We start from the raw sequence: 57,671 nt of genomic DNA, 5'->3' as shown, positions 1-57,671 counted from the left end.
TGTCAGTGATGATTATCAAAACCTTGCCCAGGATGTCGAGAATTTCGCTACAGTGAAATCCGGCAGCAGAGGGATTGACTATACGATTGAACAAACCATCAAGAGAATGCTGAAGTCGCCTCAAGGATACAAAATGAGTGGCGAAGAAAATGAAAACGGTGAAATGGTCAACGATAAAAGAGATCATCATGATAACATCCATCAAAAAATGGATAACCGTTGAATACAAAAGGACCGAATTTTTTCGGTCCTTTATTTCACTCTATTTCAATAATTCTTCACCTTTGTTTTGCTTATGTTTTGCCGCAGCATTAACCTGTTCATCCGCATGGTAGGATGAACGGACAAGCGGACCTGATTCACAATGGCTGAATCCTTTTTCCAATGCACGTTCTTTCAGTTCGGCAAATTCTTCAGGCGTGTAGTATTTCAGCACTTTTAAATGCTTTTTAGTCGGCTGCAAATACTGACCGATTGTCATGATATCCACATTATTGGCCCTTAGGTCATCCATGGTCTCAAGGATTTCCTCCCGCGTTTCACCCAGACCTACCATTAAACTGGACTTTGTCGGTATTTCCGGATACAGTTCCTTGGCTCTTCTTAGAAGCTCCAATGAACGATCATACTTGGCCTGAGCCCGTACACGGTCCGATAAACTTCTGACAGTCTCTATATTATGGTTCAGGATATCCGGTTTAGCATCCATCAAAGTCTTGATATTTTCAAACACCCCGCCCATATCAGACGGCAATACTTCAATTGATGTAAATGGATTTTTGCGGCGGATGGCACGGACCGTTTCAGCGAAAACTTCAGCGCCTCCATCCTTTAAATCATCACGGGCAACAGCTGTAATGACGACATGCTTTAAATTCATCAAAACAACGGAATCGGCAACACGCTCCGGCTCAGCCCAGTCCAATTCATTCGGACGTCCGGTTGTTACTGCACAGAAACGGCAAGCCCTTGTACAGATTTCACCTAGAATCATGAAAGTAGCCGTCCTTCTCACTGCCCAGCATTCGTGAATATTCGGACATTTTGCCTCTTCACAGACAGTATGAAGATTTTTCTCGCGCATCATATTTTTTAAACCGAGGTAATTTTCGTTAGTATTAAGCTTTATTTTCAACCAATCTGGTTTTCGAAGAATTTCTTTATTTGTAGAAGACATGAAAATGCCACTCCATTCTATAGAAATTAACACACCCTACTTTAACAATAAAAAAGCATTTATACAAGTTATAGTTGGTTTCCCATTATTTATTTTTCATGTTTATTGCCAAATCAGCAAAACTATAAAAGATGGATGGACTGATGTCTTTTAATAACGGAGAATATCATGAAAGGAGCCTGCCCCGTTGAAAAAATTATTCCTTCTAACGATAACTTGTTTGTTTATCTTGGCACCAGGCCAAGTCGCCAATGCTGCCGATGCCCCTGATGTTTATGCCGGGAGAATGGCGCTATATAAAAATATGGAGGCTGCCCTCCAAATCCCGTGGTATTACCTTGCTGGAGCAGATCAATATGAGCACAGCCTAAGGGCTGCACGAAGGGATTTAGAGCCGTCAAAGGGTTTTATAGGCATCCACATCGAGCCTTCAAAATGGAGCGGGGCTCTCAATCCTGACTTAAACGATGTGAACCCGCTCACGATCACATTTTTTGATGGGTTGGGCCAGGATGGCAATGGTGATGGCAAAGCGGATATCACTAATGATACCGATCGATTGTATGCTTTTTCGAAGCATCTCCAGGCATATGGTGCAGATGAAGATAATATCCGAATCGGCTTGTGGGATTATTATAAACGCGATAAAGCCGTCAGCATCATTATCGGCAATGCCGAGATTTATAAGAAATACGGCCGGTTGGACCTGCATGAAAAAGCCTTCCCGGTTCCAGTACGGACTCATTATACGTACTTGAATACATGGGGAAGCGCTCGCGGATGGGGCGGAAGGAGAATCCATGAAGGCACTGATATTTTTGCGGATTATAGCCTTCCCGTTCGTTCCACGAGCTATGGAATCATTGAAATGAAAGGCTGGAATAAATTCGGAGGTTGGAGGATCGGGATACGGGATTTAAATAATACCTATCATTACTTTGCCCATTTAAGCGGCTTCGCCAAAGGGTTGAAAGTCGGACAAATCGTTGAGCCCGGACAAGTCATCGGGGGTGTCGGCAGTACAGGCTATGGCCCTCCAGGAACTTCCGGAAAATTCCCTCCTCACCTTCATTACGGAATGTACAAAGACAACGGAATCACAGAATGGAGCTTTGACCCTTACCCCTATTTAAAATTGTGGGAAAGGAAAGATCTGGCCAAAAAGAAATAGTGAGCGGCGTGAATTTTACGCTGCTTTTTTTTGATTCGAACATAAACCCCTGAACTTGATGCATAGTTATTAGTAAAGGGGGCTAAAGCGTGTTCCGAAAAAGATTTCGAACGAAGAAATTCCGAAAAAAGGGGCCTCTTCCCACCCGAAAAGTATTTCTCTATTCATTTATCCTGTTCATCATATCAAGCATCATGACTCTTTGGTACGTGGACAAATCGATCGAACCCGTGATCATGAGTGTAGCGGAATATGAAATCAAACGGATTGCAACCGAAACGATTCATGAATCGGTTGATGAGAATATAGCCAAGGTTGACATGAACAAAATCATCACCAACACCAAGGGTGGTGATGACTCCAGTTCTTCCTATAGCTTCAATCCAGTCATATATAGTGAATTGCGGGCTAACATCACGAAGGATATTCAAAAGAAGCTTGGCATCAAACAGGGAAACCCTTTTAAAACAGGTTCAGCCAAAATAAATGATGAACAATATAAAAGTGTGGTGTATTATATACCATTTGGTGTCGTAACCGGGAATAACCTCCTTTCCAATTACGGACCTGAAATCCCAGTGAAAATGTCAGTCATCGGGAATGTTGAATCGGATTTGAGGACAAAACTGACAAACGCAGGCATCAATAATGTTTATTATGAATTGATTGTGGACTTTGATGTCAATATTCAAATCGTCATCCCCTCTTTCACGAAGGAGACAAAGGTGAGCCAGGAAGTGACCGTCGGAAGCCTGCTGATCGAAGGTGATGTTCCAAGTTATTTCAGTAACGGAAATGGTTCGGTTGCACCTGCCATCATGAAGGAAAACAAGGAATGAAAAAACCAGCTTATCCTTGAGGTTAGGCTGGTTCTTGTATATCGAGACATTTCATGATGAGCAAATGCAGGTTTTTATTCAAGTCCACTTCGTAGGGCTCTTTTATCTGCTCGCCATCTTCTTCAAGTATCCTTATCATGGGGCGGTTTCCTATCCCTTCATTTTGAGAGGATACTACCCCTTTCCTCCCATCATTCAATTCGACGGATAAACCATTGGGATAAATGGCAACCGCCCTCCGGAAAGCCTCGATGATCGTATTGTCGAACTTTTTCCCGACTCCGGCATAAAGGACTTCCAATCCCTGATGCGGCAGCATGGCCTTACGGTAAACCCGATTGGAAGTAACGGCATCAAACACATCGGCAACAGCAATGATCTTGCCAAAATAATGGATTTCATCCCCTTTTATCCCACGGGGATATCCAGATCCATCTAACCTTTCATGATGCTGATAGGCACAATTCGCAACTAAAAGTGAAACGGTATGAACATTTTTAATTAGATGAAATCCGTAATCGGCATGTTTTTGGATTTGTTCAAACTCCTTTTCCGTCAGCTTACCGGGTTTCCGGAGGACTTCCAAAGGCACGAGCATTTTGCCGACATCATGTAAAATCGCTCCAAGCCCAAGAATTTCGAGGTTCTTATTTTTGATATTCAATTCCAACCCGATCGCCAAGGTATATAAGGTCACATTGAAGGAATGTGTGAAGATATAGTCATCGTATGTATAAACGTCGGCCAATAAAGTCATTAGCTCTTTATTCCTTTTCAGCTCGCCCATGATGTTCCGGACTATTTGAGTTAATTTGACGTTAGCCTGCTCTATCGTGAATGATCCATCCAGGTTCATTTTATTTTTCATGTCCAGGAAAGTGGTTTCAATCGTATTAATGGCTTCTCTTCTAAGTTTCCCGGAAACTGGGGGCTTCGGAATAATGTCATCCGTCCTGGAATCTTGAATGTAAACAAAGGGAATATTAAGGGAAACCAGTCGATTGATCATCTTCTGCGTTAATGTAAGACCCTCGCACAATAGGATATGGCCCCGCTCATTATAGATGTTTTTACCGAGCCTTGCACCAGGACTTAGGGACTTTGTAATAGCTAGCCTCATACTTGTACTCCGTTTCCCCATTCAATATTTGTAATTCAAACCGATTCTTTCCTTTATAAGCTTTATCGGAACATATTTTGATAAATGAATCTGTTAGAACATATTTATTGAAAAAATATCAGCATTTACTTTGATAAAAAAATAAGGCCCCCTCCGGAAGAAAGAAAGCCCGCCTTTTCAAATCATTTTGATTAATGCCTCTTTACCAATCATTCCTGGATGTATGCCCTTTTCCACAGCCTCCCAGGTAACTGATTCAAGCGGCGCTTCCAATAACTCTTCAATCGATTTAACTCCTGTGGCCCTCCCTGCAAGGATTTTACGATCTCTCAATTTATCGTTCAGCAGTCCAACATCCAACGCACCGCACATTATATACCCTTTTTCGGACGCGACAGCAAGTAAATTCGTTTTCGGCAGTCGGACAGAAATGGCTAGGAATGTATGATTATCAAGAATTATTGGGATCATGTTAATCAATTGGTTTCGCCCCTTCCTTCCCCATACTTTATGAAAAAAAGGGCAAAACCGTGATTTCGTATCAGGGATTAGTGTATATTTTTTTCAGCTTCCATAAAAGGATATCCCGTAAGAATTCCGGCAGTAAGTATTCCTTGCGATTGGAGCGATGGATACTTGGAAAGAAGTGCCCGAACGTGAACATATCAGGTATTGCCAATTTATAGGACTTATCCGCCTGCAGTTTCTCTCCTTTTATAAGGATCCCTTTTACGATTCCATTCTCCATTTCGTTAAATTCAATTTGATCATAATGCATGACTCCCATGATTTTTCCGCGGAAACCGAAACCTTTCACCGGAATATGAGGCCACTCTTCATTTCTCGATTGCATTAAGATTTCCTTTAATTCATTCCCATCGACTTCAACGACGCAAGGATTGATCGGATGTGGGCAGATTCTGTGAATATCCCCTTTTGTGACAGGTCCCTTCGGAAGCCCTTCGAGCAGAAGACCTGCATTCAAAAAGGAACAATCCGCCTGACTCCACTCCCTTAGGGCCTCCCCAAGGATTTCCGTCAAAGGACTTCGTTTGAACCAATCATTATCCAGTGCCATCGGTAAGTCCACTGCAACCTGTTTTAGCGTTTTCCCTCCTGCCTGGTATATTTCTTCAATCCATGACCGTTCATTCTCCAATTCCAAAAAGTCATTGGTATCATAAAGAATGGCTCTCTTCTGGCTAATTTTCTTTTCCTGATTGACGGTCATTTCCACCTGTCCAACAAAGAAACCATATTTCCCTGCCCCGCAAAGGAGTGTGTCATTGATCAATTTACCTTGGTGGAGGATGTGGTGGGTATGCGCGCCAAGTATAATGTCAATCTCCGGAAAGTCCCTTGCCATTCTCTCATCATCATGGATGCCCAGGTGGGAAAGGATGATGATTACATCCGCCTCTGTTTTGACCCTTTCGAGCTGTGCCTTTAACTCCATGAATGGTTCCGCTATTTCCCAGCCCATCGCAGAATAAAACTTTTGAAAAAAGGCTGTCAAACCTATCATCGCGATTTTGGTGCCTTTTACCGTTGTATGTATCCAAAATGGAAGCGCCCATTCCGGCCTTTCATTATCACCGTAATAAATATTGGCTGCCAAGACCTTGAACCTTGCATGATCATATAAGGAGTCCAACGCATCATGAGGTAAAGTGATCCCTTCATTATTGCCGATGGTCACATATTGGTAGCCCGCTTCATTAAGCAGTTCAATATTTCCTTTACCCAACGTACCTTCTGTATATGGATGCCAGCGGTCCACATGATCGCCTATATCCAATATGATCGCTTCTTCTCCCGTTTCTTGATGAAGTTGTCTTCTTTCTTTAAGAAACTTATCAATACGAGGCCAATTCTCAAAATGACTATGGAGATCATTGGTGTGATATAAATGAATGATTTCTGACATCATTTTTCCTCCTCGTTTATCCTGTAATGCCTTGGTATATAAGACGTAAACCAATGATTATCAGCACTATTTTCAACATATTTTCCAGCGACGCACTCTTTAGGCGCGTATTTATGAATGCACCCATTTTAGCACCGAACCACGCACCCGGAATCAGGGCAAAAGCATATGGCCAATTTACATTTCCAAGGGAAATATGCGTAATCGAATTAGTGATGGAAGATAGAAATACCATGAACATCGAAGTCGCTACAGCCATATGCGGAGGGAAGAAGAAAAGAAGCATCATGACGGGTACCATTAAGGCTCCGCCGCCAATTCCAAATAACCCGGAGCTGAATCCCACGACAAAAGAAATCAATACAGCTAACAGGGGGTGGTAACCATAGGAAAATAAATGTCCATTTTCGGTTTTATACGTTTTCACTATTTTCCCTTTTCCAGGCTTGAAAAGCATGGGCTTCAAACGATTTTTCACTAATAACACGATGGCCATGAAAACCATGAAAATTCCAAAGTACAATGAAAAAGCTTCGGCGTTAAGGTTTTTATTCACATAGGCCCCCATTATTCCACCAGGTGCACTGCCAATAAAAAAGATTAAGCCGGCCTTATAATCCACCACCTTATGTTTTAAATAAGATAGAGTGGAAGATAAGCCGGTAAAAATCATGATTACGGTTGAAACACCAACGGCGACCTGTGGAGTCAGCTCATCGATAATATTTGTAGATGTACCTAAATATAAAAGGGAAGGCACGATGATGATGCCCCCGCCCAGACCGACAAGAGCGCCGATTGATCCCGCTAATAATCCAATACCCACTAATACTAACCATACCATGAAAAAATCCGCCTTTACCTGTTTGTGAGGATATACCTCTACTAGCTTGTCACATCATTTCATTATTCATTATATAATTCCTCTTAAAACAAACCAAGCTGCTTAGGAGCCAGCCCTTCATATTCTATACCAAGCAACTCAATCATTTGTTTGGCATTATCAGCGGCATCCCCGCCTGAGTTATTATTGAACAGGACATATAACTCCTTGGATTCCTTTTCCAATATCCTGATTTTCTCCACCCATTCAGTCAATTCCTGATGATTATATCGATATAGGTACCTGACCTCACGCCAATTATCCCCCGAAGCAGGCCTTTGCCAACCATGCAGGTTACGGCCATGAAAGCGCACCAGGGTTTTATCTTTATCGGTGGCATGCAGAACGACAGGAATGGATCCCTCTCCAGCCTGCGGCTCATCGCATACAGTATGGATCCAGCCTTCCTTTTCGATAAAATCCAAAGTTTGCTGGACTACGTTGGGCCTGTACCAGCTTTGATTCCGGAACTCTATGGCAACTGGGATATCGCCCATTTCAGCTTTGCACCATCGCAGGTAATTCACATTTTCACGTTTACAATCAAACCATGGCGGAAACTGAAATAAGACCATCGCGAGCTTGCCGGACTTCCGATATGCTTCCAGTGAGTCGCAAAACGCCTTGAACATCTCCTTCTTACTTTCAAATGGGATTTCCCCACGTTGATGTCCTGTCATCCCTTGGTAGGCTTTAACGACAAACTGGAAGGATGCTGGCGTCTCGGATACCCACTTTTCACTGTTCCTCTTTGGCTGGACTGCATAGAATGAGGCATCCACCTCCACAATGGGAAAATGAGCCCCGTACTCTTTGAGTTTATCACGTTGGGACACACCGCCATATAAACTATCATGATCACCCCAACCGGTCACACCAACATAAATCATCTGCATCATCACTCCTTTGGGACAGGACCATTTCCTGACTTCTTCCTTTATTATTTTTTACCCTTATTGAGCCATATCTAATCTTTCGTATAAGGGTGTGAATTTCAAAACAAAAAGCCTGCCAGTCAGACCCGGCAGGCTTTTGTATGAATGGTTATTCTAAATCGCCTTACAGGCAGGCCAGTCGGTCATTATCCGATGGAGCCTTCCATTTCGAACTTGATCAGACGGTTCATTTCAACCGCATATTCCATTGGAAGTTCTTTTGTAAATGGTTCGATGAAGCCCATTACGATCATTTCCGTTGCTTCTTGCTCAGAAATTCCGCGGCTCATCAAGTAGAACAATTGTTCTTCAGATACTTTGGAAACCTTCGCTTCGTGTTCAAGGGAAATGTTATCATTCAAGATTTCATTGTAAGGGATCGTATCAGATGTAGACTGATTATCCATGATTAATGTATCACATTCAATGTTGGAACGAGCTCCATCCGCTTTACGTCCAAAATGAACGATACCACGGTATGTTACTTTACCGCCCTGTTTAGAAATTGATTTAGATACAATCGTTGAAGATGTATTTGGCGCTAGGTGAATCATTTTCGCTCCAGCGTCTTGGTGTTGGCCTTTTCCTGCAATGGCAATCGATAATGTCATACCGCGAGCGCCTTCACCTTTTAAGATGACAGCAGGATATTTCATTGTCAATTTGGAACCGATGTTACCATCAATCCATTCCATTGTTGCATTAGCGTCACAAACCGCACGTTTCGTAACCAGGTTAAACACGTTGTTTGCCCAGTTTTGGATCGTCGTGTAACGGCAGTAAGCATCTTTCTTGATTACAATTTCAACAACCGCACTATGAAGGGAGTTAGTTGTATAAACAGGAGCTGTACAACCTTCTACATAGTGAACGGATGCGCCTTCATCAACAATGATTAGCGTACGTTCGAATTGCCCCATGTTTTCAGAGTTGATCCGGAAATAAGCTTGAAGCGGAGTATCCACTTTAACGCCTTTTGGTACATAGATGAATGATCCACCTGACCAAACTGCCGAGTTCAATGCAGAGAATTTATTGTCAGTAGGCGGGATCGTTTTCCCGAAATGCTCACGGAAGATATCTTCATTTTCACGAAGTGCTGAGTCCGTATCTTTAAACACGATACCCAAGTCTTCCAATTCTTCTTTCATGCTATGGTAAACCACTTCAGATTCATATTGGGCAGATACACCGGCAAGGTATTTTTGTTCGGCTTCAGGAATTCCCAATTTATCAAAAGTCTGTTTGATTTCATCAGGAACTTCATCCCAAGATTTCTCTGATTTCTCTGATGGCTTAACATAGTATGTGATTTCATCAAAGTTCAGGCTTTGCATGTCGCCGCCCCATTGAGGCATTGGCATGTTGTAAAAATGCTCCAATGATTTCAAACGGAAATCAAGCATCCATTTCGGTTCATCCTTCATTCGAGAAATTTCTTCCACGATTTCTTTTGTCAGACCACGCTTTGAACGGAAGATGGAAACATCTTTATCCGCAAAGCCATATTTATAATCGCCGATATCAGGCATTTTCTTTGCCATAGCTCGTATTCCTCCATTTCAAATGGCTGAATTACAACAGCTCATTTTAATTTAATTATTCCTTCAATCCCTTTTCCATGGCTTTCCAAGCTAGGGTAGCACACTTGATTCGGGCAGGAAATTTAGAAACACCCTGAAGGGCTTCAATATCCCCAAGGTCCATCTCATCGTCGTATTCTTTTCCCTGAATCATTAAGGAAAAAGTCTCGGACATCGCTAGAGCAGTTTCAACGTCTTTGCCCTTAATGGCTTGAGTCATCATGGAAGCTGAACTCATGGATATCGAACAACCATCACCATCGAATTTAACATCGCTGACCTTGCCATCTTCAATCTTCATCGTTAAACGAATCCGATCGCCGCAAGTTGGATTATTCATATCGATTGTCATGCTTCCATCTTCTAGCATGCCCTTATTACGAGGTTTCTTATAGTGATCCATAATGACTTGACGGTAAAGTGTATCAAGATTATCAAAAGACATTACTGAAATACTCCTTCGTTTTAACAAGCCCGGACACAAGCTTATCAATATCTTCTTCCGTGTTATATAGATAGAAACTTGCTCTTGCTGTCGCTGATACGTCAAGCCATTTCATTAATGGCTGTGCGCAGTGGTGACCGGCACGGACAGCAATTCCATCTGCATCAAGAACGGTAGCGACATCATGTGGATGTACGTCATCAATATTAAAGGTAATTACACCAGCACGCTTTTCTGCATCTTTAGGACCATAAATGGTCAGCCCTTCAACTGCTGACATTTTCTCCATTGCATAAGCGGCGAGCTTATGTTCATGCCGTTCAATATTATCCAAACCGATTTCCTCCAAGAAATCAATGGCAGCCCCCATGCCGATGGCGCCGGCGATGATTGGGGTACCGCCTTCGAATTTCCACGGGAGTTCTTTCCATGTAGACTCATACAAACCTACAAAATCAATCATCTCTCCGCCGAATTCGATCGGTTCCATTTTTTCTAGAAGATCTTTCTTGCCATATAATGCGCCGATGCCTGTTGGACCGACCATTTTATGACCTGAGAAGGCAAAGAAATCACAATCCAAATCACGGACATCCACTTTTAGATGCGGCGTGCTTTGTGCCCCGTCGACTACCATTACAGCATTGTGATCATGGGCAATTTGGGCGATTTCCTTCACAGGATTGATAACGCCAAGCACATTCGAAACCTGCATGATGGACACGATTTTCGTTGCTTCCGTAATTGTAGCCCTCGCATCGTCAACGGAAATCGTGCCATCCTCCTGAAGCGGAATATACTTCAATACAGCGCCTTTTTCTTTGGCAAGCTGCTGCCACGGAATGATATTACTGTGATGCTCCATGTAAGAGATGACGATTTCGTCACCCTCTTTAATATTTGCGCCACCGTAACTTCTTGCTACAGTATTCAAAGCAGTCGTTGTGCCTCTGGTAAAGATGATTTCCTCTGTAGAAGAAGCATTAATGAATTTACGTACCTTTTCACGAGCACCTTCATACGCATCCGTAGCTTTTGTTCCTAGTGTATGCACCCCGCGGTGAACATTCGAGTTATAGCCGCGGTAATATTGCTCAATCGCTTCAATCACTGCAGCCGGTTTTTGAGAGGTTGCAGCACTATCTAAATAAACTAATGGCTGACCATTGACTTCTTGATCTAATATTGGAAAAAGCTTACGAATTTCGTATGGGTTCATTACTGTACTTTCCTTTCAATGACCGCTACTAATTGTTTTTTGACTCCCTCAATTGGAAGCTCGTTAACAACAGGGGCCAAGAATCCGTGAATGACAAGTCTTTCTGCTTCTTTCTTTGTAATACCACGGCTCATTAAATAATACAGTTGAAGCGGGTCGACACGGCCTACGGAAGCAGCATGACCAGCCGTTACATCATCTTCATCGATCAAGAGGATCGGATTGGCGTCCCCGCGTGCTTTTTCACTTAACATCAATACGCGTGACTCTTGTTCGGCATTGGCCTTTGTAGCACCATACTCTATTTTCCCAATTCCATTAAAAATGGAGGATGCGGATTCTTTCATGACACCGTGCTTAAGGATATAACCCTCAGAGCGTTTGCCATAATGAATGATGGCAGTCGTGAAGTTCTGCTTTTGTTCCCCGCGTCCGACTACAACGGTTTTTGTATCACCGTGAGAGCCATCGCCCATTAGATATGTTGTATTGTCTGAAATCGTATTTCCGTCGTTCATCAGGCCAAGCGCCCACTCAATACGGGCGTCACGTCCAGCCACTCCACGGCGGTTAACATATGTCGTGAAGCCTTTAGAAAGGGTATCGACCGCACCATATTGGACCTTGGCATTCGCATTTGCAAATACTTCAGTTACGATGTTGGCAACACCTTCGTTAGACTCAACGGTTGAGAAATAGTTCTCTACATATGTGACAGAGCTATTATCTTCAGCTACGATCAAGACGTGGTTGAAAAGTGTAGTATCTGGATTATCCAAAAGGAATACCGATTGAATCGGCTCTTTGATTTCTACATTTTTCGGAACATAAAGGAATGCTCCCCCATTAACTAATGCAGCATGAAGTGCTGTTAAACGATGCTCATCTATTTTAACGCCGTCTTTCATGAAATATTTTTGCACGAGCTCAGCATGATCACGAGCCGCTGATAAAATATCCGTAAAAATGACGCCTTGTTCTTTCACATTTGCTGACAGATTGATATGTGCCGGCGTATTATTGCGTTGGATGTATAAGTTTTCATTTTCTTCAATGATGGACTTAATTTCTTCCGGAAGCTCCTCTAAAGAGGCAAAAGCTTCACTCTCAACCGTATGAGTTTGGAAAGAAGTGAAATTCCATTTATCGATTTTCGTTTTGTCCGGCTTTGGCATCGGGAGCTTTTCTAATTCAGAAAACGCTTGAATCCGAAGCTCGGATAGCCAAGCTGGATCATTATTTTTAGTTGAATAGGAGCTTATATCCTCTTGTTCAAACGGTAATTTCGTTTCTGTAGTCATTGCAAATCCTCCTACTTACGCTTCTTCGCCAACAGTTTCGTCTTCAATGCCCAATTCTTGTTTAATCCAGTCATAACCTTCCGCTTCCAAGCGGGCAGCAAGTTCAGGACCGCCTGATTTTACGACACGCCCTTGCATCATTACATGTACAAAATCAGGAGTGATGTAATTTAATAGACGTTGGTAGTGAGTGATGATCAAGCATCCAAAGTCTTCTCCGCGCATTTCGTTGATACCTTTTGAAACGACTTTAAGTGCATCGATATCTAGACCTGAATCAATTTCATCCAAGATTGCAATTTTAGGTTGGATCATCATTAATTGAAGAATCTCGTTGCGTTTTTTCTCTCCGCCTGAGAAACCTTCATTCAAATAGCGTTGCGCCATATCTTCATCCATTTCAAGGAATTCCATTTTTTGGTCCATTTGACGGATGAATTTCATCAATGAAATTTCATCGCCTTCTTCACGGCGTGCGTTAATGGAAGAACGTAAGAAGTCTGCGTTTGTAACACCGCTGATTTCACTTGGATATTGCATAGCTAGGAATAGACCGACACGAGCGCGCTCGTCTACTTCCATCTCCAAAACATCTTCACCATCGAATGTGATGCTTCCGCTAGTTACCTCATATTTAGGGTGACCCATGATTGCTGATGATAAAGTGGATTTACCAGTTCCATTTGGTCCCATGATCGCATGGATTTCTCCACCTTTAACTTCAAGGTTTACCCCTTTTAAAATCTCTTTGCCTTCAATTGATACGTGAAGATCTTTAACCGTTAATGTAGAAGCTGACATAATAATACCTCCGTGAACTAATTCCAATTTTATTACCAGAAAGTAAAGATTACTTTCATTACTATAATTTACGTAAAAGCATTCTCACTTTATTCTCATTCCAATTTTATAACAAATCCAATTTGGAATCAACTAAATAGATAGGGGTTTCTACTTCTGCCATGTTAAAAACCTGTCCAATTCTTACAATACTAACAGATATGGCCTGTTTACTGCATATTCATACTTATTTTAGCTTTTGTTAAAATTATCTTATTATTCGGCAAATCTTCGTCCTTATTACTATATGTTCAAAGAATTCGATTGCAAGGTATGAACGTTCCGCTTTAAAAAGAAAAAAATCGGACTGTCAGGTATTATGTAAGTTTATCCAATAAGGAAACCCTTATTTTATGGACCACTTTCCATTTTACCTCTACAGACCGATCTTTTAAAGAATTCTTTTATATGCTTAGCCGTGAATTTTGCGTTGTAGGTCCTGGACCATTTTGTTGCACTTTACATGTTCCCTATCCCGTTCTTTCTCAACCTCGATACGGAGGTCTAAGTTTCTACTGTACTCACTGTAGCCAACCCCATGTGAAGACTGCATCGCCTTTTCCATTTCGCTTGTTACATTTAGATCCAGAGTATTGATAGTGAACCATCCTTTCAAATTTGTGTATCAGTTTTTCACCTTCATTATCTATATACCCTTTCCGTTCCTGATTAAACATGAAAGAAATTAAATTAAGGTGCAGACTGAAACAACCTGGATCATCATTATCCGAACTTAGAGAAGTGAGGCACTTTATTATGGAAATCCTAACCAGCATTGAACGGAATACAGAATGTAGGTGAAAGTGATTCTATCTGATTGTTTAGTCTTAGTGGATTGGAGCGGGTGTTCGAGACTCCTGCGGGAAAAGCGAGCCAAGGGAGACCCCGCAGGCGCAAAAGCGCCGAGGGCGGACCGCCCGCGGAAAGCGAGTGCCTGAAGTGGAAAGTAACGTTCAAATTTTGAAAACCTAAAAATCTAAAAAACTGTAGACAAACTAAAAATCATGAGCGACGCACTATGTGAAAGCTGAACGGACAAACCAGCTCGCTTATTTATTTATGCGTCAGCAGACCGTAACGGATTTGTGCTGGGACGATAGTAATACCCGGAAATACTCGTATTAAGAGCCTCTGATTGAACAAGTGATTAAGAAAGCTGGAAAACCTGAAGCTGTTGACGCAGATTCCGCAACCATGACTATGTGTAATATGAGAGTTATCTCCTGCCCATTGGCACTCAACAACAAATATAGAGGGTTATTATCGGTATAAATCCACTAAAAAAAGGTTGCGGAATGAGACCATTCCGCAACCTTTTTGTTGTTAAACTGCGATCTGAGTTAAATCAGGTCGCCTTTCTCGAATTATTTATCCGCCGGTACAACTGCACCTTTGTATTCTTTAAGAATGAAATCTTGAATTTCTTTAGAATGCAATACTTCTACAAGCGCTTTGATTGCTTCTTTATTTTCGTCACCTTTGTTTACGGCAATGACATTCACATAAGGTGATTCGGAATCTTCAATCGCAATCGAATCTTCAAGCGGATTCAAACCGGCGTCAATTGCATAGTTGGAGTTGATCAAGACTGCATCGCCTTCGCCGCTCTCATAAATTTTAGGAAGCAGGGCCGCTTCATAATCGGCATCGAATTTAAGGTTTTTCTTATTTTCAACGATGTCTTTCGTTGTAGCCGTCGTTTTATCGATGCCTTCTTTCAAAGTGATCAGGCCATTCTTTTCCAAAAGGGATAAAGCGCGTCCATGATCAGCAACAGAGCTGCTCATAATAATTGTTGCGCCTTCCGGAAGTTTATCAATGCTTTTATATTTTTTTGAATATAGAGCAATCGGCTCGATATGGATTCCGCCAGCATTGACGAAGTCATATCCATTTTCTTTAATTTGCCCCTCTAAATATGGAATGTGTTGAAAGTAGTTAGCATCCAATTCCTTATCATTCAACGCCTTATTCGGTAAAACATAGTCCTGGAATGTTTCGATTTCCAAATCGATTCCTTTTTCTTTAAGAAGCGGTTTAGCTTCCTCAAGGATTTCTGCATGAGGAACATTGGATGCCCCTACAACTATTTTCTTCGATTCTTTTTCCGTATCGCTGCCGCTTTTATCCTTTTCACTTCCACAAGCAGCCAAAGCGATAGATAACACTAAGATTAATGCAAATCCTAAAAACTTTTTCATCCTATTCATCTCCCTTTATCTTTTGTCCAATTTAGATGTAATCACATCTCCAATAATTTGAATTATGAAGACGATAATTAGAATAACGATCGTCGCTACAAGCGTAACGTCATTTTGATTTCTTTGATAGCCGTCCAAATAGGCTAGATTACCAAGCCCGCCTGCGCCGATGACCCCGGCCATCGCGGTATATCCAACCAATGCAATCGATGTTACCGTAATCCCGGAAATAAGGGCAGGCATCGACTCTGGAAGAAGGACCTTCCAAATGATCGTGCTCGTTTTTGCCCCCATCGATTTAGCGGCTTCAATTACACCTTTATCGATTTCACGGAGGCCGATTTCAACCATACGCGCATAAAATGGGGCCGCACCGATAATAAGTGCCGGCAGTGCAGCGTTCTCACCGATCATGGAACCGACAAGCGCTTTAGTGAAAGGAATGAGCAGCACGATCAAAATAAGAAATGGAATGGAACGGAATATATTGACGACAGCACTCATGACTCCGTTGACAGCCCGGTTTTGCCACATATTACCCTTCCCTGTCAGGAAAAGGATCAATCCTAGTATTATGCCTATAAAAAAGGTTGCCACTACAGAGACGCTTGTCATGTAAAGCGTTTCTTTCGTAGCTTCAATGATGTCTTCCCAATCAACATTCGGCAATAATTCTTCAAGCATGAGTAATCACCTCCACGCCTACCTGCTGTGCTCTAATGAATTCGATTGCGCGGAGCATTTCATCCTCTTTGCCATCTAGATGGATAAACAATGTTCCATATGAACCGCTTCTTGTTTGGGATATCTTACCTTGAACGATATTGACATCCAACTCGAAGTTACGTACAAGCTTGGTGATCAATGGGCTTTCTGCATGATCACCTACAAAGGTCAATTGAATCACTTTGCCGGCTGGATAGCGTTCGAGCAAATGGTCCATCGTTTCTTTCGTTTCTTCCGGTTCCGTTACCTGTTGGACGAAACGCTTCGTCATTTGTTCTTTAGGATTCTTGAAGACATCCAGGACAGGACCCTGTTCAACAACCTGCCCGCTTTCCATCACGGCGACGCGATGGCAGATTTTACGTATTACATGCATTTCATGCGTAATCAAGACGATCGTCAATCCCAAACGCTGATTGATGTCAACAAGCAATTCGAGTATGGAGTCGGTAGTCTGCGGATCCAATGCAGAAGTCGCTTCATCACACAGCAGAACTTTAGGGTCATTTGCCAGAGCCCTGGCTATTCCCACCCTTTGCTTTTGCCCTCCGCTTAATTGCGAAGGATAGGCCTTTTCCCTGCCTTCAAGTCCGACTAACTTGATCAATTCGTTCACACGCTTGGTGCGTTCAGGTTTAGAAACTCCTGCAATTTCCAAAGGGAAAGATATATTCTCCTGAACGGTCCTTGACCATAATAGATTGAAATGTTGGAAAATCATGCTGATTTCTTGACGGGCCTTACGGAGCTGAGCCCCTTTAATTTTTGAAATTTCCTTTTCAGCCACCACAACGGATCCCTCTGTCGGTGTTTCCAATCCATTGAGCATTCTGATCAAAGTACTTTTCCCCGCTCCACTGTAACCGATGATACCGAAAATCTCGCCTTTATTTATTTCAACATTCACATTATTTACAGCCTTGATCGTCTCACTGTTTCCTTTTCCTGTTCGGAACAGCTTACTGACTTTCGTCAATGTAATCATTAACCCTCACCTCTTTTATCCAATAAAACCTATGAACTTAGTTGATTTCTCTACATTATTAGTCTGTTTCTCCTATCATGTAAAAGTTTTCCCAATTAAAATAGAAAAAACCTTTCTGCATGAGCAGAAAGGCAGGTGAAGAAACAGGCCTTCCTCTCATCTTCCAAAGTGATTAAACTTTGTGTGAATTGGCACCTTTCCAAGGAAATCTCCTTGTCGGTTGCCGGGTTTCATCGGGCACATCCCTCCACCTCTCTTGATAAGAGCTAATATATAGAATATTTGTACATCATTAAGTTCTTTAGTATGGAGAAATTTTATCATAGATAAAAAAGGAGCGCAATGTATATTATTTCTAGTACAAGAATGAACAGGAACTTTACTTAAACCGATTTGGAAGTCAAGGAGACGATATTCGTCGCCTTTTCAATTGCCTGCTCCAAATCTTCTATTAAGTCGTCTACATTTTCAATCCCAATCGATAATCGGACTTGATCGGCACTTACGCCCGCTTTCGCAAGACCCGCCTCATTCAATTGTTGATGGGTCGTACTGGCTGGGTGGATGATCAAGCTCTTCGCATCCCCCACATTAGCCACATGGGACCATAATTCCACCGAATTGATAAGTTTTGCCCCAGCTTCGCGATTACCTTGAATCCCAAATGTCACGACAGATCCAGCTCCCTTTGGCAAATACTTATCCGCAAGGGCTTTATCGGGATGATCCTCATCACCAGGATGTGAAACCCAGGTAACGGCAGGATGGTTTTTTAAATAGTTTATGACAGACTTGGTGTTGGATAGATGCTCTTTCATCCTTACATGCAGCGTTTCAAGTCCAAGCGTAAACTGGAATGCACTTTGGGCACTTAGTGCTGGGCCCAAATCACGGAGTAACTGGACTCGGGCTTTCGTTATGAATGCAGCAGGTCCAACTGCCTCGGCGTATACCAGACCGTCGTAACTTGGGTCAGGCTCCGTGAAGCCAGGGTAGTTCGGCGAGTTCCAATCAAATTTCCCTCCATCCACGATGACACCGCCTAGCGTCGTTCCATTTCCAAGAAGCCATTTTGTAGCGGAATGGATGACAATATCCGCTCCAAAATCAATTGGTTTGCAAAGATACGGTGTCGCGAAGGTATTATCAATGATTAAAGGTATGCCGGCTTCGTGGGCAATTTCCGCTACCGCTTCAATATCGAGCACCCTCAAACTTGGATTTCCGATCGTTTCAGCAAAAATGGCTTTAGTTCTTGGCGTAATCGCCCTTTTGAAGTTTTCAGGGTCATCGGGAGAAACGAACTTCACTTTGATCCCATATTTAGGAAGAGTGTTTTCAAAAAGGTTATACGTACCGCCATATAATGTAGAGGCAGAAACAATCTCATCCCCTGCAGCGGCGATATTCAGGATTGAAAGTGAGATGGCGGCCATTCCGCTTGCCGTTGCCAATCCGCCGATACCGCCTTCCAATAAAGCCATCCTTTCCTCAAAAACACTGACCGTGGGATTATGAAGCCGTGTATATATATAGCCATTCTCCTTTAGGCCAAATAAATTCGCTGCATGGTCGGTGTCCTTGAACAAGTATGCATTGCTTTGGTAGATAGGAACGGCACGGGCACCTGTTTCATCAGCTTGGAGACCGCCATGAACACTTAATGTTTCGAAACGCAACTTTTTCTCTGACATATAATTTCACCTTTTTCTATGGATTTAGTTGGATTTATATGAAATCTGGCTTTTTATAAACAAAAAAACCACTTCAATAAGAAGAGGTTTCAAGAACACACCTCATCTACCAGAGCCAACACTCTGCTGGAATTAGCACCGTATATAAAAATTTATACCGGTTGCCGGGCTTCGTCGGGCCAGTCCCTCCGCCACTCTTGATAAGAACTATTAAATTCTGCCATTACTTAATTCAAAATATAGCATTTTAGATTAAATCAGTCAATGAATTGTTAGAATATTCTTTGTTTTTCTCTTCTCTCATTCAAATGTCAGCAACAAAGAAAACCAACCGCGGTTCTGATTGGTTTCCTAGCTGATTTCCTTAAGCAATCCGTACAAATAAGGAACGGATTGAAAGGCATATATTTTTTTGTGCAGCTGCCCTTCTTTGAAAAGCAATAAGCAAGGAACACTTTCGATTTCATATGATTCGGCAATTGCTTGGACATAGTTCATATTCATTTTGCCTGCCTTCAATTCCGGAAAAAGCTCCAAGGATATCGTCAACATCTTGGAGGCCACCTGACAGGTGCCGCATAAAGGTGTATATAAATATAAGCAAAAGGTTTCCCCATTTTCAACAGCAAGCTTACACTCTTCTTCTTTCCATTCTTGCATCAATTAGTCGTTCACCCTTTGACTTAGAAATTTCATTTTCACATTCATATTGGCAGATAGGAGCACAGTTGCGATATGATGTTCGGGTGAGCTCTCCACTTCTTTGTACATTTTATTAATATACAGGTGGTTCGCTTCCGGCATTTCCCTTCGGAACTGCTTCCGCAGCTTTTCTCCTGATTCATCTGCGTCAAAAAGGAGATAAACATCACGGTCCATCAATTCATCCACTAATTCATCCAGCTTAGTTAATGATATGGTCCCATTCGTACATATTATTTCCACATCTTCATTTAAAACGGAGGCAACTTTTCTTCTATCGGAACTGCCTTCTACAATGATCACTTTATCGAATTCGCCCCACTCCATGTCATCACTCCATCTCACGAATTATGTGCGCAACTCACCCACTGTACAAATGAAAAAGAGAGCAGGCCTTTTCAGTCCCCCCTCTCCTTTCTTTTTAACCGTTGATTAAACTCTCATACTCTTCAGCGCTCATCAAGTTTTCAATATCACTGACATTAGATGGTTCAAGCACGACCATCCATGCCTTTTCATAAGGAGACTCATTTACATATTCAGGGTTGTCACTTAAATCTTCGTTTACTTCAACAACCTTGCCACTGATAGGTGCATAAAGCTCAGAAACGGTCTTAACGGATTCAACACTTCCAAATGGTTCGTTCGCTTTCAATTCATCGCCGATTTCCGGAAGCTCAACGAATACGATGTCCCCAAGCTCGGACTGTGCGAATGCCGTAATTCCAATGCGCACTGTTCCATCTTCCGTTTTGACCCATTCATGTTCTTTAGTGTAACGAAGTTCTTTTGGTGTTGTTGTCATAATTAACCCTCCATATGTACATCTTATTTTATCTATTCCATTATAAGGTAGATTGTTTGTTTAAGTAAGGAATTAACCAAATATTTCGTGAAATTTCAGTTCCAAACCTGTTCGAATTGCTCTTCTTTGAAACCTACCGTCACTTTGGTGCCATCCGTAACGATCGGCCTTTTCAGAAGCATGCCATCTGTGGACAATATATCAAGCATCTCTGCTTCAGAAGCTTCTTTCAGCTTATCCTTTAAGCCTAGCTCCCGATATTTTTGACCGCTAGTATTGAAAAACTTCTTCAACTCCAAATTGCTGTTTTTATATAGTTGTTCTATTTCAGTTCGCGAAGGGGGATTATCCGCTATATGGATCGCTTCATATTGCAGTTCATGATTATCCAGCCACTTCTTCGCATTACGGCATGTACCGCATTTTGGGTACCAATATAATGTTAAGCCCATCATTTCACCACCTATCAATAGAATACCCGTTTTTACCACGCAATACAACGAAATGTCTTTTGAATTTCCAATGCGATTTCATCAAAGGAAATAAAGGGAATGCCTTTTCGGGCATTCCCTTTACGGATTCTGACTTATTGCTTAAAGAGCATATTTTTCCGTTTCGATTACTTTGACGGATGCTTCGCGTTTTTTCGCAATGACATTGATCGGAGTGTGTCTTGTCAGCTTACGGAGCGACGAAAGCATGATGCGAAGAGTATCGCCTGTTTCCACCGCAATTAACGTTTCCTTTGCATGCTGTTCTATTTCATTGAAAGCTTCCTGAACGAAGATTTCCGTGTAAAGCACTTTTTGTTTGTTCTTCTCCAGACCTGTAGCTGCAATTGCTTTTTCCGTACGCAATACCACGGATTCAGCTGCATAGGCAAGAGATGTGATATCAGCAATGTTGGAGAGGATTTCTTGTTCTTGATCAAGATTTTTGCCGTATTTCTGTGCCGCAAGCCCAGCTGCCAAAATACCGATTTTCTTCGCGTTCCTAACAAGCATTTTTTCTTGTGCCAGTGGCTCATCGCCAGGTTCTTCCGGCATCATCATCATTAATTCCTCTTGCAGGCCTTGAGCTTTTTGAAGTAGCGGCAATTCCCCTTTAAGTGCTTTCTTCAGGAATGTTCCCGGAACAAGCAATCTATTGATTTCATTCGTACCTTCAAAGATCCGGTTAATACGGGAATCGCGATATGCTTTTTCAATTTCATACTCCTGCATGAAACCATAACCGCCATGAAGCTGAACGCCTTCGTCCGTAACGTAATCCAATACTTCGGAAGCAAAGAATTTATTCAATGAACATTCAATTGCATATTCAGCGATTGCAGCCGCCATTGATTTCCCATCTTTCACTTGCTCATCCGTCAATTTGCTTTGTCTTTGATCATAAAGGCCAACAGTACGATATACAGAGCTTTCTGCCGCATAAATTTTCGCTGCCATTGTTGCAAGTTTTTCTTTCGTCAAGTTAAAATCGGAAATTTTCGTTTTGAACTGTTGACGTTGATTCGTATAAGCAGCTGTAATCTCAAGGGCTCGTTTAGATCCGCCGACAGCACCGACACCTAATTTATAGCGGCCGATATTCAGGATATTGAAAGCGATGACATGCCCTTTTCCGGCTACACCCAAAAGGTTTTCGACTGGTACATGAACATCTTCGAGGATTAAAGTACGTGTAGATGAGCTTTTGATCCCCATTTTCTTCTCTTCGGCCCCAGTTGATACGCCTTTATAATCACGCTCAACAATGAAAGCGGAGAATTGTTCGCCGTCGATTTTGGCGTATACACAGAATACATCTGCAAAACCTGCATTTGTAATCCATTGTTTTTCGCCATTTAAAATATAGTGTGTTCCTTCTGCATTCAATTTCGCTGTCGTTTTTGCTCCCAAGGCATCAGAACCTGAGCTTGGTTCCGTTAAGGCATACGCGGCAATCTTCTCACCCGTTGCCAGTAAAGGAAGATATTTTTTCTTTTGGTCTTCATTCCCGAATAATACGATTGGCAAAGAGCCGATACCTACATGTGCACCATGCGTAATTCCGAAACCGCCTGCAAGTGCCATTTTTTCCGTAATCAATGCCGAACTGATTTTATCGAGACCCAATCCGCTGTATTCCTCAGGAACATCAGCACCAAGTAAACCGATTTCACCTGCATGCTTCAATAATTTAACGGAACGGTCAAACTCATGGTTTTCTAAATGTTCAACCTGCGGCAGAATTTCATTCACTACGAATTCCTCGGAAGTTTTGGCAATCATTTTATGCTCATCAGAATAATCTTCCGGTGTAAACACTTGATCATACGTAATATCTTCTATTAAAAAGGCCCCGCCTTTAATGAGGTTATCTGTAGTTTGATTGGACATGTTATTTCCTCCTATGTGTTTAAGATAGTGATCCCGCCGGAAGCATGACAGCTTCCGGAAGGGGTCGGATTACGCCATTAATTCAAACACTCCGGCAGCACCCATTCCGCCGCCGATACACATTGTCACGACTCCGAACTGTTGGTTTCTGCGCTTCATTTCATGAAGCAGGCTTAATGTCAATTTTGCTCCCGAACATCCTAGTGGATGGCCTAAAGCGATGGCTCCTCCATTTACATTGACAATCTCTTCATTCAATCCAAGCTCACGAATGATTTGAATGGATTGGGAAGCAAAGGCTTCATTCAATTCAAATAAACCAATATCCGATAACTCAAGACCCGCTAGCTTCAATGCTTTAGGTATGGCTGCAATCGGTCCGATGCCCATAATTTCAGGCGGTACTCCTGCTACAGCAAAGGAACGGAACTTACCCATCGGTTTCATCCCTAAGGAAGAAGCCTTTTCCCCGTCCATGACCATGACCGCGGCTGCACCATCACTCGTCTGTGATGAATTCCCTGCTGTTACGGATCCTGTAACGGAGAATGCAGGTCTTAGTTTTTTCAGCACTTCAGCAGTCGTTCCTGGACGAACGCCCTCATCCTGTGTAAAAGTAAATGATTTTTCCTTTAACTTAAGATCTGGTCCCACTGAACGAAGGGTAACGTCAACCGGTACGATTTCATCGGAAAACTTTCCTTCTGCAATGGCCTTAGCCGCCTTCTGATGACTTCTAACAGAAAATGCATCTTGATCGTCACGGGAAATGCCGTATTTTTTTGCCACGGCTTCAGCAGTGTGACCCATACCCATATAATATTCCGGTGCCGTTTCCGCAAGTCTCGCGTTCGGACGTGTTACATGGCCCATCATTGGCAAAAGGCTCATGGATTCCGCTCCGCCTGCAATGACTGTATCACTTTGGCCGAGCATGATCCTTTCCGCTCCATATGCAATACTTTGCAGACCGCTTGAACAGTAGCGATTAATCGTTATGGCCGGTACTGTATAAGGCAATCCTGCCAATGCTCCAATGTTACGCGCCATGTTCAATCCTTGTTCCGCCTCAGGCATTGCACAACCGATAATCAGGTCATCTATCGTTCCTTCATAATTCCCTGCACGCTTTAACGTTTCCTTTACGACAAGAGCCCCTAAATCATCAGGGCGTACACTAGCAAGAGAACCTTTTTTCGCTCTTCCTACCGGAGTCCTTGCTCCAGCTACTATTACCGCTTCTTTCATGAGGATCCCCCTTACTCATTTTTAAGCTATCAATCTATCGATCTCGTTTTGGCCATCTCTTCATCTATTCATCAATTACGGAGTGGTTTACCTTTAACGAGCATGTGCTGCATCCTTGCCTGGGATTTCGGAGTCGAAATCAGTTTTAGGAATGCCTGTTTTTCCAGGTTCAAGATATACTGTTCATCAACTTCCGTGCCAAATGGGAGTTTTCCTCCTGCCAGGACGTATGCCAGCTCTTTGGCTATGACAAGGTCATGTTCTGATAAGAATCCTGAAAGGCGCATGGATTCCGCCCCTAATAGCAGTGCGGCATATCCAGTTTCACCTACGACAGGGATCTTTGTGCGGGCTGGAGCGGTATAGCCTTGTTCATGCATGGAAAGTACCGCCTGTTTCGCATCATATAGCTGATGATCCGCATTCACGCTTATTCCATCAGATGAATTAAGGAAATTATTCCCCCTCGCTTCCTCGGCTGAGGTCGAAACTTTTGCCATGGCGACCGTTTCAAATACTTGGTTGGCCACTTTCTGTAAGTCGAAGTCAACGCCCTTCGGCATATTCCTCAAAGTCTTCACATAAAGTTCTTTAGTCCCGCCGCCGCCTGGGATCAAGCCGACACCAGGTTCCACTAGTCCCATATACGTTTCAGTCGTTGCCTGGATGCGCGCTGCCGGAAGGGACACTTCAGCACCCCCGCCAAGTGTCATATTAAACGGGGCAACCACTACAGGAACTGCACTGTACTTAATTTTAAGCATCGCCTGTTGGAATTGGCTGATGACCATATCGAGTTCAAAAATATTGTCATCCTGCGCTTCCATCAGCATCATTGCAATATTAGCGCCGACACAGAAATTCTTTCCTTGGTTTCCGATGACCAGGCCTTTAAAATTCGTTTCCGCTTCTTCAACCGCGGCATTGATCATTTGTATGATATCCAGACCGATTGCATTATTCGGCGAAGTGAATTCAAGCAGAGCCACTCCATCGCCAATATCGATCAAGCTTGCACCACTGTTTTTCTTGATTACGCCTTTTTGCTTCTTGATCGCTTTAAGATTGATCACTTTAGGATTTTCGACAAGCTCTTTATATTCACCATTATCATAATAGTGAACTATGCCATTTTCTTCTTTATAGAATGACTTGATGCCTTTAGCGAGCATATCCTTCACCCATTGCGGGACGGTTATGCCTTCCGCTTCCATTCGGGCTGCCGATTTTTCTACACCTATCGCATCCCAGGTTTCAAATGGGCCTGTGGACCATCCAAATCCCCATTTCATCGCTTGATCGATCGCCACGATGTCATCCGCGATGTCCCCAAGCAGCTGGGCAGAATACACAAGCGCCGGATTCAGGACATTCCATAGTAATTGGCCGGCACGGTCTTCGCTATAAACAAGCGCTTTCATTTTATTATCCAAGCCCTTGGCCTGTTTAGCCATTTCGATGGAAGGCGTTTTTAATCTTTTTCGTGCGGCATATTCAAGGGTTTCGGGATTCAGTTCAAGGATTTCCTTGCCTTTTTTCAAGAAGAATCCTTGTCCTGACTTGCTTCCAAGCCACCCATTCTTAAGCATTTCATTCATGAAATCAGGTATCTTGAAAACTTCTTTTTCTTCTCCGTCCACCTGGTCATAAACGTTTCTGGCAACATGTGCAAAGGTATCCAATCCAACGACATCAAGTGTCCGGAAAGTGGCGCTAGTTGCCCTTCCAATCAACGGACCTGTAACCGAATCGACCTCACCGACACTGTATCCGCCTTTTTGCATTTCCCTCAAAGTGACCAATAAACCATAAGTTCCAATGCGGTTTGCGATGAAGTTTGGGGTATCCTTGGCTTCGACAACACCTTTTCCAAGAACATCTTCGCCAAATCTTTTCATATAGTCGAGCACTTCTGATGAAGTTGCCTTAGTAGGGATGATCTCCAACAATTTAAGATAACGCGGCGGATTGAAGAAGTGAGTTCCCAGGAAGTGCTTTTGAAAGTCCTCCGAACGTCCTTCTGCCATCGCTTCGATTGAAATTCCGGATGTATTCGAAGAAACGATGCTTCCTGGTTTACGATGCTGATCAACCTGGGCGAACACACTTTGCTTAACCTCAAGCTTCTCAACGACCACTTCGATGATCCAATCGACATCCTTTAAACGACTTATATCATCTTCCAGGTTTGCAGCCTCGATCAACGCGATGTTTCCCTTAGCCGAAAGCGGAGCTGGTTTCTGTTTTAAAAGTTTCGTAATCGCCGTTTGGCTGATGCGGTTACGCACTTGTTTATTATCTAATGTCAGTCCCTTTTTCTTTTCATCCTCAGTGAGTTCACGAGGTACAATATCCAATAATAAAGTCGGAATGCCGATGTTAGCAAGGTGTGCAGCAATCCCTGATCCCATAACTCCTGACCCTAGAACAGCAGCCTTTCGTATTTGTCGAACCAAGTTTATATCCCCCTTACACAATTTATTGAATGAATGTTCATTCATTTTTAATTCAAAAAAATTTTGAATATTTTTTCTTATTACTAATATAGAATATATTTGGAAATTCCGCAATGATTAAACAGGAAAAAATATTTTTTTCTCCGCGTTCTTCCGGTTATTTCTCCTCCGTTCAGTAAAAAATAACCGGGCAGGAGGTGACTTATATAATGAAGCGTAAAGATAATCCTTCTAAAGCAGCCGTGAGCGCAGCAAGTGTTAAAGGCAATGCCGGCCCTGGCGCTGAACGTCAACATGGAATCAATAAAGTGAACAGCCAAAACAATCAGTTCAAAAGATAATCCTTCTTGAGTTGAGCAGCCGTCCCTTTTCCGGGGCGGCTCTCGCTTCCTATTTCTTGAATAGGCCTTTTAAAACGAAAGCAATATTGGCTGGCCTCTCCGCAAGGCGGCGCATGAAATATCCATACCAATCCGTACCATAAGGAACATACACCCTTACCTTATATCCTTCTTTAACAAGTTCAAGCTGCTTTTCAGTGCGGATGCCATATAACATTTGAAATTCAAATGAATCCCGGGGTATTCCCTGATCTTTGACCAAGTCCCTCGTATAATCAATGATTTTATCATCATGTGTGGCAACGGCTGTGTAATTTCCATTTTGTATATGCTTCTTGATGATTTTCTTGAAATTCTCATCCACATCTTTTTTTTCGGGAAAAGCCACGTCCCTTGGTTCTTTATAAGCCCCTTTAACAAGTCTTAAATTCGGATGGTATGCATCCAGCTCTTCAATATCCCTCTCAGTCCGATACAGATAAGCTTGAATGACAGTCCCCAATTCATTATATTCAGACTTCAGGGTTTTGAATACATCCAAAGTCGGCTGACAGCGCGGAAAATCTTCCATATCAAGCGTCACGAAAACACGATGGGCTCTAGCTTCATCCAAGATTCTCCGCATGTTATTCATTACGACTTGTTCGGACACATCCAAGCCCATCGAGGTCAGCTTCAGGGATAACTGTGAATCCAGGTCATTTGTGCCAATCATCCGGATGGCTTCGATGCACTCTTCTGCCATCTTCCCTGCCTCTTGTTCATCTTCAATGAATTCACCCAAATAATCAATGGTGACAGCAAGCCCCTTCCGGTTAAGTTCAGCAATCACATCACATGCCATATACAAGGATTCTCCTGCCACGAAGCGAGATGCACCAAACCGCAGCCCGTATTTTTTCGCAGCCTGTTTCATAGCTTTATTCTTTGATAAAAAAAGGAATAGATTTTTCAAAATCCTTTCCATCTGCATTCCCCTCCAAATCATTTTGGAAAATAGATGCACAAGATTATTTTACCATTTAATCCATTTTTCAGATATTTAGAATCAAGAATAAAAAATTTCATGAAGGGAAAATTAAGCCCGATTAAAGAACACATAAGGAGGTAGAATGATGGAACAGCAAAATTCGTTTAATAGCCAACAGCAGTCGACCGGCTTCATGAAACAGCCGCCGGAGATGGTTTCGGTGAAAGATAGCTTATACTTGACCGACATGCTTGCATGGAATCTGAATGCGGTTAAAAAAGCACATTTTTTTGCCACACAATGTAAGGACCCGCAAATCATTGATGCGTTAAATCGGTGCGGACTCATGCATCAACGCCATTACGATACCATTTTGAAACATTTGAACCCGGACCAAAATCAGAGTCAACAACAATATCAATAAAGGAGGGTTCTTGATGCCCAATGAAAACAAAGTCCAAAATCCTGAATCTCCCGTGGCAAAAACACCGCAAATGAATGACAGGGATTTTATAAATGATATGCTCACAACTGAAAAATACTTTTGTAACTCCCTTTCCGTTGCCCTGCATGAAATGAGTAATCAAGCATTATTCCAAGACATTTTCTCCATTTCCAAAGAAAATCAGGAGATGCAGCGTGAACTCTATAACCTTATGTTCGAAAAAGGCTGGTATAGTTTAGAAAAGGCGCAAGCTACCAGCTTAGGCCAATCGTATCAACAATTTTCCGGATATAAAAATCAATTTCCATCTGGAACGAACATTCAATAAATAAACATTCAGGGGGGTGGATTCTGCTCCTTTTGTTTTTTTGCTACAAATAAAGCCGGCCATCGGGGGCCGGCTTTATTATTAGATATCCGTAGAAAACATATACTTCTTATAGTGATACCGAATGCTGAATATTAAGCCCATCGCCATCATGTTCCCCATGAGCGAGCTTCCTCCATAACTGACAAATGGAAGCGGAATCCCCGTAATCGGCAAAAGGCCTACAGTCATGCCGATATTTTGAAAAACGTGGAACGTCAACATGCTTATAACGCCCACACAGATATATGTATAGAAGTTATTTTTCGTGTCCATTCCCGTTTTTGTTATGTGGTAAATCAATAGGAAAAACAAGGAAATGATGATGCTTGATCCGATGAAGCCGAATTCTTCACCGATGATGCTGAAAATGAAATCCGAATGACTCTCGGGCAAATACACTTCCCTTGAACCGATTCCCTTGCCTGTGGTCTGGCCGGAGCCTATGGCCAGTAAGGATTTGGTTAAGTGATACCCTTCGGAGCTGGCATAATTATATGGATCCAGCCAAGAATAGATACGGCCGAATTGATAAGATTTTACCCCTAGGTATTTTTCCAGGATTTCAGGCTTCCAAAGTACAAAGTACAGGACCGTGGACGCGACGACAATTCCTCCCGAAACGATCGGCAGCAGGATCTTCCATGTTACCCCTGATATGAAAATCATTCCGAGCATGATTGACATGATGACAAGCGAGGTGCCCAAATCCGGCTGTTGCATGATTAACAATAAAGGGGCACCGGTCACAAGACCGATTTTAATAAGCAGCCAGATATCCGTTTGAATCGTTTTCAGCGTGTTTTTGAGATGATGGTTCGATATGACATTCGCTAAAGCCAGGATCAGGAAAACCTTCATGAATTCCGATGGCTGAATCGAACCGATTCCCGGAATGATGAACCAACTTTTCGCACCATTCCGGACAGGAACGATGCTTTCCGGCATAATGATCAGCAAAAAAAGTAAAAATAATCCGAAGCCATAAGCGTACCAAGAGATTTTTTTCAACTGGTCCGAATCCAGTGTGATGAACCCTAATACGATTCCAATCCCCACTATATACCAAAAAATTTGTTTTATTAAGAAGTTTTCAGCGTACTGTCCAGTCGTTTGGGCACTATAGATTGCCAGGCAACTTCCAACGCATAATAACAGCAATATTGTGACCAAAGAAAAATCTATTCGAGATGAAAATTTATTTTGTTCTTCCATACTAAACTCTCCCTTAAAAAGGCTCCTGCGATACATCTATAAATACACTTATTCATTATACTTTAAACAAATAAAATCACAACTATATCGAAGAATAGTTTACAGGCCTCATGGAGTTATTTCCATGAAGCCTGCAGGCATGGAGAGCTATGCATGTGATTCCTTTGATTTTCTCCGTTTCAGCAATAGGCTGACCAATCCATTGCCCGGGGAGAAGAGAAAGGCCAATCCGAATAATATGGCGGCCGAACCCACCATGCAACCTGATATCGAGGCATCCAAAATGGTGGCTGAATAGTAGCCGATGACGGAACTTAGCACCCCGACCCCGATACTGACCAATATCATGCGGCTTAAACGGTCTGACAGCAGATAGGCCGTTGCCGCAGGTATGATGAGCATCCCAACTACTAAAATGGAACCTACACTATCAAAAGAAGCAACAGTTGTCAGTGAAATGAGGCTCATCAATAAGTAATGAAAGAACAGTACAGGAATTCCCATCGCGGCAGCAAGTGATGGATCAAATGAAACGAGTTTAAACTGTTTGAAGAAAAGGAAAATCAGTAAGAGGTTCAGGATAAAACAACTGCCGACTATCCAAACAGCTTTTGGTCCAGCCTCGATTCCCGCGATTGTCATCGTGTTCCACGGAGTATAGGATATTTCCCCATAAAGGACATGTTCCAGATTTGTTGCTTATCGATTCCATCAGCAATGACTTTTACACACAGCAAAAACTGTCAGGAAGCTCCACTAGGCAGCTTCCTGACAGTCAGTCATTCCGTATGATGAAATTATATTTATATTGTGGAGTTTTACTGGTGAACATAACTAGGGGAGCTATTTCTGGACGACGTGAAATTCACGAGTAAACGCGGTTTCCACGTATAAAGCCGCGGACTTCTTGACGGGCATTGCCACTCATTTCTCCTGTTTCAAGGAAATGGCCAAGTACGCAAATCCCAATTCGATTCCGCAAAGCACAAACAGGGTGATTAAAGTTTGGAACATCATGATTTCCTCCTCCTCTAAGACTTAGACCAATATTAAAGGATGAAACCAATACCATAACAAGACCTTATTTGAAGAAATCTTCAGCAGTCCCACACTGTTCCCTTGCCCTGAAATGGGTTTCATACTGTACAATATAAAAAAAGAAAAACGGTGATACCATGACAAATATTAAAGAAATAGCTCAATGTGCTGGTGTATCTGTCTCAACAGTGTCTCGTGTATTGAATGATCATCCATATGTAAGCCCCGATAAAAGAAAGAGCGTCTTAGAAGCGATCAATCGTTTGAATTATACGAGAAACATCAACGCCATTCATCTTTCAAAAGGGAAAACCAACCTTATCGGCGTCATCATCCCCTTCAACAATCACCCATATTACGGGGCAATCGTTAACGGAATCACAAAACAGGCAAATGCAATTGGCTGTCATATCGTCATCTTTCAAACAAATTATGACAGGGAGAAAGAGATCCAGGCTTTTAATATGCTGCAAATGAAACAGCTCGATGGCATTATCGTTTGTTCAAGGATTTCGGAAATGAAAATCCTCTTGAATTACCAAAAATACGGACCGATTATTTTATGTGAAGATACCGCCCAGGCTGAATTCTCATCCATCAGCATTGATCATTATGCAGCTTTCTCCTGTGCCCTTGAGTACGTGATTGCTAAAGGATATAAGAAAATCGGATACAGCCTCGGCCGTAAAAAGAGCAGGAACAGTTCCCATCGTACAAAGGCCTTTAACGATATCATGAGTAAACATCAACTGATAAACAATGAAGCATGGCTGTTTGAAGGCAGTTATCACATCAAAGACGGTGAACAATTGTTTCAGGAATGGAATTCGATGATGGATAAACCTGAAGCCATCATCATCACGAATGATGACACGGCGGCGGGCTTCATTCTTACCGCTAGGAAATCGGGTATAAGGATACCGGAAGATTGTGCCATTCTCGGCTTCAATAATGATAGCCTTGGCGAAATGCTAGACATCACGACCATTTCCTTACCGCTGGAATGGATCGGGAAAATGGCAGTGGATCTCTTTGAGAATCCTGAAGAGGTCAAACATGTAAAACTGGACTATGCCCTAATAAAACGGAAAACCGTTTAGTTATCAGGATGTGCTATATTTTAGTATATCGTCACTTGATTCTTCCTTCCTGCCTTCATTCATTAACTAGGAAAAAATAACCACATAAAATAATCATTGCGATATCCCAGAAGTTATTTTATAATTTTGATATAGTAAAGTTTACTCAATTACTAGCAATCTATTAGCGATTGCATGAATTTCATGAGTAAAATCGTCCGACGTCACCTACAAACTGACGCCAACGATTTTAGAAAAATTGAATACTTCCTCATTTACCGATGAGTTAGAGGCTGCAGCTTATAAAAGTAAAACGGACGAGATTCTGGAAAATTAAAGACTCCGTTTGAAAGGATAAGTTGCCGAAGTTAGGGTATATTCCATGTATATTCTTGCTGGCGGTGTAACCGAATAGGAACACCACTGTCACGTTTTTTTAAAAAGCGTGGGGAGCTATCTTCGGAAGGATAAACGGGTTTATTATAAACAGCCGTCGATCTTTTTCGACTGCTGTTTTTTTATTTTTCGTTCCCTTCCAATAAAAAGGAGTGTAACATCAATTGTCAAATTCACAATCACCTTCAAGCCCTACTGAATTGAAAAGGAGCCTGAAAGCGCGTCATTTAATGATGATTTCATTAGGTGGAACGATTGGAACAGGTTTATTTTTAGCAAGTGGCGGTGCCATTCATTCAGCCGGTCCCGGCGGTGCCTTGGTGGCATATGCGGTCATCGGCATCATGGTTTATTACTTAATGACAAGTCTTGCAGAAATGGCGGCGTTCATGCCAGTGGCCGGTTCGTTCCGTGTCTATGCATCCAAATTCGTCGATCCGTCCTTCGGTTTTGCGATTGGTTGGAACTACTGGTATAACTGGGCAATCACCATTGCCGCTGAATTGGCAGCCGTTGTCTTAATTATGAAGTTCTGGTTCCCGGATAGCCCTTCATTTATCTGGAGTGCCATTGCGTTAATCACTATGTTTCTTATCAATTACATGTCAGTTAAAGGTTTCGGGGAAACAGAATTCTGGTTTGCCATGATCAAGGTCGTGACAGTCGTCATTTTCTTGATTACGGGTGTTCTGATCATTCTCGGAATCATGGGTGGGAATGACCCAATCGGTTTTTCCAATTTCACAATGGGCGAAGGTCCCTTTAACGGAGGGTTCTTCACGATTCTAGGCGTATTCATGGCTGCCGGCTTTTCATTCCAAGGAACGGAATTGCTTGGAGTGACCGCTGGTGAAAGTGAAGATCCAGAAAAAAATATCCCAAAAGCGATCAGATCCGTTTTCTGGCGCATCCTCTTGTTCTATATCCTAGCAATTTTCGTTATTGGAATGATCATTCCGTTTACGGATTCACGTTTATTGAGTCAAGATGTTGCCGTAAGTCCATTCACGCTTGTATTTGAACGGGCCGGCCTTGCATTTGCTGCATCCATCATGAACGCGATCATTTTATCATCCGTACTCTCTGCCGGTAACTCTGGCATGTACGCTTCAACCCGTATGCTATGGGACTTGGCATGTGATGGGAAAGCACCGAAATTCCTAGGCAAGTTAGATAAAAGAGGAGTGCCCGTGAATGCACTTATCGTGACTTCTTTAGTTGGCTGCGTTGCATTCTTAGCTTCATTTTTCGGGGATGGCGTCGTTTATATCTGGTTATTGAACGCTTCAGGCATGGCAGGATTCGTCACCTGGGTAGGGATTGCGATTGCCCATTATCGGTTCCGCAAAGCTTACGCCGCTCAAGGCCTTGATATGAATGCTTTACCATTCCGGGCAAAAGGCTTCCCATTCGGACCTATATTCGCACTTGTCCTTTGTATTATCATTATCATCGGACAAGGCTATCAGGCTTTCAGCAGCGATGGGATCGACTGGAATTCAATGTTCGTTTCCTACATTGGCTTGATTCTATTTTTCGTCCTATGGTTCGGCTATAAAATTAAGCATAAAACGAAAATCATTCCGCTTGAGGAATGTGACCTTAAATCAAAATAATACGCAAAGGACCTGTTCTTCCCTAACCGGAGAAGAACAGGTCCTTTTTTCATTTCAAATGATAAACACTGCATTCATATGGTTGCAGGGGTTTGCTGGAGATTCCTTCTTCCTCCTGATCATAATTGCCGATCAGCTTTGTGGCAGAATATGCATGAAGCTCTTCAGGCAAAGTATAAGAGGCCTGCTCTTCTTTAAAGTTGCACAGTACCAACAGCTTTTCTTCCTCAAACGATCTCGTGTAGGCAAATATTCGTTCATCATCCGGCAACAGCAGTTCAAAACGGCCATAAACGACGATATCATGTTCCTTGCGCAGTTGGATAAGCTTTTTATAAAAATAAAAAATGGAATTCGGATCATTGTAAGCCTTTTCTGCATTAATCTCGGGAAAATTGGGATTAACCTTAATCCAAGGGGTCCCTTTCGTGAATCCTGCGTTCCGGGAGTCATTCCACTGAATCGGTGTCCTCGCATTATCCCGGCTGCGGGCGTGGATGGCTGACATCATCCGCTCTTTTGACCAGCCATGAGAATGGACGAGTTCGTCATATGAATTCAATGTTTCGATATCCCGGTATTCATCGATGCTTTCAAATGCAACATTGGTCATTCCCAGCTCTTCCCCTTGATATATATAAGGTGTACCTTGCAGCATATGAAGACAAGCGGCAAGCATCTTTGCGCTTTCAATACGATACTTTCCATCATTACCAAACCTTGAGACAACCCGGGGCTGATCATGGTTGTTCCAGTATAAACTGTTCCAGCCATCCCCCTCCAAACCAGTCTGCCACTTAGAGAGAATTCGCTTTAAATCGGTTAGATTCCATTTTTCGTTACTCCATTTCCCTTCTGGTCCCCTCCCCAAATCCATATGTTCGAATTGAAAGACCATATGTAGCTCACCACGATCTTTACCTGTGAACAATTGCGCTTCCTCCGGTGTGACGCCTGGCATTTCCCCAACCGTAATCACGTCATGTCCAGAAAGTGCCCGTTGATTGATTTCCTGCAGAAACTCATGTATGCGCGGTCCATTCAGGAAAAAGGGGCTTCCATCACCATACTGCTTCTCATGATGAACGGCTCCATCTGAATAGCTTTGATCTTTTGAAAGGAAGTTGATGACATCCATCCGGAAGCCATCGACACCCTTATCCAGCCACCAAGTCATGATGCTGTAAACTTCCTCACGGAGCTTAGGGTTCTCCCAGTTTAAATCCGGTTGTTTCCTGCTGAATAAATGTAAATAATATTCATCGGTTCTTTCATCATATGCCCATGCTGAACCTTTAAAAATCGACTCCCAATTATTTGGCTCTTTCCCATCCCTGCCAGGTTTCCAAATATAGTAATCACGTTTCGGATTGTCTTTTGAGGAACGGGATTCCTCGAACCATGGATGTTCATCTGAAGAATGATTGACCACCAGGTCCATCATGATCTTCATTCCACGTTCATGAACGGCCTTCAACAACCTATCGAAATCGGCCATGGTCCCGAATTCAGTCATGATTGCTTTATAATCACTGATATCGTACCCATTGTCATCATTGGGAGATTGATAAACTGGGGATAGCCATATCACGTTCACACCCAGCTCTTGTAAATAATCTAGCTTCATCAAAATCCCATTTATATCACCAATACCATCGCCATCACTATCCATAAAACTCCTTGGATACACTTGATACACAACTGCCTCTTTCCACCATGCTTTGTCCATGCTTTTCCCCCTTTTTTAGCCGCATTGACACAATCCTTACACCAATACCCTATTATAAAGGGGAAAACTCCAGAATATTCTACTTTTATTCAGCTATTCCCGTTTGAATCATTTCAATATCCAGATCGACCTCGATTGGAATATCGGGATATGCCTCCTCCCAATGTTTTTGATCAAAATTTCTTGTTTTACTTTTAGCATGATCACCGAGTGCAAGCGGATCTATATGGTTCTCCTGAAACATGGTTACCATCTCATTTAATTTTTTGCCAATGACCTGCTCGGCCCTGGCCTCTATTTTATTCAGGTCGACCGCTTTGCCCAAGTCGTAGCCTTGGACCTCTAGCAGACTCGCTTTCATTTTCACTTCAATCCTGACCTTTGGGTCTTGATTGGCATTCGAAATATGATAATGGACACGTGACTCCACGTTATTGATATCGGTAAAGTCATTTTCCTTCCATTTAATTTCATAACTCCCCAGCTTAAAATTTTCACTAAGGACCTTATATAAAAAGCCGTCTTCATAAGGTATATATTTACCAATATAACGATCCGTTTTAAACAAGGCGATCCCCCTTACCCGTATTTGGTCTTCTGTTGTTTCCAATAAGGGCAAGACCGGATCGATCCCTTTACCATGACACGCATATAAATACCTGTGAAGATCTACATCAGGCAAATTAGTCCTTATATTCTGTTCGATCAGCTCCTTCACTTGAACCCCTGGAGTTTTAATCAACTTCGGCTCCATTTTAACTACATCCTCCGCTTTGCCATGAACGACCGCTAAATACAAATCCCTTCCCACCATTGGGTCACGCCTATATGTATCGACATAATCATTCAATCCCTTACTTGCCAATTCTTCACCATATAGAGTGACTGTCAGTCTCCCGCCGACAATCGGGTATGGTGTTTTTGCATTTTCCTGCTGGCGGGCCGCCTTTATATCATGGGAGTCCGCTTCATATACTTCTTTACCCAGATCTGCTTCCTCTCCAGGCTGAGGAACGCTGACAACGACCGTTCCTTTGATTTTCTTGTCTCCGGCATCATCATAACCTACGACTTCAGCAATTAATATATCTTCTAATATTTGCTTTTCCACGCCGCACGCCGTCATCAAAAAGCTTGCTAATGTTATCAAGAGAAGTTTGATTTTCATGATTTATGCCCCCTGAATTTATAGACGATCGACTGCCATATGAATAAGAGAGGAAGATACAAATAAACGATATAAAAACCAATTTGCGAACTGATCGTGTTAAACTTATCGATCCTATAGCGGTTATCCAAAAAAATGCAGGAAACCAAAATGATGATCAGAATGAGAACCAACATCTTTTTTTGTCTAAATCCGAATACTCTTTTCGCTGTCCTGCTTGCGGCCCAAACCCCTAGGCAAACATTCGGCAGCACCATGAACAGCCAAACGGAAATCCCTATGTATTCGAACCTTTCAATGAATGGAAGGTCTACAATTTTCCATAACGTCAAAGTTGCCCAAATTACATCTTTCAGCTGATCTTGATGATAGTAGGCTAATGAAACAAGTATGGATACCACATATATCACCATAGTGAACAACGCCCCTAAGTGGGCCCACTTTTGAGATTTCTCACGATTTTTAATGAGAGGATAATAAATGAGGATTAATTCAAAACCAAGGTAATTCAGAGTCATTTTCTTACAGGCCTTCATGATTTCCAAAAAGGAATGGTCAAGAAAAGGACCCAAATTTTCAAAGTGGGCGTACTTCAAAGGGAAATAATTCAAGAGGAATAATGGCGATCCGATTATAAGGCCGATTATGCAAAAACCGGTAATGACCCTGAAACCTCCCTCCACAAAGTTATACACGAGAATAAGAATGATGGTTATCAGCATCAGGACATTGACACCAGGGAACATCCAAACCTGAATGACTTCTAAATAAGTCCTGATAAGAATGATGGAAATCATGATAAAGTAGAAGATGAATAAAATATTGAAAGCATTCCCCACCCATTTACCAAACAAATCCTTGTGGATGGCAACCAAATCAAGAGTTTGAGGGCCCCTGCCCAAAAGCTTGAAACACATCCAAAGCAGAACATTTATGATCAACCCTGATATTAGGACCGATATCCATGCGTCTTGGCCAGCCTCTTTCGCTATGATCCGTTCAAACCCCAATATCCCTACTCCAATCTGCATGCCGGGCATGAGGAAAAAAACAAAAAATGGAGATATTTGTTTTGTTTCATTTGGTTTGACTTCCATTCCTTCTCACCGCTTTCTACTTCCTTATTCATCGATATCATTACGGGTGTTTCGTTTTTCCGCCTCTTTCCTTATCCTTAGTGGATTTTCCGTCCGCAGAAACTGCGGGCGTTTTTTCTGCTTTGAAAAAGGGAGGCGAATCAGACTATCTTTAAAGTCATGAATTCTTAACGGGTAAAGCGGGTCTAAATAAGGACTGCCAAGCGAAGTCAATTTCAATAAATGACTTAAAATGAATGCACTGCATAAAGCTATTCCAAACAGCCCGTATAACTGGGCAGCAATTAGAAAGGGAAAGCGGATAAGGCGAATCGTATTGCTGATTTGGTAAATCGGCACCGTAAATGAAGCCAAGGCAGCCAAAGCGACAAGCATCAACAAGACGTTACTGACAAATCCCGCTTCCACAGCGGCTGAACCGATGACTATACCGCCAACAATGCCGATGGTGGAGCCAACCTTGGCAGGCAGCCTGACCGCTGCTTCCCTCAGCAATTCGATCGTCCCTTCCAGCACGATCGCTTCCAAGATCGGCGGAAAAGGGATCACTCCCCTGGATGATATTAAGATTGGCAGCAAATCCGTTGGGATCACTTGATAATGATAGGTTAAAACGGCCACATACAGAGGTGATGACAAAACGGAAAACAGCACGGCGAAAAGCCGAATCAAACGGAATGAAGTACCGAGATTCCAAATTTGAAAATAATCTTCAAATGACGAGAAGAATGAAATGATGGTATTGGGACCAACCAATGCATGAGGAGATCCATCCAGCATGATCCCTATTTTCCCTTCCGATAATACACTGGCCAGATGATCAGGCCGCTCCGTATCAATCAATTGCGGGAACATCGAATTCCGATTATCCGTGATCATCTGGCTTACGAACGAAATATCGACGATCGTATCATATTCTATATCTTCTATTCTCTGTATGACCGTCTTGATGATCTGTTGATTTACCACCCCATCTATGTAGAGTACCGCTATCCTTGTTTGCGAGATGCTCCCGACCCTAAATTCCTTGGACTGCAATTCAGGAGTGGGCAATCGGTTACGGATCAGATTCAAATTCGAATCAAGCGATTCAACAAACGCCTCCTTGGATCCAACGACCGTATACTCCGACTCAGGTGTTGAAATTTGCCTTTTCACACTGTGAACACACGGTATGAGCAAACACATTTCATCATCTTGCTTGTATTGAATCATGATCGATCCTTCCAAAACCAATCTTTGAATGTCTTTTAAATCAGCCGTCAATTTCATATCTTCCATCGGAATATCGCCTTTTAGTTGCTTAAGGACCTTCTTTGGTTGATTCGACATGACCGCCAATACTTGTTCGTGGAGCTGTTGTACACTGACCAGTGAATTGAAGTAGGAGATGATATAGCCATCATCATTCGGGAATTGGAAGGTAAGAAAATCATTAGATGCTTTAAACTTTTTAAGGAGTTCCTGAAAATCCTTGGAAGTAACCTGAAAGGATGCTGAATCCGTTTCCCTCTTGTCCTTAAAAAACCTCACCTTCCCACCCCCAATACAAAGTTTTTCGTTCATTCGATTATTGTAACCACCCTATTTAAAGTTAGTCATGTTCCACGGATATCTTTAAAATAGGAAAAGACCTATCCGGAATCCACCGGATAGGTCTTTACTTCTTAATTTTCCAATTATCTTGGACTTGGAAAGATCCGTGTTACAAGTTCACGGAACTCTTCAGCAAATCCTTCAACGGGTTTTCCATTCTCGATATCATTCGCATACCTATCCATTCTTTGAACAAAGTCCGGATTTGCCGACACATAAACTTGGTCTACAGATGGATCCGCTGCCCTTACTGCATCAGCAACCCTTTCTTTAAGGTCATTCGAGATATCCTTTTCCCCGCCGTCTTTTAATACTGCGCCTACATAGGCATTATTTTCAGTCACGATGACATTTGCGTTACTTACTTCCTTCAAAGCTTCGACTCGATTTGAGATATCCTCGGAGACCCTCATACCGTTTACGCCATTATCATTATTATCATTATTGATATTATTATCATTATTGACATTATTAACATTTTGCCTTGTGTCGCCTACATTCATCGGATTATCCAAATTATCCTGATGAGTACGATTCAGGCCAAGATTTTCACTGGCATCTTCGTTATCATTCGTTGCACAACCTGTAATCACTAAAGCCATCATTGCACTTGATACTATCGCTTTATAGTTCATATTCTTCACTCCTCAAAAATCATTTAACATTACTATTTGCGAGGAGTGGGCAGATTATTCAGAAGAAGTGACCTTCAAGCCGATAATTCCAACCAAAATAAAACCGGCGAATACCAATCGCATCGCATCCTTAGGCTCGTTAAAAACGATGATGCCTACCAGAACAGCCCCAAGAGCCCCTATTCCAGTCCAGATTGCATACGCTGTTCCCATAGGCAGAGTTTTTATCGCCGATGACAAAAAATAAAAACTAATAACCATGCCAGCAATCGTTATGATAGAAGGTAATAATTTCGTAAAACCCTCGGTATACTTTAGACTTGTCGCCCATACCACTTCAAATAATCCTGCAATCACCAATTGAATCCATGCCATCTTTTCCGCCTCCAATTACAGAAAAAGCCCGGGAGGTCATCTTTCATAACCTCCCGGGCTTTTTTCCCTCCGTGTACGCAGATTACTGCGCGTTTCTCTTGGACCATTCCGGCCGGTAACATTCAACCGAGGAACCCTAGAAACATAGTATTTCCATACTATATCATGTACATTTCAGATCGGTCAAACACTTATGCATCGCTTCTGTTTCTAAGCTTCCACTTGTCACCTTTTATTGAAAACCAAATATTCTTAAAGGGTTCAGGTATTTCTTTAGCCGCCTCAACCGTATATTGGACAGCCTCTTTTTTATATTCAACATCTTCAGTGATTTCTTGCTGGGTCATGGCGAGTTGGTCCGTTTCCGATTTAATCTGATCCGTTTTGGCCTGGATGCGTGTAACGGTTTGATTCACATTTTCAATTGTCGGTTTGGTATCCTTAAATGTTTTAAAAGCAAAAAACGCTAAATAAATAATCGATCCGATAAAGAGGGCAAGACTAATATATACAATGATCACCTAGATTCCTCCTTTTATTTTACCTTTACTATACCCGTAATAATTGAGCAGAAAACGAATCACCATGTATTTTCTTTTATGCCTGGTCATATTATTGAAAGTAAAAGGAGGAATGAAAATGAATCAAATGCCTCTTCTTAAAGCCTGTTTTAAAGCTGGAATCCACTTCATTAGACATATGACCATACAGCAGGCCGCCACGATTGCAGGAATCATTTTTTTAATCATTCATCCAGAAGTTTTCAGCCCCCTTTGGCTTACATTGGCAACATCCGTCTTGATTCTGCTCCTGCTTTGAAGAATGTAAGTATCCCCTGCACACTGGCTGTGTTATGGATTTCTTCGCTGACACCCCCATCCAGATCAGTAAAAAATACCGAGGATATGCACCAGCATTCTACCCTTGCTTCGGAAGAATGTTCCTGTACGGATAAACTGCCATGGAGACCCGACCATTACTATTGCTAGGACTGTATCTATGCAGGATTTCAATCTTCATAGCGATGATCTATACAGTTTAATCAATCGTTTGATTAAAACGGAATTGGACTTCAACCCCCTTGTGACAGCTGAGCTTCCCTCCCCCTTCAGGTATTGATTACACTCATTTACCATACTATCAAACGGAAAACTAATAGTTTACTCAACAGTTCAGGAATTTGCCCACCACGGCGATTTCAGATGCAATGGAAGGGTTGAGGAATCACCTTAAGTTTTAAACAAACAATGAAGACTGTAGGCAAAAGGGTTCTATCTAAGAGTTATAACAATTGGAGCGGGTGTGCGAGACTCCTGCGGAAATGCGCGTCCATAAAGAACCCGCAGGCTCAGAAGCGCCGAGGAGGCTCCCGGACCGCCCGCGGATAGCGAATACTTGGAGGCAACGTTCAAATTGTACAAACCGTAAAAAAACTTTAGGCAAATTCGATTTTCATCGAGTTTATATAAAGCCTGAAGCCCCTCTAAACTGGGTCTTTTCATTAATATAATGGTTGTGTGTTCTGACAGGGCGGAAATGAATTTATATCCTGAATCATATAAAAATCGTATTGTTTTAAGGCGAATTGTGCTTGATACATATATTCAATAACAAGAAGCTTTTCACCTGAAGTACCACAAAAAACACCTGACGTCCCTTGTCCATTCGTTAATGAAATCCCAACAGGCTGACCTATTAAATAGCTAATTTTTTGTTGCCATGGCATAGTCATCACTCCTTCAAGCACTTCCTATTAAAAATGAAAAAATGGGTGCCTGTATTTCTTAAAAATTCGCAGTTCGGTTATGAACCGGCGTAACAGACAGTGAACAACACTTACCATTTTATCAAGCTGAAAACTATTAGAAAATTACGAAATTTTTGTATAATTAGGCTATATTCATTAACTCTTAAGGAGGAATCATAGTCATGGATAATCTTATTCAACAGTTCAGGAATTTGCCCACCACGGCGATTTCAGATGCAATGGAAGGGTTGAGCAATCTGGATTCAGCAATAAAACCCTTAAAGGAAGAATTTCGTATGGCCGGACGAGCTTTGACCGTACAGATTCCCGTCGGTGATAATTCTGCCGTGTTAAAAGCAATCGGTGAAGCCAAGCCTGGGGATATAATTGTCGTTGACAGCAAGGGTGATACATACCGGGCTATAGCAGGAGACTTTGTTGTCGGCATGATGCAAACCATGGAAATTGGCGGCCTCGTAGTCGATGGGGTCATTCGCGACCTTGAAGCCATTAAACAATTGAATTTCCCTGTTTTCAGCAAAGGGACGACGGTTGCCTCTAGCGGCAAGGCAGGCGTAGGCGAAACCTATGTGCCCATATCCTGTGGAGGTGTCACCGTATATCCAGGGGACATCATCATAGGGGACATAGATGGAGTAGTGGTCGTGCCCAAAGATAAGGGTGAAGAAATCCTGGTCAAAGCAAAGGATAAAATCATGAAAGACGAACAGCGTGCCGAAAAATATGCAGGGAAGCCTGATGAAATCAGAAAGTATATTGCCATGATGACCAATAAAGGATTACGCATATAAAAGAACAGGCAGGAAGCGATGGCTTCCTGCCTGTTCTTTTCATTAGCCTTATTTATCGGACTTTTCTTCCTTAGAACCTTCTTCATCATATGTGTAATCATAGTCAGCAGGATCAATCGGTTTAAAGCCGTTTGGAGTATAGAAACGGAGTAAGTCGCCGTTCACTACTTGGTCGGATAAATTGAGCATCGTTTCAGCTCTCGTTTTATAATTGAGGATGTCATCATTTTCCTCGACCAATTCTCCTGTTTTAGTATCGTAATATTTCCCTTTAATGGAAGTGACCTCCGGTGTTACAAAATCACCATTCCTGAAAGGTACCACTTCATTATGATCTTTTGACAATAAATCGGAACCGAATTGTACATAATCTTTAGATTCAATTCCCATCAGATGCAATAAAGTCGGGAGAAGGTCAATCTGTCCTCCGTATTGATTCATTTCCCCGCCTTCAACACCTGGAACATGAATCAATAATGGTACACGTTGCAATTGGGCATTCTCAAATGCGCCAACATCCTTGCCAAGCACTTTTGACATGGCTTCTTTATGGTTTTCGGAAATACCATAGTGATCACCATACATAACGATTACCGAGTTATCATATAGACCGGATTCCTTCAGATAATCGAAAAACTCTTTAAGCGCCTCATCGGCATAACGTGCAGTTTGGAAGTAACTATCAACGGAAGCATCGCCTGTCGTATGCTTTCCGATTGTTGCTTTTTCCTGGTCCATTGCATATGGGAAATGATGAGATACCGTCATGAATTTTGCATAGAAAGGCTGTTTAAGCGTTTCTAACATTGGAATCGATTCCTTAAAGAACGGCTTATCCATTAATCCATAACTTAGTACTTCCTCTTTATTTTCCATATTATAATGGTTAGCATCGAAAAATTGATTGAAGCCAAGAGACTTATACATATTATCGCGGTTCCAGAAAGATTTGTAATTACCATGGAACACAGCAGAAGTGTATCCTTGTTGTCCTAAAATCGCTGGTGCTGCTTGATACGTATTTTGAGATCGGTTTGTGAATGCTGCCCCCTGCGGTAAACCGAACAGGGAATTTTCAAGCATGAATTCGGCATCCGCTGTTTTACCTTGGCCTACTTGATGGAAGAAATTATTAAAGCGCATGAAATCTGACTTATCTGCTGCAAGTGAGTTCAAAAATGGAGTTACTTCTTCCCCATTCAACTTATAATCGATCAGGAAATTCTGCATCGATTCCAAATGCAGGTAGATGACATTCTTGCCTTTGGCTGCACCAAAGTACTTAGGGTTTGGTTCAGCGCTTGTTGCCTTCGTATAGTTGACGACTTCGGCAATATCCGTGCTGTTTGCAGTCGCACGCTGAGCGTATGTTTTAGTATTCTGAACGGCATCATAAACAGTATAGTTGAACATGCCCAAATATTTGACGATATAGTTCCGGTCGAATGTTCTTGATAATAATTGCGGGCGATCCTTTTCAGCAAGTCCCAAATTGATGGCGAAAATTGCTAGTCCCGCTAGGTAAACCATTCCAACTGTACGGCGTTTGACTTTGAAGTCTTCCACTTTAAAGTCTTTGAATCTGTACAATACGATCAAAAGAACCGTATCAAGGAAATAAAATACATCATGGCCTTTAAATAATTCTAAAATACTCGGTCCCAAATCACCGGCATTTTGCACTTGCGTCAAAGTTGGCAATGTAATGAAATCGGTAAATGACCGGTAGTATACAAAATTGAAGAATAACCATAAGGACATCAATAGGTTCAACCTGATAATCCATTTAAACGATTTTTTGCCTCTAGCCAATAGTGCCAAGCCAAAGAATAAAATGGCTGAACTAATCGGATTTATGAACAGTAAGAACTGTTGCAGGCCATTTTCAAGACCTAAGTTAAATTCAATTCGATATCCAATATAAGTTTTTATCCAAAACAAGACTACCGCAATAAAGAAAAAGCCTAGTATGTTATCTGCAAATAAATGCCGGCTTTTTTTAAGAAAATTATTCATGCTTTCACCTCTATTAATCTAGTGGTTTATTTATATAAATTTTTACAAACTTACAAAAGACGGAAAATCGGAAACCTTATAATAGCATTCTTTCACTTGGATAGTCAAGATTGTGAAAACCACCTTTTGTCACATCCATAACTCTTATATCCAGAAGACTTCTTTAGCTTATGAACAAGCCTTTGAAAAAATAACAGAGTTTCGCCCGTCTCGAATGTTCAGCGCACCTATAACAAATATATAGGAACTACATGTCTTAATCCAATAAATATTACCGTAATTTTTTGGTGTGACTGCGGATGGCAGTCACTAAATATTTTAACGTCCTTCAGGCTTTTACCATTATAAACGACTCTTTATAAAAAAACCAGCACATTACAAAATATGTAAAGATATAAACCTTCAATTATTGAAAGCTATGGTTATATCCCAGGATTTTTTTCCCGATAATTCGACAGTTTAAAATGGATTGCCGGTTACATGGATGCTTTTCTCATCCGTACTTTTGAAACCCCGTGCCTGTAAAAGTTTGACCCGTTCATTATTGCGTCCAGTCACCCTTGAATCTCAAAAAATAACAAATGGATTACACGAAGTATCGACATCATTCCCCTCAGCTTTTTTATTCAGCTTTTTTCTAATAATTTTTCCTGAAAATTAATGACACCGAATTCTCCCCGATAATTTGAAGTGGAGATCATAATATTTTTATCATCCATAAAAGATGCAATTTCCCAAATTTAACATAAATTACGATTTCAAATCCCTCCTGGAACCGGAAAGGATGCAAAAGACAGTATAATAGGAAGAAACTGAATTTTCCATTTTGGCTGAAGGGTCATATTCTTACGATTGCAGGCCATATAAGCCATAGCAGGGGCAACAGGCGGAATATAGACCTTGTCCTTTCCCATTCCCCCTTAATTGGGTTGTGGGCGCCTTATTATAAGCTTACCTGTGTTTTGCAGGAATTCTTTTCTTCCCCTTTGTTAGTATATTTGTTTCATCCAGCTTTATTATAAAAAATAAAAAATCCTGCCCCTCGATCGGGGACAGGATTATCTTTCATCATATTTATTGCTTAATGCCTTCTGAAACTTCTTTAACCATAGCGTCAACAGATTCTAAACCGCCGCCTGATAAATACCAGTAGTTAGGGTCTAGATAAATGATGTTACCTTCTTTAAATGCCTTTGTATTTTTTACAATGTCATTTTCAATCGTTTCTTTTGCTGCAGCTCCATCACCGGCAACCGCATCTCTATCTACAACGAATAGGTAGTCCGGATTTTTTTCAGCAATGTATTCGAAAGAAATACTTTGACCATGTGTCGATACTTCCAATTTATCATCCACTGCAGGTACTCCGAATACATCATGGATGATTCCAAATCTTGAATCAGGTCCGTAAGCACTTACTTTTCCGCCGCTGGCCAGAACGATTAAACCAGTTTTGTCAGTCGGAGCTTTTTCTTTCAAAGCGTTAATGTTTTCTTCAACACTTGCCAATTCTTTAGCTGCTTCGTCTTTTTTATCGAAGATTTTACCCAAAAGTGTTACGTTTTCTTCAAACGATTCCATATACTTTGTTGTATCCACACCTACAAAAACAGTAGGGGCAATTTTGCTTAATTCTTTATATGCTTCAGATTGACGGCCAGAAATAAGGATTAGGTCTGGAGCAATTTCGTTGATTTTTTCGAAGTCAGGCTCTTTTAATCCACCGGCATTTTCAGTTGTACCTTTATATTTAGAAAGGTATTCCGGAAGTCCATCATGAGGGACAGCTGCTACTTCCACACCTAATTTATCAAGAGTATCAAGAGTACCCATATCGAATACAACGACTTTTTCAGGGTTTGTTTTTACTTTCGTTTCGCCTAGTTGGTGCTTAACCGTAATTTCTTCGCTTTTAGCACTTTCTTTTTTCGTGCTTGATTCTTCTTTTTCCTTATCTGATCCACAAGCTACAGCCACTACAGCCAGCATTGCAACCAAAAGCAGTAAGGATAATTTCTTAATCATTATGGTCACCTCGAAAAATTTTTTTATTTAAAATTACATATTGAATCCTCACCATCACAGAGTTCACCTTCAACACTTTTCCTGCCAGATGAACAGGAGGCGGCTAAAGTCTTGGGCGCCCGCCAACTCTTAACTGCCTAAGAAGCGTATAGTGTGACTTCTGGACGGCTATGAATACTGAAGTAATTTAAAACCAATTTTGGAATTGTCTTATGTGAAGTACACACAGATCTTATTGTCATTGATACTTTGGATTTCAATATCCATATCATAAATTTCCTTTAATACATTGGAATTGATGACTTGTTCGGTAGGACCATTATGAACAACCTTGCCATCCTTCAATGCGACGATATAGTCGGAATAACAGGATGCAAAATTAATGTCATGAATGACGATGATGACCGTTTTCCCCAATTCATCGGCCAATCTCCTCAATACCTTCATGATTTGGACGGAATGCTTCATATCAAGATTGTTCAGGGGTTCATCAAGAAGCACATACTCCGTGTTCTGAGCAATGACCATGGCAATGAAGGCCCGCTGTTGCTGCCCGCCGCTAAGCTGGTCAAGAAACTTATCCTGCATGTCAGCAAGTTCCATATATTCAATCGCTTCATCGACGTATTTCCAATCCTCTTTCGTCAGCTTTCCTTGTGAATAAGGAAAACGGCCAAAGGCGACGAGTTCACGAATCGTTAAACGGATATTGATGTGGTTAGCCTGCTTTAAGATGGCAATCTTTTTCGCAAGTTCATTGCTATTGAATTTCCCCATATCCTTACCCTCGATCAGGACTTCTCCTGAATCCCGGGTAATGAGACGGCTGATCATCGAAAGGACGGTACTTTTCCCCGCTCCATTGGGACCGATGAAGGATGTGATTTTCCCTTTCATTATTTCAATGGAAACATCCTCGACAACCGTTTTATTATTATATTTTTTGAATAAATTTTTCACTTCTACCATGATTTATTCTCCTTTAATAGAAGATAGATGAAATAGACGCCGCCGACAAAGTTGATGATGACACTTAAGGTCGTGGAAAACGTGAAGATCCTCTCTACAATGAATTGGCCGCCGACCAAGGCAATCACACTGATCAGCATTGCACCCGGGAGGATATGTTTATGCTGATAGGACTTAATGAATTGATAAGCCACATTTGCAACAAGCAATCCAAGGAACGTGATCGGACCGATCAGGGCAGTCGAAATGGAAATTAAAACCGTAACGACGATTAAAACCCGCTTCGTGACAAAATCATAATCCACACCCAAGTTTATGGCTTGGTCCCTTCCCAGGGACATGACATCTAAATACTTCAGAAATCTCATGAAATATATCATTGCCGCAATCATGAGGATAATAGCTAACGTTAACAGGTCCGTGTTGACATTATTGAAGCTGGCGAACATTTTATTTTGAATGATTTGGAATTCATTCGGGTCAATCAATACCTGCATGAATGAAGACATGCTGCCGAATAAGGTTCCGAAGATGATACCGATCAGCAATAGGAAATAAATATTGCGGTTTTTCTTGAACATGAACTTGAACAGCAGGCTTGCAAAAATGAGCATGGCCGCAAGTGTAATCAGGAAATTGAGATTTTTATTCATGATCATGATATGCGTTGAACCGAAGATGAAAATCACTCCCGTTTGAATCAGCATATACATGGAGTCCAACCCTAAAATGCTTGGCGTCAGGATTTTATTATTCGTGACCGTCTGGAAAATTACTGTTGAAAAAGCAATTGCACAGCCAACCACGATGATGGCGATGATTTTTATGACCCTTCTCGGCAGTGCATAGTCCCAATTCGGGCCAAGGTCCCAAAAGATATAACCTGCCGTTAAAGCAGCTGCAAGAACAGCCAATATAATGATCCTACTTTTATTATTCATATGCCTTTCTCCTCAGTATCAAATAGATAAATACGGCGCTTCCTATCACACCAACCACGAGTCCGATCGGGATTTCAAATGGATATATGAGGATCCTGCCCAGAATATCGCAGATCAATAGGAAGACTGCCCCTAGCAATGCTGTATGAGAAAGACTCTTTTTCAAATTGTCACCAAGGTAAAGGGATACAATATTCGGTACGATCAATCCTATGAAAGGAATCGTTCCCACCGTTAACAAAACGACAGTGGAGGATAATGCCACGATGATCAATCCAAAATTGACTATAAGCTTATAATTGAGTCCTAGATTGATAGCAAACTCCTCACCCATCCCTGCCACAGTGAATTTATTGGCAAAGAAGTATGCGAGAATGACTAGCGGGATACTTAGATATATAAGTTCGTACCTTCCCGACATGATCATCGAGAAATCACCATTCATCCATGTGTTGAGGCTTTGAATCAAATCATATTTATAGGCAAAGAAAGTCGAGATCGATCCTACGATATTACCAAACATCAAACCAACCAATGGAATGAAGATCGTATCCTTATATTTCACTTGATCAAGAATTTTCATGAACAAGAATGTACCTGCCAAAGCGAATATGAAAGCGAATGCCATTTTCTCAATAAGTGCTGCCGATGGAAAAATGATAATGGCAAGAAGAAGTCCCAGCCTTGCAGAGTCCATGGTACCGGCAGTCGTCGGGGATACAAATTTATTGCGGCTCAATTGCTGCATGATCAGACCGCTTATACTCATCACAATACCGGCAATGACTATGGTCACCATTCTGGGGAAACGGCTTTGCAGCATGATTTGCACTTTATCATCACTTAGATTCAATAAATCCAGGGGGGTAATATCTTTTACACCAATGAATAATGACGTAAATGATAAAACAATTAACGCCATGACTAAATATCTTATCTTCATCTACATTTCCTACTCTTCCTATCTCACTTTAATACAGCGATAATATTTTTAATTAAATATATTTGAATAAAGACTATCATTAAGTCACCTATTGAAATGGGACTCATTAAGTTGCTATAGTTACAAGGATCTTCCATTCGTGATAATGAGATTCATTATCATCCATTCTTATTCTATCATTTCTTGGACATGTGTCAATATATACAAGGGAAATACTTGATATTCTCCCGATAGTCAAATTGTAATGGATTCGGATGAATCAACCATGCATTTCGTTTCAGGAAGTGATAAAATCAAAATAACAAATATTTACTCTTCCAATGAAAGAAGCGATATGATGAAAAACTTGTTATCCAAAGTGTTCTCAAAAAAGGCGAAAATCCAAATTGAATTTTGCCAAAATAATCTTGACCGCTTCCTTAATGAACAAACAATTGCCGATTATGGTAAGTTCTTAGAGAATCCAAGGATTCAATATAAGGAATATGAATGTTTGAGTGAGTGTAAACTTTGTAAGAAAACCCCCTATGCGAAAGTGAACGGCCAGATAATGAGCGGCGAAGATTCACAGGATCTTTTAAATAAGTTATATGATGAATTGAAATGATACGGGCCAAGCAAATAGCTTGATCTGTATCATTTTGACTTTCCACCTGTAATTATACAGAATACAGGTGATGAACATCTATTAAAAGGATTGCGAATTTTACCATGGAATCATTAATCTAGTCGTTACTTCCTGTTTTTCACTATTTCATATGTTTTCACTGTATAAATAGTTTAATATATGATAATTTATGGAAAAAGATAGACAGGAGGACGTCCATGAAAAAAATCATTCCTACCATTGTATCAGTCGTAACACTAGGTCTCGTCACTGGATTGCCTGGCCCCTTAGCCGAAGCCGAAGAATTCACCCCTTATTATGGAAATGGTCCAAGCTACATTCAACCAGATAACCTCTCCCACCTTTTCCCTGACCCTAATGTTTCTTTCAAGACCCCTGCCTTTAAACAAAACAAGATCGCCTTTACGAGCCAGGAAGAAATGTTTGATCATATCAAGTCCCTCGCCCATAAAAACAAGAACATCCAGGTCAAGACGATAGGTAAATCCACAGAAGGACGCGACATCCCGATGCTTCTTTTCAGCAAGGATTCAAAAAGACCGATTAAGGGTTCACATAAACCATTGATTTGGATTCAAGGTCAGATCCATGGCAATGAACCCGCATCGGGTGAATCAACATTAGTCCTTGCACAATGGCTGGCTGAAGGCAAGCTTGGTGATGTCCTCGATAAAGTCAATGTTGCCATCGTTCCACGGGTCAATCCCGATGGCTCTTATTATTTCAAACGATTTACCGCAAATGACATGGATGCGAATAGGGACTACTTAAAAGTGGAATATCCTGAAGTACAGACGATTCATCAATCAATCGATGATTATGAACCGGAAGTCATTCTGGATGTACATGAATATACAGTGAATCCCGTCCCCCTGAAAAAGGTCGGAGCAAATGGATCGATCGCTTCTTATGATTTACTCATCTCCTCAGCCAAGAATTTAAATATTCCCGAACAGCTTCGAAAAGCATCCGATCAACTGCTTTTACCCAATGTTTTTAAAACATTGGAAAAAGAAAAGCTTTCCTATCACGATTACTATACACTGGCCACTTCTGATGATGGGGTCCTTACCGCCACAGAAGGAAGCACCGAAGCCCGGATTGGCCGAAACGCCCTCGGCTTGAAAAATACAATGACCTATTTAATCGAAACAAGGGGAATCAATATCGGCCGTACCGATTTTAATCGACGTGTTTTTGCACAAGCTAAAGCACAGGCAGCCTTCATCAAAACGACAGCCGAACAGGCAAGTAAAGTTAAAAAGGCCGTTAAACAGGCAGAAACGGAAATCGTGCAAAAAGGGCGAAGAGCAAATGATAACGATAAAATCGTCATCACCAGCGAAAATAAATTGGTTAAGGATCAAAAATTGACGGTAGTCGATTTAGCGAAAGCGAAAATGGTCGATGCCTCCATCGATTGGCTGGATTCAACCGATGCCTACCCTACCCTTGTCAGAGATCGTCCGACAGCCTATATCCTTCCGCCCGAATATAAAAATATCGCTGAAAAACTTCAGCTATTGGGAGTAGAAGTGAAAAAATTAAAAAAACCCATGAAGGTAGCTGTTGAAAGCTATAGGGTCAATGATATAAAAGTTTCCGCTGAACTGGAAAGCGGACATTCCACAAGGGAAGTCACCACCAACGTCACTTCAAAAACTCGGGATTTCCCAAAAGGAAGCTATGTTTTCGACATGGCTCAGCCTGATGCCAACTTCATCTCCCTTGCCCTCGAACCTGAGGGCATAGACAGCTACGTGACATTCAATTTCATCCCGGCTGCCAAAGGAAAAGAACTGCCGATTTACCGCTATATGCGGTCATCTTCCTTACCAGTTAAATGATGCATAGGATCTAAATGACGCTTTGGCAGCTTTCATTGCCAAAGCGTTTTTAGTTCCCCCTCCTTTATTCATGTGGGACGATGCGCCTGACATGATTTCTTGAATGCAACGACAAGTTTTGAATATACATATAAACGGAAAATGTGTTTTTTGAGGAGGAAAGACATTGAACCAACATGTACAATCGGAAATCAATCGCCTTGTTCATCGCTTGAAACAAGACCAATCCGCTGATGGTTCGTGGAATTATCCCTTTGACACCGGGATAACAGCAGATGCCTATATGATCATATTATTGAAAATTCTAGATATGGAAGATACTCCTCTTATAGAGGCTTTAGTAAAAAGAATCGAAAGCAAGCAAACGGAAAACGGGTCATGGAAACTTTTCCAAGATGAGAAGGACGGCAATGTTACGGTTACGATCGAGGCTTACTATGGCCTTCTTTTTAGCGGACTCCGCAATAAGAATCATCCCCATATGAGGAAAGCCAAACAATTCATTCTTTCCAAGGGCGGCATCAAACAGGCCAAAATGTTAACGAAAATGATGCTTACTGTCACCGGACAATATCAATGGCCGCGCCTATTCCCCATTCCTCTCGAAGTGGTCTTACTGCCACCGACCTTTTTCGTCAGCATTTATGATCTTTCCGTATATGGGCGGGTCAACATGATTCCATTGCTATTGCTTGGCCATAAAAAGTTTCAGATCACGACCCCGGACACGCCAAGTTTAAAAGATTTATTTCAAACAAGGGAGGACAGTTCCGAAGAGCAAGTGTGGGAAGAATACCGTACCGAAGAATATCGTTCCTTCTTCTCCAAACTTCAAACAGGCGTCAAAACCTTGATTGGATATCCGGATTATTTGCATTCCTTGGCCCTGGATTCAACGAAAAGGTTCATGCTCGACAGGCTGGAACCAGACGGGACACTGTACAATTATTTCGGCTCCACCTTTTTCATGATCTTTGCCCTCCTTTCAATTGGATATTCGAAAAGAGATCCAGTGATTCTAAAGGCCATTGCCGGTCTGAAGGGGATGGCCTGCTCCATTGAGGGACACACACATATCCAGTTCACGACGCCCCATGTTTGGAATACCTCCTTAATAAGCTACGCCCTTCAAGAAGCGGGAATGCCTTTCAAAGACAAAGCGGTCAAGGCGGCCAATCAGTACTTGCTGTCACGCCAGCATTATATGTATGGAGATTGGCTGATCCATAATCCTGACGCAATTCCCGGCGGCTGGGGGTTCTCGGATTTGAATACCATGAATCCGGATGTCGATGATACGACCGCCTCACTGCGGGCGCTGGCTAAGCAATTGCAAGCAAAGCCGGATAATCGGGACAGCTGGCAGCGCGGTGTCGCCTTCACGATCTCCATGCAAAATGATGATGGTGGATTTCCCGCCTTCGAACGGAATAACGACCATAAATGGCTGCAGCTTATTCCCATAGAGGGTTCGAAATATCTCCTGACTGATCCTTCCACCGCTGATCTGACAGGAAGGACGCTGGAATTCCTGGGGAACTATACAAATATGAAAAAGCCGGAAGAAGTCAGTAAAAGAGCGGTGGATTGGCTACTGGAAGACCAAAAGCGTGATGGCTCCTGGTATGGGCGCTGGGGCATCTGCTATCTATATGGCACATGGTCTGCACTGACCGGCCTGAAGGCAGCAGGGCAAGCCACTGGACATCCATCCATCCAAAAAGCCTTAACTTGGTTGAAGAAAATTCAAAATGAAGATGGCGGCTGGGGTGAATCTTGTTACAGTGATATCAAGCAACGATATATCCCCCTCGGAACTAGCACACTGACACATACAGCCTGGGCTGTGGATGCGTTGATATCGGCATCAGAAAGGCCGGCAGCCGAGATTGAAAAAGGCATTGCCTATCTCATCCGTGCAGGTCAACAAGAAAGCTGGACCAATGATTATCCTGCAGGCCAGGGAATGGCAAATTTTTTGTATATCCATTATCATAGCTATCGTTATATTTATCCCCTTTTAGCCTTAAGTCATTACAATAAAAAATTCCTGGAGACTTAATCGCCAGGGTTTTTTTCATATTAAAGGTGAATATGTGGATTACCTGTGGAAAAGTAGTGAATAAAACCGGAAAGTTATCCACAATCCGAGGTTATCCACATTCATTTATCCGTAAAAGTGGCAAAAGCAAGAATTTCCCCATCAAATTTGTTGATTCATTCATTTCGGCTATGTAAAAATGACTGGTTTTATACAGGTTTGTGGATAGTTTGGGGATGAGCACGATTTTATGTGAAAACTTTATCCAGTTTATCACTATAAAATTCTATCGCCTTAGCATAAGATTGTATTTCTTGATCCCTCGAGGTTTCGGCAATGATCTTCAAAAGAGATTCCATCGCAAGATCATGTTGGCCCAAATTATAAAATGCCATGGCCCTGAATACCAATAAAGCCTTATCCCCAGGAAACTTCGCCAGTCCGGTTTCCAATGTCCGTCTTGATTTTTCATATTCCCCTATTGTGCGATATGTGCTCCCCAACCCGAGGTAGGCCCCTTTTGCATCGTCCTCCGGCAAACCTAATTCGAGTGCCGCTTCATAATAGGGCACCGCCTTTACCTCAAGTCCGAGAATATCCAAACTCCAGGCACACTGATACTGTATGACTGCATCACCGGGATTTTGCTTTGCTAGATCCATCAATATACGATTGGATTTTTCGAATTCTTTCTTTTCCCTTAAGTGCAGGGCCCTTTCCAAATTCCCCATAAACATTCCTCCATTGTATATGATTCCTTAATGCCCCTATTCGCGATTCTACTTTTCAATTCCTTCTTATATGTATAAAAAAGCCCATCTTTCAACAATGCTGAAGCCAGGAACTAATATGATCGTTAAGGATGCGGAAGCTTCACTTCCCCACTGGCTTGGCAAATAAAAAAAGGATCTGCCACCCGGCAAATCCTTTCATACATTTCAATCTCCATATATCATGGATTACTATCGACATGACATATGATTAATCATCCATTTGGTTTTTCAATACTTTTCCCGTGGTGGCATCCACCACTACATCATATTCCTTTAGTCCTTGTTTTATTTCCAGCTCATACACAAGGGTGCCATTCTCTGAATCCAGCTCGATATCCGTTACTTGACCATCCACCGCTTTCAAGGCAATCTTTTCAGCTTGATCACTGCTGACTTTTGCAGTTTCCACGGCTTGTTGTGTGCTCATATCCTCATCATCACCGTCTTCCGTCTCCAGAGAAAGAATCTCTCCTTTTTCAGCATCAACGTCAACGTCCTGATAGCCTTCTTTCGTTTTTACGGTCATCTCATAGGTCATCGGCTGGTCCCAATCCTTTTCAAATTGAGTAACTTCCCCGCCTAGTTTTTCTGAAATCATTTTGACAGCCTCATCCTCGGATAGGTTCCCCTTATTGACTGCATATACCGTCGTTCCAGCAGCACCGCCGAAAAGCAATACAGACGCTATGGACACTGTCATGATTACCTTTTTCCTTTGAATGATACCTTCTTTAATCGTACTCCACTGTTTTTTCATGAATGATTCCTCCTTTAAGTTGTTACCTTTATAATAAGCACCCTTCATGAAATGAACATGAGCGTTAGATTAGAATTTGATGAGAAAGAGTAAGAGTCACCAACGTTCCCTCTCCCACCTCGCTTTGAATCTCCAATTTACCGTCGATTGACTCTACAAGCGTCCGGGCGATGGATAGCCCGAGCCCATTGCCTCCCGTTTTCCTTGCCCTTGATGAATCAACGCGATAAAAACGGTCAAATACATGTGGGAGATGTTCTGGTGATATCCCTCCGCCGTGATCTTTCACACCGATGACAATTTCATTATCCTGCCGTTTTATCATGATCTGTATACTTGATTCACTATATTTCATTGCATTGTCCAATAGGATGACAATTACCTGTTCAAGCTTACTGGAAATGGTCATTGCATAGATTTCCTTAAACTCTGACTCTATCGTTATTTCACGATTTCCCGTCCTTCTGAATGTTTGGGCAATCCCTTCACAAAACGAAATGAGTTCTATTTTCCCTTCCACATCTTCTGAAGGTTCCGTTTGGGAAGCTGACTGCAGAAGATGTTCCGTCAGCTTTTTCATCCGGACGGCTTCATGATGGATTGCCTCCACTGCCTCTTCCTGAATAGCCTGATCCTTCATTCCCCAGCGTTTCAATAGAGAGGAGTAGCTTTCGATTACCGTAATCGGTGTTTTCAATTCATGTGAGGCATCTGAAAGGAATTGCTGCTGTTGGTTATAATTCCGCTCCAGCCTTTCCATCATCCTGTTGAATGCCGCTCCCATCACCTGCAGCTCGTCCTTTGATTGATCCGTTAGCGGTATCCGTTTGAATTCCCCGCTTTTCTCAATATCCTTCATCGTTCCGCTCATGACCGATATCGGTTTGAGGATCAGGTTGGCCAGCCACTTACCGGCAAGAATCGATAACAGAATGACAAAAAGGGATGCACCGCCCAAAACGAGGGCAAGCGTCGATAAATTATCAAGGAGGGTATCCTGCGGCTGTGTGACCTCGATCATCCCCAATTTCTTCCCCTCATCAGGATAAGGATAACGGTAGGTCAATACATATTCACCGTCAGCTTTGGCAAAATCATATCCTTTCTCGTTCATGGATTTAACCGCAAGCCCCTTGAGGTCCTCTTCATCCGTAAATGATTTTACCAGCCTTCCATCCATGTCGAATATCCGCACCATTCCATCGTCCGGGATATACGGCTCCATTAAATCGGAATCACCGGAAATCAAATCTTTCGTCAGGATATTTTCTTCGATTAATGAAGCTTGATCTTCAAGCAGATCCCGTTCCCTCTCTAACGATATCCAAAGGAAGGCGATTAAAACGATGATACTCAACAATATGAGCATGACGCTTAAAAAAAGACTGGAATACGATTGGATTTTCGTCCGAATCTTCATACGGGCTCCTTCAGGCTGTAACCTACCCCGCGGTAAGTATGGATGAG

55 protein-coding genes, 1 pseudogene and 4 riboswitches (2 of these 60 cut by a window edge) are annotated in these 57,671 nt (G+C 42.0%); of the genes and pseudogenes, 13 read left to right on the top strand and 43 right to left on the bottom strand.

From position 1 onward, the window contains the following. On the top strand, positions 1-223 hold the final stretch of the coding sequence (locus AC1DIV_RS09440; protein ID WP_340878036.1) for a YhcN/YlaJ family sporulation lipoprotein. Its footprint begins 440 nt before the window's first position; only the last 223 of its 663 coding nucleotides appear in the window; the start codon falls outside the window, past its left edge; its stop codon occupies positions 221-223. A gap of 39 nt (positions 224-262) precedes the next feature. Here AC1DIV_RS09440 and lipA read toward each other — a convergent pair whose 3' ends face one another. Further along, positions 263-1,177, bottom strand: coding sequence for a lipoyl synthase (lipA, locus tag AC1DIV_RS09435; RefSeq protein ID WP_048688246.1), 915 nt, complete (start codon positions 1,175-1,177; stop codon positions 263-265). A gap of 187 nt (positions 1,178-1,364) precedes the next feature. Here lipA and AC1DIV_RS09430 point away from each other — a divergent pair, with 187 nt between their 5' ends. After that, positions 1,365-2,348: a M23 family metallopeptidase gene (locus AC1DIV_RS09430; protein ID WP_048688244.1), complete on the top strand. Its 984-nt coding sequence runs from the start codon at positions 1,365-1,367 to the stop codon at positions 2,346-2,348. An 89-nt stretch (positions 2,349-2,437) separates the two neighbouring features. Then, positions 2,438-3,187, top strand: coding sequence for a sporulation protein YunB (yunB, locus tag AC1DIV_RS09425; protein WP_048688241.1), 750 nt, complete (start codon positions 2,438-2,440; stop codon positions 3,185-3,187). 22 nt (positions 3,188-3,209) lie between these two features. Here yunB and AC1DIV_RS09420 read toward each other — a convergent pair whose 3' ends face one another. From AC1DIV_RS09420 to AC1DIV_RS09315, 22 genes are all read right to left on the bottom strand, one after another. Further along, positions 3,210-4,307, bottom strand: coding sequence for an HD-GYP domain-containing protein (locus AC1DIV_RS09420; RefSeq protein ID WP_340878037.1), 1,098 nt, complete (start codon positions 4,305-4,307; stop codon positions 3,210-3,212). Positions 4,308-4,484: 177 nt separating this feature from the next. Beyond that, entirely contained in the window at positions 4,485-4,787 is a 303-nt protein-coding gene (locus AC1DIV_RS09415; protein ID WP_034310161.1) for a YunC family protein, read from the bottom strand. A gap of 61 nt (positions 4,788-4,848) precedes the next feature. After that, a complete protein-coding gene (locus AC1DIV_RS09410; RefSeq protein ID WP_340878038.1) occupies positions 4,849-6,234 on the bottom strand; it encodes a bifunctional metallophosphatase/5'-nucleotidase in 1,386 nt (461 codons plus the stop codon). A gap of 16 nt (positions 6,235-6,250) precedes the next feature. Continuing rightward, positions 6,251-7,078, bottom strand: coding sequence for a sulfite exporter TauE/SafE family protein (locus tag AC1DIV_RS09405; RefSeq protein WP_340878039.1), 828 nt, complete (start codon positions 7,076-7,078; stop codon positions 6,251-6,253). 83 nt (positions 7,079-7,161) lie between these two features. Then, positions 7,162-8,007, bottom strand: coding sequence for a DUF72 domain-containing protein (locus AC1DIV_RS09400; RefSeq protein ID WP_340878040.1), 846 nt, complete (start codon positions 8,005-8,007; stop codon positions 7,162-7,164). A 191-nt stretch (positions 8,008-8,198) separates the two neighbouring features. After that, the gene (gene sufB, locus AC1DIV_RS09395; protein WP_323596210.1) at positions 8,199-9,596 is read right to left on the bottom strand and encodes a Fe-S cluster assembly protein SufB; all 1,398 of its coding nucleotides are present in this window, start codon (positions 9,594-9,596) and stop codon (positions 8,199-8,201) included. Between the two features lie 55 nt (positions 9,597-9,651). Further along, positions 9,652-10,080 carry a Fe-S cluster assembly sulfur transfer protein SufU gene (sufU, locus tag AC1DIV_RS09390; RefSeq protein WP_323596211.1) on the bottom strand — a complete coding sequence of 143 codons (429 nt, stop codon included), beginning with the start codon at positions 10,078-10,080 and terminating at the stop codon, positions 9,652-9,654. Beyond that, positions 10,070-11,299: a cysteine desulfurase gene (locus AC1DIV_RS09385; RefSeq protein ID WP_048688225.1), complete on the bottom strand. Its 1,230-nt coding sequence runs from the start codon at positions 11,297-11,299 to the stop codon at positions 10,070-10,072. The genes sufU and AC1DIV_RS09385 overlap by 11 nt, the downstream gene beginning before the upstream one ends. After that, the gene (gene sufD, locus AC1DIV_RS09380) at positions 11,299-12,600 is read right to left on the bottom strand and encodes a Fe-S cluster assembly protein SufD (RefSeq protein WP_034310144.1); all 1,302 of its coding nucleotides are present in this window, start codon (positions 12,598-12,600) and stop codon (positions 11,299-11,301) included. The genes AC1DIV_RS09385 and sufD overlap by 1 nt, the downstream gene beginning before the upstream one ends. A 15-nt stretch (positions 12,601-12,615) precedes the next feature. Beyond that, positions 12,616-13,401 carry a Fe-S cluster assembly ATPase SufC gene (sufC, locus tag AC1DIV_RS09375; RefSeq protein ID WP_034310141.1) on the bottom strand — a complete coding sequence of 262 codons (786 nt, stop codon included), beginning with the start codon at positions 13,399-13,401 and terminating at the stop codon, positions 12,616-12,618. 451 nt (positions 13,402-13,852) lie between these two features. Further along, entirely contained in the window at positions 13,853-13,993 is a 141-nt protein-coding gene (locus AC1DIV_RS09370) for a YuzK family famiily protein (protein ID WP_474200037.1), read from the bottom strand. Positions 13,994-14,804: 811 nt separating this feature from the next. Next, positions 14,805-15,641: a MetQ/NlpA family ABC transporter substrate-binding protein gene (locus tag AC1DIV_RS09365; protein WP_251540413.1), complete on the bottom strand. Its 837-nt coding sequence runs from the start codon at positions 15,639-15,641 to the stop codon at positions 14,805-14,807. 15 nt (positions 15,642-15,656) lie between these two features. Then, a complete protein-coding gene (locus tag AC1DIV_RS09360; RefSeq protein WP_034310130.1) occupies positions 15,657-16,325 on the bottom strand; it encodes a methionine ABC transporter permease in 669 nt (222 codons plus the stop codon). Beyond that, positions 16,318-17,352: a methionine ABC transporter ATP-binding protein gene (locus AC1DIV_RS09355; RefSeq protein ID WP_340878043.1), complete on the bottom strand. Its 1,035-nt coding sequence runs from the start codon at positions 17,350-17,352 to the stop codon at positions 16,318-16,320. The genes AC1DIV_RS09360 and AC1DIV_RS09355 overlap by 8 nt, the downstream gene beginning before the upstream one ends. A gap of 153 nt (positions 17,353-17,505) precedes the next feature. Next, positions 17,506-17,618, bottom strand: a riboswitch (SAM riboswitch). 117 nt (positions 17,619-17,735) lie between these two features. Beyond that, complete coding sequence (locus tag AC1DIV_RS09350) at positions 17,736-19,046, bottom strand: O-acetylhomoserine aminocarboxypropyltransferase/cysteine synthase family protein (RefSeq protein ID WP_340878044.1); 1,311 nt, start codon at positions 19,044-19,046, stop codon at positions 17,736-17,738. Positions 19,047-19,145: 99 nt separating this feature from the next. Next, a riboswitch (SAM riboswitch) is annotated at positions 19,146-19,253 on the bottom strand. Positions 19,254-19,397: 144 nt separating this feature from the next. Further along, positions 19,398-19,706, bottom strand: coding sequence for a thioredoxin family protein (locus AC1DIV_RS09345; protein ID WP_063596108.1), 309 nt, complete (start codon positions 19,704-19,706; stop codon positions 19,398-19,400). 3 nt (positions 19,707-19,709) lie between these two features. Continuing rightward, positions 19,710-20,075, bottom strand: a complete 366-nt coding sequence (locus tag AC1DIV_RS09340; RefSeq protein ID WP_323596225.1) for a toprim domain-containing protein — start codon at positions 20,073-20,075, stop codon at positions 19,710-19,712. Positions 20,076-20,169: 94 nt separating this feature from the next. Next, on the bottom strand, positions 20,170-20,553 hold the full coding sequence (gcvH, locus tag AC1DIV_RS09335; protein ID WP_053536759.1) for a glycine cleavage system protein GcvH: 384 nt from the start codon (positions 20,551-20,553) through the stop codon (positions 20,170-20,172). A 95-nt stretch (positions 20,554-20,648) separates the two neighbouring features. Then, positions 20,649-21,005, bottom strand: a complete 357-nt coding sequence (locus AC1DIV_RS09330; RefSeq protein ID WP_034310119.1) for an arsenate reductase family protein — start codon at positions 21,003-21,005, stop codon at positions 20,649-20,651. A gap of 141 nt (positions 21,006-21,146) precedes the next feature. After that, a complete protein-coding gene (locus tag AC1DIV_RS09325) occupies positions 21,147-22,934 on the bottom strand; it encodes an acyl-CoA dehydrogenase family protein (protein WP_053536760.1) in 1,788 nt (595 codons plus the stop codon). Positions 22,935-23,003: 69 nt separating this feature from the next. Then, a complete protein-coding gene (locus AC1DIV_RS09320) occupies positions 23,004-24,182 on the bottom strand; it encodes an acetyl-CoA C-acetyltransferase (protein ID WP_048688201.1) in 1,179 nt (392 codons plus the stop codon). Positions 24,183-24,253: 71 nt separating this feature from the next. Then, complete coding sequence (locus AC1DIV_RS09315; RefSeq protein ID WP_477576202.1) at positions 24,254-26,683, bottom strand: 3-hydroxyacyl-CoA dehydrogenase/enoyl-CoA hydratase family protein; 2,430 nt, start codon at positions 26,681-26,683, stop codon at positions 24,254-24,256. Positions 26,684-26,844: 161 nt separating this feature from the next. Here AC1DIV_RS09315 and AC1DIV_RS09310 point away from each other — a divergent pair, with 161 nt between their 5' ends. Then, positions 26,845-26,979, top strand: coding sequence for a YuzL family protein (locus AC1DIV_RS09310; RefSeq protein WP_072273724.1), 135 nt, complete (start codon positions 26,845-26,847; stop codon positions 26,977-26,979). Between the two features lie 49 nt (positions 26,980-27,028). Here AC1DIV_RS09310 and AC1DIV_RS09305 read toward each other — a convergent pair whose 3' ends face one another. Continuing rightward, positions 27,029-27,946, bottom strand: coding sequence for a proline dehydrogenase (locus AC1DIV_RS09305; RefSeq protein ID WP_340878046.1), 918 nt, complete (start codon positions 27,944-27,946; stop codon positions 27,029-27,031). A 148-nt stretch (positions 27,947-28,094) separates the two neighbouring features. Between AC1DIV_RS09305 and AC1DIV_RS09300 the strand changes: the two genes are divergently transcribed. Next, a complete protein-coding gene (locus AC1DIV_RS09300) occupies positions 28,095-28,373 on the top strand; it encodes a hypothetical protein (protein WP_034310108.1) in 279 nt (92 codons plus the stop codon). Between the two features lie 13 nt (positions 28,374-28,386). Next, positions 28,387-28,722 (top strand): spore coat protein, encoded by a 336-nt coding sequence (locus tag AC1DIV_RS09295; RefSeq protein WP_048688189.1) that lies wholly within the window; start codon positions 28,387-28,389, stop codon positions 28,720-28,722. 81 nt (positions 28,723-28,803) lie between these two features. On the opposite strand, the gene AC1DIV_RS09290 is transcribed toward AC1DIV_RS09295, so the two are convergent. Beyond that, complete coding sequence (locus AC1DIV_RS09290; protein WP_048688186.1) at positions 28,804-29,976, bottom strand: FtsW/RodA/SpoVE family cell cycle protein; 1,173 nt, start codon at positions 29,974-29,976, stop codon at positions 28,804-28,806. A gap of 147 nt (positions 29,977-30,123) precedes the next feature. Further along, positions 30,124-30,669, bottom strand: a pseudogene (locus AC1DIV_RS09285) (metal ABC transporter permease); the annotation flags it as partial. Between the two features lie 482 nt (positions 30,670-31,151). Here AC1DIV_RS09285 and AC1DIV_RS09280 point away from each other — a divergent pair. Both AC1DIV_RS09280 and AC1DIV_RS09275 read left to right on the top strand, forming a co-directional pair. Beyond that, positions 31,152-32,114, top strand: a complete 963-nt coding sequence (locus AC1DIV_RS09280) for a LacI family DNA-binding transcriptional regulator (protein ID WP_340878047.1) — start codon at positions 31,152-31,154, stop codon at positions 32,112-32,114. 258 nt (positions 32,115-32,372) lie between these two features. Further along, a riboswitch (Lysine riboswitch) is annotated at positions 32,373-32,557 on the top strand. Between the two features lie 96 nt (positions 32,558-32,653). Beyond that, positions 32,654-34,105, top strand: a complete 1,452-nt coding sequence (locus AC1DIV_RS09275) for an amino acid permease (RefSeq protein ID WP_340878048.1) — start codon at positions 32,654-32,656, stop codon at positions 34,103-34,105. 49 nt (positions 34,106-34,154) lie between these two features. Here AC1DIV_RS09275 and AC1DIV_RS09270 read toward each other — a convergent pair whose 3' ends face one another. From AC1DIV_RS09270 to AC1DIV_RS09240, 7 genes are all read right to left on the bottom strand, one after another. Further along, on the bottom strand, positions 34,155-35,834 hold the full coding sequence (locus AC1DIV_RS09270) for a glycoside hydrolase family 13 protein (RefSeq protein ID WP_340878049.1): 1,680 nt from the start codon (positions 35,832-35,834) through the stop codon (positions 34,155-34,157). A gap of 85 nt (positions 35,835-35,919) precedes the next feature. Continuing rightward, complete coding sequence (locus AC1DIV_RS09265) at positions 35,920-37,002, bottom strand: Ger(x)C family spore germination protein (RefSeq protein ID WP_340878050.1); 1,083 nt, start codon at positions 37,000-37,002, stop codon at positions 35,920-35,922. Beyond that, a complete protein-coding gene (locus AC1DIV_RS09260; protein ID WP_340878051.1) occupies positions 36,999-38,099 on the bottom strand; it encodes a GerAB/ArcD/ProY family transporter in 1,101 nt (366 codons plus the stop codon). The genes AC1DIV_RS09265 and AC1DIV_RS09260 overlap by 4 nt, the downstream gene beginning before the upstream one ends. A gap of 24 nt (positions 38,100-38,123) precedes the next feature. Continuing rightward, positions 38,124-39,632: a spore germination protein gene (locus AC1DIV_RS09255; protein ID WP_226990538.1), complete on the bottom strand. Its 1,509-nt coding sequence runs from the start codon at positions 39,630-39,632 to the stop codon at positions 38,124-38,126. Positions 39,633-39,778: 146 nt separating this feature from the next. Next, on the bottom strand, positions 39,779-40,330 hold the full coding sequence (locus tag AC1DIV_RS09250) for a YhcN/YlaJ family sporulation lipoprotein (RefSeq protein WP_340878052.1): 552 nt from the start codon (positions 40,328-40,330) through the stop codon (positions 39,779-39,781). Between the two features lie 54 nt (positions 40,331-40,384). Beyond that, positions 40,385-40,705, bottom strand: a complete 321-nt coding sequence (gene sugE, locus AC1DIV_RS09245; protein ID WP_034310082.1) for a quaternary ammonium compound efflux SMR transporter SugE — start codon at positions 40,703-40,705, stop codon at positions 40,385-40,387. Positions 40,706-40,753: 48 nt separating this feature from the next. Continuing rightward, a riboswitch (guanidine-I (ykkC/yxkD leader) is annotated at positions 40,754-40,856 on the bottom strand. A gap of 40 nt (positions 40,857-40,896) precedes the next feature. After that, on the bottom strand, positions 40,897-41,226 hold the full coding sequence (locus AC1DIV_RS09240; RefSeq protein ID WP_072272279.1) for a DUF948 domain-containing protein: 330 nt from the start codon (positions 41,224-41,226) through the stop codon (positions 40,897-40,899). A 118-nt stretch (positions 41,227-41,344) separates the two neighbouring features. Here AC1DIV_RS09240 and AC1DIV_RS09235 point away from each other — a divergent pair, with 118 nt between their 5' ends. Further along, complete coding sequence (locus tag AC1DIV_RS09235; RefSeq protein ID WP_034310080.1) at positions 41,345-41,524, top strand: hypothetical protein; 180 nt, start codon at positions 41,345-41,347, stop codon at positions 41,522-41,524. Between the two features lie 682 nt (positions 41,525-42,206). On the opposite strand, the gene AC1DIV_RS09230 is transcribed toward AC1DIV_RS09235, so the two are convergent. After that, on the bottom strand, positions 42,207-42,431 hold the full coding sequence (locus AC1DIV_RS09230; RefSeq protein WP_340878053.1) for a hypothetical protein: 225 nt from the start codon (positions 42,429-42,431) through the stop codon (positions 42,207-42,209). A gap of 203 nt (positions 42,432-42,634) precedes the next feature. On the opposite strand from AC1DIV_RS09230, the gene AC1DIV_RS09225 reads away from it, so the two are divergent. After that, the gene (locus AC1DIV_RS09225) at positions 42,635-43,264 is read left to right on the top strand and encodes an RraA family protein (RefSeq protein ID WP_340878054.1); all 630 of its coding nucleotides are present in this window, start codon (positions 42,635-42,637) and stop codon (positions 43,262-43,264) included. Positions 43,265-43,312: 48 nt separating this feature from the next. On the opposite strand, the gene ltaS is transcribed toward AC1DIV_RS09225, so the two are convergent. The 5 genes from ltaS to AC1DIV_RS09200 form a co-directional block, all read right to left on the bottom strand. Then, positions 43,313-45,280, bottom strand: a complete 1,968-nt coding sequence (ltaS, locus tag AC1DIV_RS09220; protein ID WP_340878056.1) for a lipoteichoic acid synthase — start codon at positions 45,278-45,280, stop codon at positions 43,313-43,315. A 1,074-nt stretch (positions 45,281-46,354) separates the two neighbouring features. After that, positions 46,355-47,302, bottom strand: a complete 948-nt coding sequence (locus AC1DIV_RS09215; protein ID WP_445670174.1) for a siderophore ABC transporter substrate-binding protein — start codon at positions 47,300-47,302, stop codon at positions 46,355-46,357. A 213-nt stretch (positions 47,303-47,515) separates the two neighbouring features. Continuing rightward, positions 47,516-48,274 carry an iron ABC transporter ATP-binding protein gene (locus AC1DIV_RS09210; RefSeq protein WP_034310071.1) on the bottom strand — a complete coding sequence of 253 codons (759 nt, stop codon included), beginning with the start codon at positions 48,272-48,274 and terminating at the stop codon, positions 47,516-47,518. Beyond that, positions 48,268-49,215, bottom strand: coding sequence for an iron chelate uptake ABC transporter family permease subunit (locus tag AC1DIV_RS09205; protein ID WP_048688138.1), 948 nt, complete (start codon positions 49,213-49,215; stop codon positions 48,268-48,270). Before AC1DIV_RS09205 ends, AC1DIV_RS09210 begins: the two co-directional genes overlap by 7 nt. Further along, positions 49,208-50,158: an ABC transporter permease gene (locus tag AC1DIV_RS09200; RefSeq protein ID WP_048688135.1), complete on the bottom strand. Its 951-nt coding sequence runs from the start codon at positions 50,156-50,158 to the stop codon at positions 49,208-49,210. Before AC1DIV_RS09200 ends, AC1DIV_RS09205 begins: the two co-directional genes overlap by 8 nt. 265 nt (positions 50,159-50,423) lie before the next feature. Between AC1DIV_RS09200 and AC1DIV_RS09195 the strand changes: the two genes are divergently transcribed. The 3 genes from AC1DIV_RS09195 (at position 50,424) to shc (ending at position 54,695) form a co-directional block, all read left to right on the top strand. Next, positions 50,424-50,765 (top strand): DUF1450 domain-containing protein, encoded by a 342-nt coding sequence (locus AC1DIV_RS09195; RefSeq protein ID WP_226990537.1) that lies wholly within the window; start codon positions 50,424-50,426, stop codon positions 50,763-50,765. A 218-nt stretch (positions 50,766-50,983) separates the two neighbouring features. Further along, positions 50,984-52,633, top strand: a complete 1,650-nt coding sequence (locus tag AC1DIV_RS09190; protein ID WP_340878058.1) for a M14 family metallopeptidase — start codon at positions 50,984-50,986, stop codon at positions 52,631-52,633. A 166-nt stretch (positions 52,634-52,799) separates the two neighbouring features. Continuing rightward, positions 52,800-54,695: a squalene--hopene cyclase gene (gene shc / locus AC1DIV_RS09185; protein WP_340878059.1), complete on the top strand. Its 1,896-nt coding sequence runs from the start codon at positions 52,800-52,802 to the stop codon at positions 54,693-54,695. A gap of 227 nt (positions 54,696-54,922) precedes the next feature. Here shc and AC1DIV_RS09180 read toward each other — a convergent pair whose 3' ends face one another. From AC1DIV_RS09180 to AC1DIV_RS09165, 4 genes are all read right to left on the bottom strand, one after another. After that, positions 54,923-55,405 carry a tetratricopeptide repeat protein gene (locus tag AC1DIV_RS09180; RefSeq protein WP_340878060.1) on the bottom strand — a complete coding sequence of 161 codons (483 nt, stop codon included), beginning with the start codon at positions 55,403-55,405 and terminating at the stop codon, positions 54,923-54,925. Positions 55,406-55,655: 250 nt separating this feature from the next. Then, the gene (locus AC1DIV_RS09175) at positions 55,656-56,204 is read right to left on the bottom strand and encodes a PepSY domain-containing protein (protein ID WP_340878061.1); all 549 of its coding nucleotides are present in this window, start codon (positions 56,202-56,204) and stop codon (positions 55,656-55,658) included. 64 nt (positions 56,205-56,268) lie between these two features. Next, the gene (locus tag AC1DIV_RS09170) at positions 56,269-57,624 is read right to left on the bottom strand and encodes a sensor histidine kinase (protein ID WP_340878062.1); all 1,356 of its coding nucleotides are present in this window, start codon (positions 57,622-57,624) and stop codon (positions 56,269-56,271) included. Further along, positions 57,621-57,671 carry the 3' end of a response regulator transcription factor gene (locus AC1DIV_RS09165; protein ID WP_340878063.1) on the bottom strand. 645 nt of this gene lie beyond the right edge of the window, so the window shows 51 of its 696 coding nt (coding positions 646-696); its start codon lies off the right edge, out of view; its stop codon occupies positions 57,621-57,623. The genes AC1DIV_RS09170 and AC1DIV_RS09165 overlap by 4 nt, the downstream gene beginning before the upstream one ends.

The organism is Peribacillus sp. 05N428 (assembly GCF_056397085.1).
Note: the sequence above shows the minus strand (reverse complement) of the source record. Positions and strands in the feature narration are given on the sequence as shown.

Excerpts from the sequence above, each read along its gene's own strand:
- lipA (WP_048688246.1), bottom strand. The coding sequence starts at position 1,177 with ATGTCTTCTACAAATAAAGAAATTCTTCGAAAACCAGATTGGTTGAAA.
- AC1DIV_RS09420 (WP_340878037.1), bottom strand. The coding sequence starts at position 4,307 with ATGAGGCTAGCTATTACAAAGTCCCTAAGTCCTGGTGCAAGGCTCGGT.
- AC1DIV_RS09410 (WP_340878038.1), bottom strand. The coding sequence starts at position 6,234 with ATGTCAGAAATCATTCATTTATATCACACCAATGATCTCCATAGTCAT.
- AC1DIV_RS09405 (WP_340878039.1), bottom strand. The coding sequence starts at position 7,078 with ATGGTATGGTTAGTATTAGTGGGTATTGGATTATTAGCGGGATCAATC.
- AC1DIV_RS09400 (WP_340878040.1), bottom strand. The coding sequence starts at position 8,007 with ATGATTTATGTTGGTGTGACCGGTTGGGGTGATCATGATAGTTTATAT.
- sufB (WP_323596210.1), bottom strand. The coding sequence starts at position 9,596 with ATGGCAAAGAAAATGCCTGATATCGGCGATTATAAATATGGCTTTGCG.
- sufU (WP_323596211.1), bottom strand. The coding sequence starts at position 10,080 with ATGTCTTTTGATAATCTTGATACACTTTACCGTCAAGTCATTATGGAT.
- AC1DIV_RS09385 (WP_048688225.1), bottom strand. The coding sequence starts at position 11,299 with ATGAACCCATACGAAATTCGTAAGCTTTTTCCAATATTAGATCAAGAA.
- sufD (WP_034310144.1), bottom strand. The coding sequence starts at position 12,600 with ATGACTACAGAAACGAAATTACCGTTTGAACAAGAGGATATAAGCTCC.
- sufC (WP_034310141.1), bottom strand. The coding sequence starts at position 13,401 with ATGTCAGCTTCTACATTAACGGTTAAAGATCTTCACGTATCAATTGAA.
- AC1DIV_RS09370 (WP_474200037.1), bottom strand. The coding sequence starts at position 13,993 with ATGCAGTCTTCACATGGGGTTGGCTACAGTGAGTACAGTAGAAACTTA.
- AC1DIV_RS09365 (WP_251540413.1), bottom strand. The coding sequence starts at position 15,641 with ATGAAAAAGTTTTTAGGATTTGCATTAATCTTAGTGTTATCTATCGCT.
- AC1DIV_RS09360 (WP_034310130.1), bottom strand. The coding sequence starts at position 16,325 with ATGCTTGAAGAATTATTGCCGAATGTTGATTGGGAAGACATCATTGAA.
- AC1DIV_RS09355 (WP_340878043.1), bottom strand. The coding sequence starts at position 17,352 with ATGATTACATTGACGAAAGTCAGTAAGCTGTTCCGAACAGGAAAAGGA.
- AC1DIV_RS09350 (WP_340878044.1), bottom strand. The coding sequence starts at position 19,046 with ATGTCAGAGAAAAAGTTGCGTTTCGAAACATTAAGTGTTCATGGCGGT.
- AC1DIV_RS09345 (WP_063596108.1), bottom strand. The coding sequence starts at position 19,706 with ATGCAAGAATGGAAAGAAGAAGAGTGTAAGCTTGCTGTTGAAAATGGG.
- AC1DIV_RS09340 (WP_323596225.1), bottom strand. The coding sequence starts at position 20,075 with ATGGAGTGGGGCGAATTCGATAAAGTGATCATTGTAGAAGGCAGTTCC.
- gcvH (WP_053536759.1), bottom strand. The coding sequence starts at position 20,553 with ATGACAACAACACCAAAAGAACTTCGTTACACTAAAGAACATGAATGG.
- AC1DIV_RS09330 (WP_034310119.1), bottom strand. The coding sequence starts at position 21,005 with ATGGGCTTAACATTATATTGGTACCCAAAATGCGGTACATGCCGTAAT.
- AC1DIV_RS09325 (WP_053536760.1), bottom strand. The coding sequence starts at position 22,934 with ATGTCCAATCAAACTACAGATAACCTCATTAAAGGCGGGGCCTTTTTA.
- AC1DIV_RS09320 (WP_048688201.1), bottom strand. The coding sequence starts at position 24,182 with ATGAAAGAAGCGGTAATAGTAGCTGGAGCAAGGACTCCGGTAGGAAGA.
- AC1DIV_RS09315 (WP_477576202.1), bottom strand. The coding sequence starts at position 26,683 with ATGAATGAACATTCATTCAATAAATTGTGTAAGGGGGATATAAACTTG.
- AC1DIV_RS09305 (WP_340878046.1), bottom strand. The coding sequence starts at position 27,946 with ATGGAAAGGATTTTGAAAAATCTATTCCTTTTTTTATCAAAGAATAAA.
- AC1DIV_RS09300 (WP_034310108.1), top strand. The coding sequence starts at position 28,095 with ATGGAACAGCAAAATTCGTTTAATAGCCAACAGCAGTCGACCGGCTTC.
- AC1DIV_RS09295 (WP_048688189.1), top strand. The coding sequence starts at position 28,387 with ATGCCCAATGAAAACAAAGTCCAAAATCCTGAATCTCCCGTGGCAAAA.
- AC1DIV_RS09290 (WP_048688186.1), bottom strand. The coding sequence starts at position 29,976 with ATGGAAGAACAAAATAAATTTTCATCTCGAATAGATTTTTCTTTGGTC.
- AC1DIV_RS09280 (WP_340878047.1), top strand. The coding sequence starts at position 31,152 with ATGACAAATATTAAAGAAATAGCTCAATGTGCTGGTGTATCTGTCTCA.
- AC1DIV_RS09270 (WP_340878049.1), bottom strand. The coding sequence starts at position 35,834 with ATGGACAAAGCATGGTGGAAAGAGGCAGTTGTGTATCAAGTGTATCCA.
- AC1DIV_RS09265 (WP_340878050.1), bottom strand. The coding sequence starts at position 37,002 with ATGAAAATCAAACTTCTCTTGATAACATTAGCAAGCTTTTTGATGACG.
- AC1DIV_RS09260 (WP_340878051.1), bottom strand. The coding sequence starts at position 38,099 with ATGGAAGTCAAACCAAATGAAACAAAACAAATATCTCCATTTTTTGTT.
- AC1DIV_RS09250 (WP_340878052.1), bottom strand. The coding sequence starts at position 40,330 with ATGAACTATAAAGCGATAGTATCAAGTGCAATGATGGCTTTAGTGATT.
- sugE (WP_034310082.1), bottom strand. The coding sequence starts at position 40,705 with ATGGCATGGATTCAATTGGTGATTGCAGGATTATTTGAAGTGGTATGG.
- AC1DIV_RS09235 (WP_034310080.1), top strand. The coding sequence starts at position 41,345 with ATGAATCAAATGCCTCTTCTTAAAGCCTGTTTTAAAGCTGGAATCCAC.
- AC1DIV_RS09230 (WP_340878053.1), bottom strand. The coding sequence starts at position 42,431 with ATGCCATGGCAACAAAAAATTAGCTATTTAATAGGTCAGCCTGTTGGG.
- AC1DIV_RS09225 (WP_340878054.1), top strand. The coding sequence starts at position 42,635 with ATGGATAATCTTATTCAACAGTTCAGGAATTTGCCCACCACGGCGATT.
- ltaS (WP_340878056.1), bottom strand. The coding sequence starts at position 45,280 with ATGAATAATTTTCTTAAAAAAAGCCGGCATTTATTTGCAGATAACATA.
- AC1DIV_RS09210 (WP_034310071.1), bottom strand. The coding sequence starts at position 48,274 with ATGGTAGAAGTGAAAAATTTATTCAAAAAATATAATAATAAAACGGTT.
- AC1DIV_RS09205 (WP_048688138.1), bottom strand. The coding sequence starts at position 49,215 with ATGAATAATAAAAGTAGGATCATTATATTGGCTGTTCTTGCAGCTGCT.
- AC1DIV_RS09200 (WP_048688135.1), bottom strand. The coding sequence starts at position 50,158 with ATGAAGATAAGATATTTAGTCATGGCGTTAATTGTTTTATCATTTACG.
- AC1DIV_RS09195 (WP_226990537.1), top strand. The coding sequence starts at position 50,424 with ATGCATTTCGTTTCAGGAAGTGATAAAATCAAAATAACAAATATTTAC.
- AC1DIV_RS09190 (WP_340878058.1), top strand. The coding sequence starts at position 50,984 with ATGAAAAAAATCATTCCTACCATTGTATCAGTCGTAACACTAGGTCTC.
- AC1DIV_RS09180 (WP_340878060.1), bottom strand. The coding sequence starts at position 55,405 with ATGGGGAATTTGGAAAGGGCCCTGCACTTAAGGGAAAAGAAAGAATTC.
- AC1DIV_RS09175 (WP_340878061.1), bottom strand. The coding sequence starts at position 56,204 with ATGAAAAAACAGTGGAGTACGATTAAAGAAGGTATCATTCAAAGGAAA.
- AC1DIV_RS09170 (WP_340878062.1), bottom strand. The coding sequence starts at position 57,624 with ATGAAGATTCGGACGAAAATCCAATCGTATTCCAGTCTTTTTTTAAGC.